This window comes from Vibrio sp. B1FLJ16 (assembly GCF_905175385.1).
Lineage (GTDB): Bacteria > Pseudomonadota > Gammaproteobacteria > Enterobacterales > Vibrionaceae > Vibrio.
This window is the reverse complement of the sequence record NZ_HG992749.1, coordinates 2,883,572-2,941,242: the sequence shown is the minus strand read 5'-3', so window position 1 is coordinate 2,941,242 and position 57,671 is coordinate 2,883,572. Positions and strand designations below refer to the sequence as shown.

Here is a 57,671-nt window from a genome sequence, read left to right as displayed (position 1 = left end):
AGTGATTAACATGCGCCATGATGTATTTCCTTGTTATATTTGCTTAACATTGCTTTAGCGCAATTTTAACTCATTTGCGCTATAGGTACACGTGCTGGCTGCGAGAGAGTGGAAGTGATCACGCAGAAACCTCTAAAAGAACGAATTGAACGGTTAGATGTCTATAAATTACGCTGAGGATATTGCATACAGACACGTGCCAGTAGTAACGTTTTCCCGTTCAGTCATGAGAGAGGCAACATATTTTTCTCCCAGGGAGTGAATTGCGTTATATTGAAGCTCTTGTCCCCCTACAGTAAAAAGAGCAAGTTAAGAATGAAATCGATGGGAATTCGCGCACAGCAAAAAGAAAAAACACGCCGTTCACTGATTGATGCAGCATTTAGTCAGTTAAGTGCTGAGCGCAGTTTTTCCAATCTTAGCTTGAGAGAAGTTGCCAGGGAGGCAGGAATCGCACCGACTTCTTTTTATCGTCACTTCAAGGACATGGATGAGCTAGGCTTAACTATGGTCGATGAGGGCGGTTTATTGCTGCGTCAACTGATGCGTCAGGCGCGTCAGCGTATTGTCAAAGAAGGCAGTGTGATTCGAACTTCGATTGAAACTTTTATGGAATTCATAGAAAGTAGTCCTAACGTATTTCGCTTATTGCTGCGTGAGCGTTCGGGCACGTCATCGGAATTCCGAACGGCCGTCGCTCGAGAAATTCAGCATTTTGCGGCAGAGTTAACTGAGTATTTAATGAGCACCGGCGTGACCAGAGAAGAGGCCTATACTCAAGCAGAGGCGTCGGTTACTTTGGTCTTTAGCTCGGGCGCTGAAGCTTTAGATTTAGATCGACGTGAGCGAGATGAACTCGCAGAGCGGTTGATTATGCAATTGCGAATGATAGCCAAAGGGGCTTATTGGTATCGCAAAGAACGTGAACGAAACCGATTAAAAGGCGGGATAGAATAATGGCGAATGGAAATAAATCTGAAAAGAAAACGCTGATATTGGCACTGATAGCAGGGATGTGTGGTGATGCTTTACTGTCATGGTTGACCATGAGTGAAGTCTCTTTCTCAATCTTCCCTGTGATTGCACTTGTACTGGCTGTGCAGGCCCTCTACCAGGAGTACTTAAACAACCCGGTATCGGAAGATATCCCACTGGTTGGTTTGGCCTGTTTCTTTGTCGGAGCATTTGGTCACTCTGCGTTTATTAAAGCGCAGCACCCGGAAGCCGGTTCAAACTTCTTTGCCATCATGGTGGCGATGATCTTACTGGTCTGGATTGGCAAGAAGCTGGGCTTCATGGAAGGCAAAGCTAAAGCGACAGCAGAGTAGTCGTGCAAAGTTAAATAGAAAAGCGAGCTGTTGAGCTCGCTTTTTTTTATCTCTGCTGTTTACTTGCGTTCCAGTAATACACCCGCTTCCATGTGGTGGGTGTAAGGGAATTGGTCAAACAGAGCGAAACGCGTCACTTTGTGAGTCTCGGTCAGAATGTCTAGGTTCTCTTTCAATGTTTCAGGGTTGCAAGAAATGTACATGATACGCTCGTAACCTTGCACCATTTTACAGGTATCCACATCCATGCCTGAACGAGGCGGATCGACAAAAATCGTATTGCAGTTGTAGCTCTTCAGATCCACACCTGCATCTTGTAAGCGACGGAACTCACGTTTACCTTCGATAGCCTGAGTAAACTCTTCTGCTGAAAGGCGGAGAATTTGCACGTTATCTATGTTGTTTGCGGCGATATTGTATTGCGCAGATACCACAGAAGGCTTCGCCAGTTCTGTTGCCAGAACACGGTCAAAGTTTTGTGCCAGCGCCAGAGAGAAGTTACCGTTACCACAGTAAAGTTCTAACAGGTCACCTGTACTGTCTTGAGTACAATCAACAGCCCACTCCAGCATTTTCTCTGCGACTTTACCGTTTGGTTGGGTAAAGCTGTTCTCAACTTGCTGGTAAATGTAGCTTTGACCATTAACATCCAGCTTCTCAATCACGTAGTCCTGGTCGAGGATGATCTTCATCTTACGTGCACGGCCGATGATGTTGAGGTTGAAACCTTCATCGTTCAGGCGCTGTTTCATTGCTTTTGCATTTTCAATCCACTCATCATCCAGCTGACGGTGGTAAAGCAGAGACACCAGTATTTCACCGCTAAGCGTAGAGAGAAAATCTACCTGGAATAGTTTACGGCGCAGGGAGTCGTTGTCTTTCATCGCTTCAATGAGTAGCGGCATCAGGTCATTGATCAGGCGGCTCGCCGCAGGGAACTGGTCAACGCGGTATTTTTCGCGAGTTTCCTGATTAAACATGATGTAGTAAAGATCTTCACCTTCATGCCAGACGCGGAACTCAGCACGCATACGGTAATGCTGCTCTGGTGATTCAAACACTTCCAGTTCTGGTACGTTGTATGGCGCGAACATATCAGTGAGACGTTCAACTTTTTCAGCCAGTTGTTCCTGGTAGCGTTGTGGGTTTACATCAAGAGTAGCCATGATCTTACCTTTTATGGTGCATTCAATTTAAGAGCGCAGATTTTATTCAATCTCAACGCTATGTCCAGCTTTGAGCCAGAATTGATCTAAAGATAGTGTGTACAGCGTCGAGAGAAAACCCAATCAGGTGAGCATTACAATTCATAGCAACAATATTGGCTGGACAAATAATCCATAGCCCAATAGTATTTTCCTCAAGCTGGTGCTATCTAGCAATCTAGATGGCTGAAATGGGAATCTGGTGTAACTCCAGAACTGACGCGCAGCGGTAAAAGAGAACGAAAGCTTATCAAGACACTGCATTGGTTGATGTGGGAAGTCGAGCTAGTAGGGGGAGTACGTCCAAGCTCTTGAGTCCGAATACCTGCCAGCAACTGAGCCACAGCACTGGACTGCCAACTATGGCAGGGCTCAGATGGAATTACGCGATTTAGGACAATACAATGAAAAAAACTCTTCTGGCGATCACGTGTGCATCGCTGCTTTTCCCTGCCTCTTATCTACAGGCTCAAGAAACTTCTATTTACGAAACGGTTGTCGTGACCGCGAACCGATTTAAACAAATTGACGGCGCAGTTCTTGCGCAGACCGTTACGGTTACGAAGGAAGACATAGAACGCCTTCAGGCAGACAGTCTGTTTGATGTTTTTCGTACGCTACCAAGTATTGAAGTCGCACAATATGGTGGTCGTGGTCAAACAGCTTCAATCTTTGTTCGTGGTGGTAGTTCATCTCAAGTCTTGGTATTGATTGATGGTGTTCGTGTGCCGAGAGCGAGTATGGGAGGCGTCGACTTCAGCCAGTTCCCTGTGAACTCAATAGAACGTGTTGATTATATTCGTGGTGCTCGGGCATCTATTTATGGTTCCGAAGCGATTTCTGGCGTAATCAATATTATTACCCGCGCGAGTATGGACAGTGACTCGGGTAAAGTCTCTGTAGGATATGGTTCTGATAATCACACAAAAGGAACGTTGGTTGTCTCGACCCCTGTTGGTGAGGATAAGCACATTAAAGGAGTATTAGGTTACGAGAAAACCGATGGGTACAACGTTAAACCTCAATCAGGTTTGAATGACGGCGATGAGCATGGGTTTGAGTCTTACAACGCTAAACTAGGTTACCAACAAAGCTTTTCAGATAACATCAGTGGTTACATTGGCCTCACGGCTTACAACAATGAATTTGATTACGATAGTAGTAGCGTTTGGACTGGATATGAGAAAAAAACCGGCCAAGTCGAATACCGTGGTGCGGATTTGTCCCTTGAATATTCTAAGAACGAATATGCTTCTGAGCTGCAGTTAGCTTATGGTCAACAAGATAACTACGACCACAACGCAGAGCAAAGTAAATCGGCTGGCGACCATATTACTATTGAGCAGTTCAATGCGATTTGGCTTAACTCCTACCGCGTAAACGATGGCCTAAGTCTTGGTGGTGGTTTGGATTATCGTACTGAAAAGCTTGCGAAAGGGTATTTGGCTCCAAGCACGTGGTCACCAGCACAGGAGTACAACCCTGAAGAGAACCCAAGAGCAAACTTTGGTATCAGCGCGATCGCGCAATATGCGTTTGATGTGTGGACGGTAGAAGCAAGTGTACGTAATGATGAAAATAACCAGTTTGGTAATAACACCACGTGGCAAACGGCTGCAGGTTGGAAAGTTTACCAAGATTACGAGTTAACGCTAAGTCACGGCACTGCTTTCCGTGCACCGAGTTTCGTTGATTTATACTACCCAGGCTATGAAATGCCAAACTTGAAACCTGAAGAGTCAGAAAACACTGAGGTTTCTTTGTCGGGTGTACTATCGATTGCTGATTGGACGGTAACTGGCTACTACAACCAAATCGAAAACATGCTGATTTGGGAAGGCATGGGCATGAAAAATGTTGGCGAAGCTGAGATTAAAGGTATTGAGCTAGAGGTGAAGCTAGATACTGATATTGTATCTCACGAGCTCTACTTAGATTATAAAGACCCAGTCGACAGGTCAGGTGCGGAAGATACGCAACTGTCTTACCGTTCTAAGCGCGGTGCTAAATGGAATGCGAGTGCAACGTTCGACCAATGGACACTAGGCTCACAATATCTGTATCAGGGAGAGCGTTTTAGTGGTAACACAAGATTGCCGAGCTACAGCCTGTGGAACTTCACGGCATCTTATGCAGCAAGCCAGAATTGGGATATTAACGCTAAGCTAAGTAACGCATTTGATAAAGATTATGAGATGTACACTGGTTATGCGACGCCTGGGCGACAGTATTTTGTATCAGCTGACTACCGTTTCTAATCGAAATTAATTAACAAAGGCCGCCTAATTGGCGGTCTTTCTCTTTGGAGAAAAATAGGCTGTGTAAAAGGAGTATGCTTAAACCTAAGCAAAGTGGGATAACAATCCAATATAGTGAATGCATTGCTAAAACAAATCCAGAGAGTATGATCGCAGCGTTTTTATTGTTTAGGTAAGATTCGTGCGGGTATCAAATAAGAAAAAGGTTTTGGTTTTTGACTCCGGTGTCGGAGGGCTTTCTGTATTTAAAGAAATACATCGTCTTCTGCCGCAGCTCGATTACCTGTACCTATTCGATAATCAGGCTTATCCATATGGAGAGTTAGATCAGAACGTTTTGATCGCACGTGTTAATCATCTTGTATCAGCGTTAGTTGACCAGTATAACGCTGATATTGTGGTTATAGCATGTAACACCGCAAGCACTATTGTTCTTCCTTCATTACGTAAAAACCTGTCTATCCCTGTTGTTGGTGTCGTACCTGCAATTAAGCCAGCGTCAAAAATGGCTTGCAAAGGGATAGGGCTGATCGCGACTCCAGCAACCGTTACCCGGCAATATACGCACGAACTGATTCGTGATTATTCTAAGGGCAAGCCTGTAGAGCTATTGGGATCCACTCGTCTGGTCGATATGGCAGAAGAAAAGCTACGCGGTAAAGACGTTTGTATCGAGGAATTAGCCGCTATCCTTGCGCCGCTGAGAAATAAAGTCGATGTAGCGGTTTTGGGTTGCACTCACTTTCCTCTTATTCATGAAGAAATTCATCAAGCGTTAGACGGAAAAGTTACCTTAGTTGACTCAGGAGAGGCGATAGCTCGTCGAGTTCAGGCTTTGTTAGGTTGTGAGATCAATGAGGAAGCAGAGGAAGGGAATAAGCAAATTTTTGCTAGTGCATCTCCTTGGCAAGAAGATGCACTGAACGTGTGTTTGGCGAAGTTAGGTTTTAGTCCTGTTCAGGTGTATCGCCTTCCGGATGTTTCGGATCGTTAGCAATGCGCACTTTAAGCGTACGCTCCATATAAACTTTTTCATTTAACTTGGCGATGGCAGGCTTTGCATCTGAAGCGGCCATGACAACAAATCCAAACCCCCTTCTTTTACCTGTTCGTTTATCCTTCATTAAACGCACAGCAAATACCTGTCCATATTCCGAAAACAAATCACGTACGTGATTCTCATTTGCTTTATATGGAAGGTTTCCGACATACAGTGTTTTTGTTGACGGATCAGATTCGGTTGATTGTTCAGTGAGTGTCTGGCTAGAAAATGAAAATAGAAAAGCAGTAGCGACAACACCGATAACAAAACTAAGAGCAGGTGAAATAGCGAATTGAGAGAATATAAGTCCCCCAACGAGAGCCAGCCCGGCACATAAAGTCAGATTTTTTTTAGACGTCATTTTGATTACTACATATAGGTGATAAAGAGATTGTTTGCCTATTAATAAAATAGACACATGAATCTTACGTATATGGTTGGTGTTTTTCCAACCAATTGCTGTGATATGTCTCAAATGTGACGAAGAAATATGCGAATTTCACGCTTTTGGCGAATAAATAAGCGCTTGGTGTTTTTTTTTAAGAAAAGGGTTGCGCTAATTTCTCAACTCCCTATACTGCGCATCCACCGACACGGAGTGAGACAACAGTCACACAGCGAGTCGGAAAGAGAGAAAAAGAAATTTGAAAAAATGCTTGACTCTCAAATCGGGAAGCGTAAGATACGCACCCCTGACAGCACGACGCGAAAGCGATGAGTAAGTCAGAAATGCTCTTTAAAAATAAGAACCTATCAATCTGTGTGGGCACTCGTTGATGATAATCCAATTCGAAACTTCGGTTTCAAATTAGGTTTCAATGATACGAAGTGACCATTGAATCTTCGGATTCAGCACAGTCAATTCATTATCGTTCTGTTGGAACGATAATAGCTTTAAAATTACTTTTGTAGTTTTGAAGTCAGTATTCATTGAGCCGAACAAAATCTTAAATTGAAGAGTTTGATCATGGCTCAGATTGAACGCTGGCGGCAGGCCTAACACATGCAAGTCGAGCGGAAACGAGTTATCTGAACCTTCGGGGGACGATAACGGCGTCGAGCGGCGGACGGGTGAGTAATGCCTAGGAAATTGCCCTGATGTGGGGGATAACCATTGGAAACGATGGCTAATACCGCATGATGCCTTCGGGCCAAAGAGGGGGACCTTCGGGCCTCTCGCGTCAGGATATGCCTAGGTGGGATTAGCTAGTTGGTGAGGTAAGGGCTCACCAAGGCGACGATCCCTAGCTGGTCTGAGAGGATGATCAGCCACACTGGAACTGAGACACGGTCCAGACTCCTACGGGAGGCAGCAGTGGGGAATATTGCACAATGGGCGCAAGCCTGATGCAGCCATGCCGCGTGTGTGAAGAAGGCCTTCGGGTTGTAAAGCACTTTCAGTCGTGAGGAAGGTAGTGTAGTTAATAGCTGCATTATTTGACGTTAGCGACAGAAGAAGCACCGGCTAACTCCGTGCCAGCAGCCGCGGTAATACGGAGGGTGCGAGCGTTAATCGGAATTACTGGGCGTAAAGCGCATGCAGGTGGTTTGTTAAGTCAGATGTGAAAGCCCGGGGCTCAACCTCGGAATTGCATTTGAAACTGGCAGACTAGAGTACTGTAGAGGGGGGTAGAATTTCAGGTGTAGCGGTGAAATGCGTAGAGATCTGAAGGAATACCGGTGGCGAAGGCGGCCCCCTGGACAGATACTGACACTCAGATGCGAAAGCGTGGGGAGCAAACAGGATTAGATACCCTGGTAGTCCACGCCGTAAACGATGTCTACTTGGAGGTTGTGGCCTTGAGCCGTGGCTTTCGGAGCTAACGCGTTAAGTAGACCGCCTGGGGAGTACGGTCGCAAGATTAAAACTCAAATGAATTGACGGGGGCCCGCACAAGCGGTGGAGCATGTGGTTTAATTCGATGCAACGCGAAGAACCTTACCTACTCTTGACATCCAGAGAACTTTCCAGAGATGGATTGGTGCCTTCGGGAACTCTGAGACAGGTGCTGCATGGCTGTCGTCAGCTCGTGTTGTGAAATGTTGGGTTAAGTCCCGCAACGAGCGCAACCCTTATCCTTGTTTGCCAGCGAGTAATGTCGGGAACTCCAGGGAGACTGCCGGTGATAAACCGGAGGAAGGTGGGGACGACGTCAAGTCATCATGGCCCTTACGAGTAGGGCTACACACGTGCTACAATGGCGCATACAGAGGGCGGCCAACTTGCGAAAGTGAGCGAATCCCAAAAAGTGCGTCGTAGTCCGGATTGGAGTCTGCAACTCGACTCCATGAAGTCGGAATCGCTAGTAATCGTGGATCAGAATGCCACGGTGAATACGTTCCCGGGCCTTGTACACACCGCCCGTCACACCATGGGAGTGGGCTGCAAAAGAAGTAGGTAGTTTAACCTTCGGGGGGACGCTTACCACTTTGTGGTTCATGACTGGGGTGAAGTCGTAACAAGGTAGCGCTAGGGGAACCTGGCGCTGGATCACCTCCTTATACGATGATTATACACGATGAGTGTCCACACAGATTGATAGTTCACAAGCGCAAGCTTGTAGCTAACATAGCTCTTTAACAATTTGGAAAGCTGACAAAATAATCTTTAAGATTATTTGTAAAGTTCTCAAAGTATTCCTGATGGAATACAACTAACAACACATTCAAGTGTTCTTGGAATTTGAGTCCGGCAAAATCGAAAGCTGTCTCGCTCATTCAAATAATGAGACAGCAACTTTGGTTGTTTAACTTCAATTCGAAACTCCTTCGGGTTGTATGGTTAAGTGACTAAGCGTACACGGTGGATGCCTTGGCAGTCAGAGGCGATGAAGGACGTATTAACTTGCGATAAGCCCAGATTAGGCAGTAAAAGCCACTTGAGTCTGGGATTTCCGAATGGGGAAACCCACTAGCATAAGCTAGTATCGCTGCGTGAATACATAGCGCAGCGAGGCGAACCGGGGGAACTGAAACATCTAAGTACCCCGAGGAAAAGAAATCAACCGAGATTCCGAAAGTAGCGGCGAGCGAAATTGGACTAGCCCTTAAGCTTTATATGCGTTAGACGAACGGTCTGGAAAGTCCGGCGATACAGGGTGATAGCCCCGTAGTTGACAACGCACATTCAGTGAAATCGAGTAGGGCGGGACACGTGATATCCTGTCTGAATATGGGGGGACCATCCTCCAAGGCTAAATACTACTGACTGACCGATAGTGAACCAGTACCGTGAGGGAAAGGCGAAAAGAACCCCTGTGAGGGGAGTGAAATAGAACCTGAAACCGTGTACGTACAAGCAGTAGGAGCAGGCTTTGTCCTGTGACTGCGTACCTTTTGTATAATGGGTCAGCGACTTATATTCAGTGGCAAGGTTAACCATCTAGGGGAGCCGTAGGGAAACCGAGTCTTAACTGGGCGTTTTAGTCTCTGGATATAGACCCGAAACCAGGTGATCTAGCCATGGGCAGGTTGAAGGTTGAGTAACATCAACTGGAGGACCGAACCGACTAATGTTGAAAAATTAGCGGATGACTTGTGGCTAGGGGTGAAAGGCCAATCAAACCTGGAGATAGCTGGTTCTCCCCGAAAGCTATTTAGGTAGCGCCTCGGACGAATACTACTGGGGGTAGAGCACTGTTAAGGCTAGGGGGTCATCCCGACTTACCAACCCTTTGCAAACTCCGAATACCAGTAAGTACTATCCGGGAGACACACGGCGGGTGCTAACGTCCGTCGTGGAGAGGGAAACAACCCAGACCGCCAGCTAAGGTCCCAAATTACTACTAAGTGGGAAACGATGTGGGAAGGCTCAGACAGCCAGGATGTTGGCTTAGAAGCAGCCATCATTTAAAGAAAGCGTAATAGCTCACTGGTCGAGTCGGCCTGCGCGGAAGATGTAACGGGGCTAAGTAGTAAACCGAAGCTGCGGCAATATACTTTTGTATATTGGGTAGGGGAGCGTTCTGTAAGCGGTTGAAGGTGTGTGGTAACGCATGCTGGACGTATCAGAAGTGCGAATGCTGACATGAGTAACGATAAAGGGGGTGAAAAACCTCCTCGCCGGAAGACCAAGGGTTCCTGTCCAACGTTAATCGGGGCAGGGTAAGTCGACCCCTAAGGCGAGGCCGAAAGGCGTAGTCGATGGGAAACGGGTTAATATTCCCGTACTTCTTACAATTGCGATGGGGGGACGGAGAAGGCTAGGTGGGCCTGGCGACGGTTGTCCAGGTTCAAGTGCGTAGGCTTAAGAGTTAGGTAAATCCGGCTCTTTTTAAGGCTGAGACACGACGTCGAGCTACTACGGTAGTGAAGTCATTGATGCCATGCTTCCAGGAAAAGCCTCTAAGCTTCAGATTGTAAGGAATCGTACCCCAAACCGACACAGGTGGTCGGGTAGAGAATACCAAGGCGCTTGAGAGAACTCGGGTGAAGGAACTAGGCAAAATGGTACCGTAACTTCGGGAGAAGGTACGCTCTCGACGGTGAAGTCCCTCGCGGATGGAGCTATTGAGAGTCGCAGATACCAGGTGGCTGCAACTGTTTATTAAAAACACAGCACTGTGCAAAATCGTAAGATGACGTATACGGTGTGACGCCTGCCCGGTGCCGGAAGGTTAATTGATGGGGTTAGACTTCGGTCGAAGCTCTTGATCGAAGCCCCGGTAAACGGCGGCCGTAACTATAACGGTCCTAAGGTAGCGAAATTCCTTGTCGGGTAAGTTCCGACCTGCACGAATGGCGTAATGATGGCCACGCTGTCTCCACCCGAGACTCAGTGAAATTGAAATCGCTGTGAAGATGCAGTGTACCCGCGGCTAGACGGAAAGACCCCGTGAACCTTTACTACAGCTTGGCACTGAACATTGACCCTACATGTGTAGGATAGGTGGGAGGCTTTGAAGACGGTACGCCAGTATCGTTGGAGCCGTCCTTGAAATACCACCCTTGTAGTGTTGATGTTCTAACGTTGACCCCTTATCGGGGTTACGGACAGTGCCTGGTGGGTAGTTTGACTGGGGCGGTCTCCTCCCAAAGAGTAACGGAGGAGCACGAAGGTGGGCTAATCACGGTTGGACATCGTGAGGTTAGTGCAATGGCATAAGCCCGCTTGACTGCGAGAATGACAATTCGAGCAGGTGCGAAAGCAGGTCATAGTGATCCGGTGGTTCTGAATGGAAGGGCCATCGCTCAACGGATAAAAGGTACTCCGGGGATAACAGGCTGATACCGCCCAAGAGTTCATATCGACGGCGGTGTTTGGCACCTCGATGTCGGCTCATCACATCCTGGGGCTGAAGTCGGTCCCAAGGGTATGGCTGTTCGCCATTTAAAGTGGTACGCGAGCTGGGTTTAGAACGTCGTGAGACAGTTCGGTCCCTATCTGCCGTGGGCGTTGGAGAATTGAAAGGGGCTGCTCCTAGTACGAGAGGACCGGAGTGGACGAACCTCTGGTGTTCGGGTTGTGTCGCCAGACGCATTGCCCGGTAGCTAAGTTCGGAATTGATAACCGCTGAAAGCATCTAAGCGGGAAGCAAGCCTTGAGATGAGTTCTCCCTGATACTTTAAGTATCCTAAAGGGTTGTCGTAGACTACGACGTTGATAGGCAGGGTGTGTAAGCGTTGTGAGGCGTTGAGCTAACCTGTACTAATTGCCCGTGAGGCTTAACCATACAACACCCAAGGGGTTTTGATGGACTCAATAAAAGAACATTGAATGTGTAAGAACGAGAATTAAAAAACAGCTTTCCGAATTAAAGAATTTGCTTGGCGGCCATAGCGTTTTGGACCCACCTGATTCCATTCCGAACTCAGAAGTGAAACAAAACAGCGCCGATGGTAGTGTGGGGTTTCCCCATGTGAGAGTAGGACATCGCCAGGCTTTAAATTATGGACATTCGTTGTAATAACGGGTGATACCACTGCGGAGTGGTAGTTCAGTTGGTTAGAATACCGGCCTGTCACGCCGGGGGTCGCGGGTTCGAGTCCCGTCCACTCCGCCACTTATACTAAGCCCGAGTCGAAAGACTCGGGCTTTTTTACGTTTGAAGATTAGGTTTTAAACGGAAAATACTTCTCGTTTCCCTCAGAAAGTCGATGATAAGCTTATGAGCTGTGCTAATTGAGAAGAAGCAAAACTTATCAGAGTTAAACTTACCCATGCTTTCAGTGTGCTACTTTTCGTTATTTCAAATAACCTCACTTTCCTGCCTGACAATGTCCCTAGCTATCATTTGAAACTTAGAAACGTGTACAGGGTTTAGTACTAAATGATGTTGGTTATAGTAAGTGGGCTGTGTCGAGAGCAGTTTGCTCTTAGATGGGTAAACACAAAAAACCCAACCGAAGTTGGGTTTTGAACTAATCAACTGAAAAACTGGACATTTAAAGAATACGTTTTAAAACACCGTCCGCTTTTAAGCGGGTAATTTTTCTTACTAGCTTTTGAACACTTAACGGGTAGTCATCAACTTTTTCTAGCTGCCTATAGGTGCAGATGAGGTGAGTGTGCTCCAGGATACGAGAAACTTCTTCCTCAAACTTACTGGTAAGCTTGGCGTAGTTATCTTGGATTAATAAGCCATTCTCCAGATCAAGAGACCATGCTCGTGGATTCAGGTTATTTCCAGTTAGTAACATGTATCGTTTATCAACCCAAATACCTTTAAGGTGGAAGCTGTTGTTATCGTGCTTCCATAAGTGAACCGATAGTTTTCGTGCCGCTATATTAGCCTCATTCGCCTTGGCGAAGCGACGAAGATTAACCTCATAAAGATAAGGTAAGCCACCGATGGTTTTAAATTCTTCTTCAGGAGAGATATAGAAATCATTGGCAATCTTGTCGCCAACCACAATAGTTACTTTTACTCCGCGCTTCATTGCTCGCTTCACTTCGCGATGAATAGCTTTAGGGAAGTTGAAGTACGGAGTACAAATGAAAACTTCATTTTGAGCGGCTGCGAGTAACTTAACTATCTGTTGATTCAATATATTGCGTCGTTTGCCCAAGCCAACCAGTGGTGTGACTTTTACTGAGTCTTCAGTTTCTTTTTCAGATTCAAACTGATAACTCGCTTGAGATAAAGAAGAGCGTAGTTGACGAATCGCTGATTTGATTTCTTTTGTTTCTGGTTTATCTTGAGCTGCAAGATCGTTGACCGCTGGATGTGCGATCATTTCACTCTGAATAAAGTCCACCATTGAGTCCGCGAGAGACCCATGTCGTATGACGTGATAACGGTCAAAACGATAGCGACCATGATATTGTAGATAAACATTGTTCAGGCTTGCACCACTATAGATAACGGTGTCATCGACAATGAAACCTTTTAAGTGCAATACGCCAAAGACCTCCCGACCACGAACAGGAATGCCATAGACAGGGATAGAGTATTGGTACTGTTGGGCAAATGCTTTATACAGAGCAGAGTTGCCTTCTGAAGTTTCTGCTCCAATTAAGCCACGCTGTGCACGATGCCAGTCTACACAGATATTGATGTCTAAGCCGGGATTACGCTGCTTGGCTTCATACAGGGCTGTGAGTATTTCACGTCCAGCTTCGTCATCTTCCAGATACAGAGCGACTAGGTAAATTCGTGACGTTGCCTTACTGATCGCGTCCAAAAGGCGAGTTCTGAATTCTTGAGCAGAATACAGTACGTCAAAGTCTTTAGGGTTTACTGCGAGACTAGGCAACTGTTCGAATGGATTCCTACTTACTATCATACCGGTGTGAGTACCTTAAATTAGTGCAATATTGCGAACCTGATATTTTATCAAAGATATGATTTCTCTGGCTACAAAAGCACGCGCTTTGGAGCCTATGATGGGATGAATTGCATTGGAATGAGATCTTTACCGCTATCTACATAGCGTTGATAAGCCATTTTTAGTGAACTTGGTAATGCAGAGCTATCGATTGCCTTAAAACCATACTGTGAGTAATAAGACTCTAAATGCATAAATGCAAAACAGTAATCACCAGAGCTGAAAACATTCTGCTCGCAATGAGCCAGCAACGCTTTCCCGACACCAGTCCCCCGGTATTGAGGTACGACTAGCATCCCGGTTAGCAGACGAGAAGTATCTACGGTTTTCATTCGTAATAAAGCAACGATAGAACCTTCACTGGTTGCTGTAATAATTAATTCATCTCTCTTAGCCCGACCTGCCGGATAGTGGGCTTTGTATAACCTTTTAATAAGGGGAAGTTTGATCGGATTTAACACTTCTATGATTAATGAGTCAGGTATTGTCACTGCGGTTAAAAGTTATCTGATGTAGAATGCTGACAGTTTAAGAGAATCTCATCCGGCGTTGCAAACCCACTATGCAAATTAAAACAAACGCGAGCCTTAAGGCTTATCACACTTTTGGTATTGAACAGACGTGTTCCTATTTAGCTGTCGTCGAGTCAGTTGAGGATGTAATTCAGCTCTTTCAGGACCCGACTTTCAAAGAACTACCGAAGCTCTTTCTGGGTAAGGGGAGCAATGTTCTTTTTACGGAACACTATGAAGGCCTGGTGATAATTAACAGGTTGGCGGGAAAAGTTGTTAAAGAGACAGAAGAGCATTATTTACTGCATATCGAAGGTGGTGAAGATTGGCCCGAGTTGGTTTCCTGGTGTGTTGACAAGGGATATGGCGGAATAGAAAACCTTGCTCTTATCCCAGGTTGTGCAGGGTCTGCACCGATCCAGAATATTGGTGCCTATGGCGTCGAGCTCAAAGATATCTGCGATTATGTGGATATCTTGGATTTGAATACATTTGAGACCAGGCGGATGAGTGCTGAGGAGTGTGAGTTTGGTTATCGAGATTCGATCTTCAAGCATGCTTTGTTTGGCCAGTGCTTTATTTGCGCAGTTGGCCTCAAGCTCAGTAAGCAGTGGCTGCCGAAAAACCAATATGGTCCTTTACAGAGTATCCCTGAAGAACAGTTGAGCCCTGCGTCAATATTTGACCGTGTTTGTCAGATCCGCCGTGAGAAATTACCGGATCCTGCGAAAGTGGGTAATGCCGGAAGCTTTTTTAAAAACCCGGTGATCTCGCAAGATCAGTATGATCGACTTCTTGAACTTCATAGTGATTTGGTTGCGTACCCAGCCGAAAACGGAATGAAGGTGGCTGCCGGTTGGTTAATTGATCAATGTGGCCTTAAAGGGGTCGCTGTGAATGGTGCTCAGGTTAACCCGCTACAAGCGCTGGTTCTGACTAATGTAAATAACTGTAGTGCCGATGATGTGCTGTCTTTGGCTTCTCTCGTTAAACGGACCGTCTGGGATAAGTTTGAAATCGAGCTCGAACACGAAGTTCGCTTTATCAATAAATTGGGTGAAACGTGCCTTAGTGACATCGAGGCCGCACAATGAGAAAAGATCACTCCACCAAGCTTCATATTCTGAAAACACTAAGTGATGGCGAATTTCATTCCGGTGAAGCGTTAGGGCATGATCTTGGGATATCAAGAGCGGCAATTGCTAAGCACATTAAAGGCTTATCAGACTGGGGAGTAGATATTTACCGCATTCAGGGGCGTGGTTATCAAATGGCTAAGCCAATGCCGCTGTTGGATGAAGCGAAGCTAACGGCTGGCAGCGTACAAAAGCTGGAGTTAATCCCGGTGATTGATTCTACCAATCAGTATTTGTTAGACAGAGTTAGTGAGTCTGAGAAAGGCCGTATATGTTTAGCTGAGTATCAGGCTAACGGGAGGGGGCGTCGAGGTCGTCAGTGGGTATCACCATTCGGCTCTAACTTGTATCTATCCATGTACTGGCGCCTTGAAGCTGGTATGGCGGCAGCCATGGGGTTAAGCCTCGTTATTGGTATAGCAGCGGTTGAAGCGCTTGAAGCGATGGGTGTTGAAGGCGTTAAGCTTAAGTGGCCAAATGACCTGTACTATCAGGATAAAAAACTGGCCGGCATATTGGTAGAAATGTCCGGGCAGGCAGGCGGAGCCGCTCACTTAGTTATCGGTATGGGGTTAAATATTGGCATGCCGGATGTTCAACCTGACATTGATCAGCCCTGGACGACGCTTAATCAAGCCTGTGGCGATTTGAGTATAGACAGGACACAACTGGCACTGACCCTGATTAAGCACTGGAATATGGCTCTTGTGGATTATGAGTTGATGGGGTTAGCCGGATTTGTAGATCGCTGGAATCGTCTGGATAACTTTCTTGGGCGTCCGGTGAAGCTGGTAATGGGACCAAGAGAAGTTCATGGCGTAGTAAAAGGTATCGATCAGCAAGGTGGTGTGATCCTGGAAACAGAGAATGGCCTGGAGACTTACATTGGTGGCGAGATCTCATTAAGAAAAGGGGACTGATTTCCCTTTACTTTCTGAGGGACACCTTATCTACAAGGTGGTTGACCCCTTTATGTAAAATCAAGTGGGCTCTTTCCCGTGTAGGGAGGATGTTATGTTCCAAGTTGAGCCCGTTAATGCTATTCCAGATCTCTTTCGCTTTGCTTTTGGCTTCATCAGCCGACAGTTGTGTATAGTGACTGAAATAAGAGCCGGGTTTTGCAAAAGCACCCCGTCTGAATTTTAAAAACCTTTCCACATACCACTGCTCAATCGTGTCGGATTCGGCATCGACATAAATAGAAAAATCCAAGAAGTCTGAAACGAACACCCGATGGGGATCGTGCGGGTAGTCCATACCGCTCTGTAATACGTTTAGCCCTTCAATGATCAGTACATCAGGCCTGTCGACCTTTTTCAGTTCGTCAGTAATGTCATAGGTGATATGAGAGTAGACAGGAACCTCAAGGTTTGGTTTACCTGCTTTGACATCAGACATAAATTCGACCAGGCGTTTGATATCATAAGACTCAGGAAAGCCTTTACGATGCATAATACCCTTTTCTTCCAAGACTTTTTTCGGATATAAAAAGCCATCTGTTGTGACTAACGATACCTTCGGGTGATTTTCCCAACGAGAAAGCAGCGCTTTCAGAATACGGGCTGTCGTACTCTTACCTACAGCAACACTACCAGCGATGCCGATGACAAAGGGTGGGGCATGTTCCTCGGTATTGAGGAACTGCTGCAAAACCGAATTACGGCTCTGGCGGGCTTGTACATACAAATTCAGCAGGCGAGACAAAGGCAGGTAGATTTCTACAGCTTCCTCCATGGTAAGGTTTTCATTTATGCCCTGAAGCGCGATCAAATCGTCTTCGGAAAGTGTCATCGGTACAGAGTTGCGCAGTTCTGCCCAGTTGGCACGGTCAAATGACAAAAATGGACTCATGGGTCTCTTTTATCCTTGGTTTCATTGAGAGCATGAACATACATTAAGCGCACTTTAAAGCAAGCGACGGAAGTCGAAGTTTGCTTTAAAAAAGCGGAGATTGTATGTTTTTGCGGCAAATGAATGTAAAAAATCGATTTTTACGATTTTTTTTTAAATTACTATTGCAACCTAGAAAATCATTCAATAGAATGCGCTCCACTTATGCCGACTTAGCTCAGTAGGTAGAGCAACTGACTTGTAATCAGTAGGTCACCAGTTCGATTCCGGTAGTCGGCACCATTCTCTCCTGTTTCTTACGAGAAGCAATTAGTAGTGAGAATGGCTAGAAATTTTGGAGGGGTTCCCGAGTGGCCAAAGGGAGCAGACTGTAAATCTGCCGGCACTGCCTTCGATGGTTCGAATCCGTCCCCCTCCACCATATTCTTTAGGAAATAGCTCTCAGAGTTACGTGTTGCGGGCATCGTATAATGGCTATTACCTCAGCCTTCCAAGCTGATGATGCGGGTTCGATTCCCGCTGCCCGCTCCACTCTAATTTGAGTGCTGATATAGCTCAGGTGGTAGAGCGCATCCTTGGTAAGGATGAGGTCGGCAGTTCGAGTCTGCCTATCAGCACCAGCTCTCAAGTTTATTTCCTTTTGATATTAGATTTACCAATAATCTTTTTTGGTTGCGTGGTCATTTGGGCCACCAAAATCCGTACCTAGAGGGACCACTCATGTCTAAAGAAAAATTTGAACGTGTAAAACCGCACGTAAACGTTGGTACTATCGGCCACGTTGACCACGGTAAAACAACTCTAACTGCTGCTATCTGTACTACTCTTGCAAAAGTATACGGCGGTGCTGCTCGTGACTTCGCATCTATCGATAACGCTCCAGAAGAGCGTGAGCGTGGTATCACAATCGCAACGTCTCACGTAGAGTACGACACTCCAAGCCGTCACTACGCACACGTTGACTGTCCAGGACACGCGGACTACGTTAAAAACATGATCACTGGTGCTGCTCAGATGGACGGTGGTATCCTAGTTGTTGCTGCGACAGATGGCCCAATGCCACAAACTCGTGAGCACATCCTACTAGGCCGTCAGGTTGGTATCCCATACATCATCGTATTCATGAACAAATGTGACATGGTTGACGATGAAGAGCTACTAGAACTAGTAGAAATGGAAGTTCGTGAACTTCTTTCTGAATACGACTTCCCAGGTGATGACCTACCAGTTATCCAAGGTTCTGCACTAGGCGCACTAAACGGCGAAGAGCAGTGGGAAGCAAAAATCGTTGAACTAGCTGAAGCGCTAGATTCATACATCCCAGAGCCAGAGCGTGCAATCGATCTACCGTTCCTAATGCCTATCGAAGACGTATTCTCGATCCAAGGCCGTGGTACAGTAGTAACTGGCCGTATCGAACGTGGTATCCTGAACGTAGGTGACGAAGTTGCTATCGTAGGTATCAAAGACACTACTACTACTACATGTACTGGTGTTGAAATGTTCCGTAAGCTTCTAGACGAAGGTCGTGCGGGTGAGAACGTTGGTGCACTTCTACGTGGTACTAAGCGTGACGAAGTAGAACGTGGTCAAGTACTAGCTAAGCCAGGTTCAATCACTCCACACACTAAGTTTGAATCAGAAGTATACGTACTGTCTAAAGATGAAGGTGGTCGTCACACTCCATTCTTCAAAGGCTACCGTCCACAGTTCTACTTCCGTACAACTGACGTAACTGGTGACATCACTCTACCAGACGGCGTAGAAATGGTAATGCCTGGTGACAACGTACAGATGACTGTTGAGCTAATCGCACCAATCGCAATGGACGAAGGTTTACGTTTCGCGATCCGTGAAGGTGGCCGTACAGTAGGTGCTGGTGTTGTTGCTAAGATCTTCGACTAATTCTTAACGAATTAGGCGATAGTTTCTGAAAATCTTGAATTAGATTTGACGAACCAGTAGCAAAAAGGGCATCATTTGATGCCCTTTTTCTGCACTCAACATAATTTTTGCTGTTTTCTTGTTCAGAAGTTACTGGGTGCGGAGCAAGATTAAGCAAAGCTGCTTAATCTTAAGAAGAGTTCGCTGTTTTTTCAGCGATATGGAGTTTGCCCTGCAACAGCGGGGTCGTTGTCGTCTATATTAAGACTTGTAACAGGTTGGTTTTATGAAAGCAAATAATGCTGAAACTCCTGATAGCTCAAATGCAGCAGATACGTTTAAGTGGATCGTCGCTTTCGTATTGGCCGCTGCCGCTGTTGTGGGTAATTACCTGTATGGTGAAATGTCTGTAGTGGTTCGCGCTGCAGGCGCTGTTGTTCTGATTGCAGCTGCTCTTGGCGTTGCAGCAACAACGACTAAAGGTAAAGCAGCGATCAGTTTTGCAAAAGAATCGCGTATGGAAGTACGTAAAGTTGTTTGGCCTACTCGCCAAGAAACCATGCAAACAACACTGATCGTTTTAGCTGTAAGTATTGTAATGGCTCTAGTGCTATGGGGTATTGACGGAATTATGGTTCGTCTGGTAGCTCTAGCGACTGGGGTATAGAGGGTTTTAATTCATGAGTGAAGCTCCAAAAAAACGCTGGTATGTGGTTCAAGCCTTCTCTGGATTTGAAGGTCGTGTAGCTCAATCACTGCGCGAGCATATCAAAATGCACGGCATGGAAGAGCTATTCGGTGAAGTACTGGTTCCTACTGAAGAAGTAGTAGAAATGCGCGCGGGTCAGCGCCGCAAATCTGAGCGTAAGTTCTTCCCAGGTTACGTCCTTGTTCAGATGATCATGAACGATGAATCATGGCACTTAGTACGTAGTGTGCCGCGTGTCATGGGCTTCATTGGTGGTACCTCAGACCGTCCAGCACCTATCACAGATAAAGAAGCTGATGCGATTCTCAATCGTCTTGAGAAAGCGAGTGAAGCTCCTCGTCCGCGTACTATGTACGAAGCGGGTGAAGTAGTACGTGTTAATGAAGGTCCATTTGCTGACTTCAACGGTACTGTTGAAGAAGTGGATTACGAGAAGAGCCGCCTGAAAGTGTCTGTATCGATCTTTGGTCGTGCGACACCAGTTGAGCTTGAATTTGGTCAGGTTGAAAAACTCGACTAAGACTCTTATTCAAAGAGTATAAAAAACCACCTTTTTAGGGTTGTATAAGGCGCGAATTATTACTATAATTTCGCGCCTTTTTGCTTCTGAAGAAGTAAAAAGTATCTTACATAAACGGGGAGCTGATCCGTGATTAGCGTTTGTACCCAAACTTAGGAATTATCATGGCTAAGAAAGTTGAAGCTTACATCAAGCTACAAGTTGCTGCTGGTATGGCTAACCCTAGTCCACCAGTAGGTCCTGCACTAGGTCAACACGGTGTTAACATCATGGAATTCTGTAAAGCGTTCAACGCGAAAACAGAATCTATCGAGAAAGGTCTACCTACTCCAGTTGTTATCACTGTTTACAACGACCGTTCTTTCACGTTCGTAACTAAGACTCCACCTGCTGCTGTTCTACTTAAGAAAGCTGCTGGCGTTAAGTCTGGTTCAGGTCGTCCAAACACTGAAAAAGTTGGTACGGTAACTGACGCTCAAATCCAAGAAATCGCAGAAACTAAAGCTGCTGATATGACTGGTGCTGATATCGAAGCGATGAAGCGTTCTATTGCGGGTACTGCTCGTTCAATGGGCCTAGTGGTAGAGGGTTAAGATCATGGCAAAACTAACTAAGCGCATGCGCGTAATCCGCGAAAAAGTTGACGTAACTAAAGAATACGACATCAACGAAGCTGTTGCTCTTCTTCAAGAACTAGCTACTGCTAAATTCGTTGAGTCTGTAGATGTTGCAGTTAACCTAGGCATCGATGCTCGTAAATCTGACCAGAACGTACGTGGTGCAACTGTGCTACCTCACGGTACTGGCCGTGAAATCCGCGTTGCAGTGTTCACTCAAGGTGCAAACGCTGAAGCAGCTAAAGAAGCTGGCGCAGACATCGTTGGTATGGAAGATCTTGCTGAGCAAGTGAAGAAAGGCGAAATGAACTTTGACGTAGTTGTTGCTTCTCCAGATGCAATGCGCGTTGTAGGTCAGCTAGGTACTATCCTAGGTCCTCGCGGTCTAATGCCAAACCCTAAAGTTGGTACTGTAACTCCTAACGTTGCTGAAGCTGTTAAGAACGCTAAAGCTGGTCAGGTTCGTTACCGTAACGACAAAAACGGCATCATCCACACTACTATCGGTAAAGCTAACTTCTCTGCAGAGCAGATCAAAGAGAACCTAGAGTCTCTTCTAATCGCTCTTAAGAAAGCTAAGCCATCTTCAGCGAAAGGTACTTTCCTGAAGAAAGTAAGCATCTCTACTACTATGGGTGCTGGTGTTGCTGTTGATCAGGCTAGCCTGAACACTCAAGCATAATTTATTTGCTTAGGCGCAGAATTGATGTATAATTTTGCGCCTAATATTTGTGGTTGGGGCTGAACTTTGGTTCTTTGAACTGTCTCCTAGTTCGAATTGAATTAAGACCCAGTCTCCGTCCAAGACCGTAGGTGTTTGTTTATTATCAAACTTAATTATCCTACGTAGATGGTGCCCGAACTGACAGAAAGCTCTATATTTAATAGTTAACTTTCTTCTGGGAATGCACCTAAATAGCTCTCACTGTTGTGATAATAGTGAGTGGTGTAACGACAACCAGGAGTAAATCCAAGATGGCTTTAAACCTTCAAGACAAAAAAGCAATTGTTGCTGAAGTCAACGAAGCTGCCAGTGGTGCACTTTCTGCAGTTGTAGCTGATTCTCGTGGCGTTGAAGTTGGCGCAATGACTTCTCTACGTAAACAAGCTCGTGAAGCTGGTGTTTACATGAAAGTCGTGCGTAACACACTTGCACGTCGTGCGGTTCAGGGTACAGACTACGAGTGTCTAGTAGACACTTTCACTGGTCCTACTCTAATCGCGTTCTCTAACGAGCACCCAGGTGCTGCAGCACGTCTTTTCAAAGACTTCGCTAAAGAGAACAAAGACTTCGAGATCAAAGCTGCTGCATTTGAAGGCGCGCTAACTGACGCTGAAGTACTAGCGACACTACCAACTTACGACGAAGCAATTGCACGCCTAATGATGTGCATGAAAGAAGCTTCTGCTGGCAAGCTGGTTCGTACTATCGCTGCTATCCGCGATCAAAAAGAAGCTGCTTAATAAGCCTTGCTTTTTACTGGTTGCTTAATAAACTTATTGTTGACTTAAAAGAGAATTGTTATGTCTATTACTAACGAGCAAATCCTAGACGCAGTTGCAGAAATGTCTGTAATGCAAGTTGTTGAACTAATCGAAGCTATGGAAGAGAAATTCGGTGTTACTGCTGCTGCTGCTGTTGTAGCTGGCGGCGCTGCTGGCGGCGAAGCTGCAGCTGAGCAAACTGAATTTGACGTAATCCTAGAATCTGCTGGCGGTAACAAAGTTGCTGTAATCAAAGCAGTACGTGGCGCAACTGGCCTAGGTCTTAAAGAAGCTAAAGCTCTTGTAGACGGCGCTCCAGCACCTCTTAAAGAAGGTGTTGACAAAGCAGAAGCTGACGCACTTAAAGCTCAGCTAGAAGAAGCTGGTGCAACTGTTGCTGTTAAGTAATTATTGCATAGTTTCTTAGCCTAACGGCTAATTGGCTGGTGGTTTTTTAACCACCGGCCTTTTTGCGCTGTAGGGTATAGGTGAATTTTCCCGCTGTTTAAGCGCCTAATACCCATGCAAAAAACATTTCATTCTTTCGAAATGAAATGTCACTACAGTAAACAGCTATTTAGTCACTGTCCCTTACCCCCCTTAAGTAACTAGGAGCGGGCGGACAGTTTGGGTCACTTATCAGCGAGCTGAGGAACCCCATGGTTTACTCTTATACCGAGAAAAAGCGCATCCGTAAGGACTTTGGTACTCGTCCACAAGTTTTGGACATTCCATACCTGCTATCGATCCAGCTCGATTCGTTCGACAAATTTATCGAACAGGATCCTGAAGGTCAATACGGTCTTGAAGCTGCTTTCCGTTCTGTATTTCCAATTCAGAGCTACAACGGCAATTCTGAGCTGCAATACGTTAGCTACCGTCTTGGTGAGCCAGTTTTTGACGTTAAAGAATGTCAAATCCGCGGTGTAACTTACTCAAAGCCACTACGTGTAAAACTACGCCTAGTTATCTTTGATAAAGACGCGCCAGCAGGTACTGTAAAAGACATTAAAGAACAAGAAGTCTACATGGGCGAAATTCCACTCATGACAGACAATGGTACCTTCGTAATCAACGGTACCGAGAGGGTTATCGTATCCCAGCTGCACCGAAGCCCAGGCGTGTTCTTCGACAGCGATAAGGGTAAGACCCACTCTTCAGGTAAAGTTTTATACAACGCACGCGTTATCCCTTACCGTGGTTCATGGCTTGATTTCGAGTTCGATCCTAAGGATAACCTGTACGTTCGTATCGACCGCCGTCGTAAGCTACCAGCATCGATCATCCTTCGTGCACTAGGTAAATCGACTGAAGAAATCTTAGATATCTTCTTCGAGAAAGTGAACTTCGAAGTGAAAGACCAAACTCTTCTTATGGAGTTGGTTCCTGATCGTCTACGTGGTGAAACTGCGTCATTCGACATCGAAGCTGATGGTAAAGTTTACGTTGAGCAAGGTCGTCGCGTAACAGCTCGTCATATCCGTCAACTAGAAAAAGACGGCATTGACCATATCGAAGTACCAGTTGAGTACATCGTTGGTAAAGTTGCATCGAAAGATTACATCAACGAAGCAACAGGCGAGATCATTGTTAATGCAAACCAGGAAATCAGCCTGGAAGCACTAGCGAATCTATCTCAGGCTGGCCACAAAGCGCTAGAAGTTCTGTTTACGAACGATCTAGACCACGGTCCATTCATGTCAGAAACTCTACGTATCGACAGCACGGTTGATCGTATTTCTGCACTGGTAGAAATCTACCGCATGATGCGCCCTGGTGAGCCGCCAACAAAAGAAGCTGCAGAAGCATTATTCGAAAGCCTATTCTTCTCTGAAGAGCGTTACGATCTATCGACTGTTGGTCGTATGAAGTTCAACAGCTCTATCGCGCGTGAAGATGCTCAAGAGCAAGGCACACTTGATGAAACAGATATCATCGAAGTGATGAAGAAGCTTATCGCGATCCGTAACGGTATCGGCGAAGTGGACGATATCGACCACCTAGGTAACCGTCGTATCCGTTCTGTAGGCGAAATGGCTGAGAACCAGTTCCGTGTAGGTCTGGTACGTGTTGAGCGTGCAGTTAAAGAGCGTCTGAGTCTGGGCGACCTTGATGCGATCATGCCTCAAGACCTGATCAACGCTAAGCCAATCTCTGCAGCCGTTAAAGAATTCTTTGGCTCTTCACAGCTGTCACAGTTTATGGACCAAAACAACCCGCTGTCAGAAGTAACGCACAAGCGTCGTATTTCTGCATTGGGTCCTGGCGGTCTGACTCGTGAACGTGCTGGCTTCGAAGTTCGAGACGTACACGTAACTCACTACGGCCGTCTATGTCCTATCGAAACGCCTGAAGGTCCAAACATCGGTCTGATCAACTCTCTATCTGCTTTTGCGCGTTGTAACGAGTACGGTTTCCTAGAGACTCCATACCGTCGCGTTGTAGATGGCGTGGTGACAGACGAAGTAGATTACCTATCTGCAATCGAAGAAGGCCAATTCGTTATCGCACAGGCTAACGCTGCGTTAACTGAAGAAGGTACGTTTGCAGATGAGCTGATCACAGCTCGTCAGAAAGGTGAATCTGGTCTACACCCTCGTGAGCACGCTCAGTACATGGACGTTGCGACAAACCAGGTTGTATCTATCGCTGCATCGCTTATCCCGTTCCTAGAACACGATGATGCGAACCGTGCATTGATGGGTGCGAACATGCAACGTCAGGCAGTTCCAACGCTGAAAGCTGATAAACCGCTTGTTGGTACTGGTATTGAACGTAACGTAGCCGTTGACTCAGGTGTAACTGCGGTTGCTAAGCGTGGTGGTGTAATTCAGTCTGTAGATGCTTCTCGTATCGTTGTTAAAGTAAACGAAGAAGAGCTAGTACCTGGTGAAGCAGGTATCGACATCTACAACCTGACTAAATACACACGTTCTAACCAGAACACATGTATCAACCAGCGCCCATGTGTAATGCCAGGTGAACCTGTAGCACGTGGCGACGTACTTGCTGATGGTCCTTCAACAGACCTTGGTGAGCTAGCGCTTGGTCAAAACATGCGTATCGCGTTCATGCCTTGGAACGGTTACAACTTCGAAGACTCGATCCTAGTATCTGAGCGCGTAGTTCAAGAAGACCGCTTCACGACAATCCACATCCAAGAACTGACTTGTGTGGCACGTGATACTAAGCTGGGCTCTGAAGAGATCACAGCGGATATTCCAAACGTAGGTGAATCTGCTCTGTCTAAACTAGACGAGTCAGGTATCGTTTACATTGGTGCTGAAGTTAAGGGTGGCGACATCCTAGTTGGTAAAGTAACGCCTAAAGGTGAAACTCAGCTAACGCCTGAAGAGAAGCTACTACGCGCAATCTTCGGTGAAAAAGCATCGGATGTTAAAGATACGTCACTACGTGTACCGAACTCTGTATCAGGTACGATCATCGACGTTCAAGTCTTCACTCGCGATGGCGTAGAGAAAGACAAGCGTGCGCTTGAAATCGAACAGATGCAGCTTAAAGAAGCGAAGAAAGACCTAACTGAAGAATTCCAGATTCTTGAGGGTGGCCTTCTAAACCGTGTTAAAGCTGTTCTGATTGAAGGCGGTTACTCTGAAGCGAAACTTGAGTCTACTGAACGTAAGAAGTGGCTAGAGCTAACGCTAGAAGATGACGCACTACAAACTCAGCTAGAGCAACTTGCTGAGCAGTGGGACGAGCTAAAAGCCGACTTCGATAAGAAGTTTGAAACTAAGCGTCGTAAGATCACTCAAGGTGATGATCTAGCACCTGGCGTACTGAAGATCGTTAAGGTTTACCTAGCGGTTAAACGTCGTATCCAGCCTGGTGATAAGATGGCGGGTCGTCACGGTAACAAGGGTGTAATCTCTAAGATCAACCCTGTTGAAGACATGCCATACGATGAGAAAGGTCAGCCTGTAGACATCGTACTTAACCCACTGGGTGTACCTTCGCGTATGAACATCGGTCAGATCCTAGAAGTTCACTTAGGTCTGGCAGCGAAAGGTATCGGTGACAAGATCAACCAGATGGTTAAAGAGCAGCAAGAACTAGCGAAATTCCGCGAGTTCCTGCAGAAAGTTTACGATCTAGGCGAAACTCGCCAGAAAGTAGACGTTGCTTCTCTGTCTGACGACGAAGTTCGTACACTGATCAAAAACCTACGTGGCGGTCTACCAATCGCGACGCCAGTATTTGACGGTGCTTCTGAGCCGCTAATCAAAGAGCTTCTAAAACTAGCAGACCTACCAACGTCTGGTCAGCTAACGCTGTTTGATGGTCGCACAGGTGATGCGTTTGAGCGTCCTGTAACTGTAGGTTACATGTACATGCTGAAACTAAACCACCTTGTTGATGACAAGATGCACGCTCGTTCAACTGGTTCGTACAGCCTAGTAACTCAGCAACCACTTGGTGGTAAAGCTCAGTTCGGTGGTCAGCGTTTCGGTGAGATGGAAGTATGGGCACTAGAAGCATACGGTGCTGCTTACACTCTACAAGAAATGCTAACTGTTAAGTCGGATGACGTTAACGGCCGTACTAAGATGTACAAGAACATCGTAGACGGAAGCCACAGCATGGAACCTGGTATGCCAGAATCGTTCAACGTATTGTTGAAAGAGATTCGCTCGCTAGGTATCAACATCGAGCTAGAAGACGAAGAGTAATCCCTTTCTCATTTGAGAAAAGTGATTATCTGGTAGAAAGCAGCTAGCGCTTGGCTGGCTGCTTTTAACTCCTTACAGGAGCTGATTGTGAAAGACTTATTAAACTTTCTAAAAGCACAGCATAAGACCGAAGAGTTTGATGCAATCAAAATCGGTCTATCTTCACCAGACATGATCCGTTCATGGTCTTTCGGTGAAGTTAAAAAACCTGAAACGATCAACTATCGTACGTTCAAACCTGAACGCGATGGTCTGTTCTGTGCGCGTATCTTTGGTCCAGTTAAAGACTACGAATGTCTTTGTGGTAAGTACAAGCGCCTGAAGCACCGTGGTGTTATCTGTGAGAAGTGTGGTGTAGAAGTTACACAAACTAAAGTTCGTCGTGACCGTATGGGCCACATCGAACTTGCTTCACCAGTAGCTCACATCTGGTTCCTAAAATCGCTACCGTCTCGTATCGGTCTACTAATGGATATCCCACTACGTGATATCGAACGTGTTCTTTACTTCGAAATGTACGTAGTAACTGAACCAGGTATGACTGATCTAGAAAAGAGTCAGATGCTAACTGAAGAAGAGTATCTGGATCGTCTAGAAGAGTGGGGCGACGAGTTCACGGCTAAAATGGGTGCAGAAGCTATCAAGGACCTACTAGGTTCTATGGATATGCACGCTGAAGCAGAACAAATGCGCGAAGAGTTAGAGACAACAAACTCTGAAACTAAGCGTAAGAAAGTAACTAAGCGTCTTAAACTGGTAGAAGCGTTCATCGCATCGGGTAACAACCCAGAGTGGATGATCCTGACTGTCCTTCCAGTACTTCCGCCAGATCTACGTCCTCTAGTACCACTAGATGGCGGTCGCTTTGCGACTTCTGATCTAAACGATCTATACCGTCGTGTGATCAACCGTAACAACCGTTTGAAGCGTCTTCTAGAGCTTGCAGCTCCGGACATCATCGTACGTAACGAAAAACGTATGCTGCAAGAGTCTGTTGATGCGCTACTAGATAACGGTCGTCGTGGTCGTGCGATCACAGGTTCTAACAAGCGTCCTCTGAAATCTCTTGCTGATATGATCAAGGGTAAACAAGGTCGTTTCCGTCAGAACCTACTAGGTAAACGTGTAGACTACTCTGGCCGTTCTGTAATCACAGTAGGTCCATACCTTCGTCTGCACCAGTGTGGTCTTCCTAAGAAGATGGCACTTGAGCTATTCAAACCATTCATCTATAGCAAGCTAGAGACTCGTGGTCTTGCGACTACAATCAAAGCTGCTAAGAAGATGGTAGAGCGTGAAGAAGCGGTTGTTTGGGATATCCTAGACGAAGTAATCCGTGAACACCCAGTACTATTGAACCGTGCACCTACACTTCACCGTCTAGGTATCCAGGCGTTCGAACCAGTACTAATCGAAGGTAAAGCGATTCAGCTACACCCACTTGTGTGTGCGGCGTACAACGCGGACTTCGATGGTGACCAAATGGCGGTTCACGTACCTCTAACTCTAGAGGCACAGCTTGAAGCTCGTACTCTGATGATGTCGACAAACAACATTCTGTCGCCAGCGTCAGGTGATCCTATCATCGTACCTTCTCAGGACGTTGTATTGGGTCTGTACTACATGACTCGTGAAAAGATCAACGTGAAAGGTGAAGGCATGTACCTTTCTGGCCCAGCAGAGGCTGAGAAAGCATACCGCACTAAACAAGCTGAACTTCACGCACGCGTTAAAGTACGTATTACTGAAACAGTCGTAGACGAAGACGGTAACAGCACAACATCTACTGGTATGGTTGATACCACTATCGGTCGTGCAATGCTGTGGCAAATCGTGCCAGCTGGTCTACCGTACAGCATCGTTAACCAAAAGCTAGGTAAGAAGCAAATCTCTAACCTACTTAACGAGGCGTACCGTAAGCTAGGTCTTAAAGACACAGTTATCTTCGCTGACCAAATCATGTACGCAGGTTTTGCTTACGCGGCACTATCTGGTGTATCTGTTGGTATCGACGATATGGTTGTACCGCCAGCTAAGTACACTGAAATCGCAGAAGCGGAAGAAGAAGTGCGTGAAATCCAGGAACAGTACCAATCTGGTCTTGTTACTGCGGGCGAACGCTACAACAAAGTTATCGATATCTGGGCATCGACCAACGACCGCGTTGCGAAAGCAATGATGGAGAACCTATCATCTGAAACGGTAGTTAACCGTGATGGTGAAGAGGAACAACAAGAGTCGTTCAACAGCATCTACATGATGGCGGACTCAGGTGCTCGTGGTTCTGCAGCACAGATTCGTCAGCTTGCTGGTATGCGTGGTCTGATGGCGCGTCCGGATGGTTCAATCATCGAAACGCCGATCACAGCGAACTTTAAAGAAGGTCTAAACGTCCTTCAGTACTTTATCTCAACGCACGGTGCTCGTAAGGGTCTTGCGGATACGGCACTGAAAACAGCGAACTCGGGTTACCTAACTCGTCGTCTAGTAGACGTTGCTCAAGACGTTGTTGTAACTGAACATGACTGTGGCACTCATGAGGGTGTTGACATGATGCCTCATATCGAGGGTGGTGATGTTAAAGTTGCACTGTCTGAGCTAGCTCTTGGCCGTGTAGTTGCTGAAGACGTTATCAAGCCTGGTACTGAAGATGTTCTTATTCCACGTAACACCCTGATCGATGAGAAGTGGTGTCAAATCATGGAAGAGAACTCAGTTGACAGCATGCGTGTACGTTCTGTTGTTACTTGTGATTCTGACTTCGGTTGTTGTGCACAGTGTTACGGTCGTGACCTAGCACGTGGTCACCTAGTGAACCAAGGTGAAGCAGTTGGTGTTATCGCTGCTCAGTCTATCGGTGAGCCGGGTACACAGCTTACGATGCGTACGTTCCACATCGGTGGTGCGGCATCGACAGCAGCAGCAGAAAACAGCATCCAAGTTAAGAACAACGGTTCTGTTAAACTGCACAACGCTAAGTTCGTAACGAACAAAGATAGCAAACTGGTTATCACTTCGCGTGCTGCTGAGTTGACTATCATCGACGAATTCGGTCGTACCAAAGAGAAACACAAACTGCCTTACGGCTCTCTATTGAGCAAAGCAGACAGCGATGCAGTTCAAGCTGGTGAAACAGTAGCGAACTGGGAAGCGCACACACTTCCAATCATCACTGAAGTAGCTGGTCGTATCCAGTTCGTAGATATGATTGATGGTGTGACAGTTTCTCGTCAAACAGATGACCTAACTGGTCTATCTTCAAGTGAAGTGACGGACGCAGCCGCTCGTCCAGCAGCAGGTAAAGATATGCGTCCAGCTATCAAACTTGTTGACGAGCAAGGTAACGATGTAATGATCCCTGGTACAGAAATGCCAGCTCACTACTTCCTACCTGGTAAAGCGATCGTGAACATTGAAGATGGCGCAGAAGTAGGTGTGGGTGATACGCTAGCACGTATTCCTCAGAAATCTGGCGGTAACAAAGATATCACCGGTGGTCTTCCACGCGTTGCTGACCTGTTCGAAGCTCGTAAGCCTAAAGAGCCTGCGATCCTTGCTGAACACACAGGTACGGTAAGCTTTGGTAAAGAGACTAAAGGTAAGCGCCGCCTAGTGATCACTCGTGATAGCGGTGACGCTTACGAAGAGATGATTCCTAAGCATCGTCAGCTTAACGTGTTCGAAGGTGAGCGCGTTGAACGTGGTGATGTAATCGCTGATGGTCCAGAGTCTCCACATGACATCCTACGTCTACGTGGCGTACACGCGGTAACTCAGTACATCGCTAATGAAGTACAAGAAGTTTACCGTCTACAAGGCGTTAAGATTAACGATAAGCACATTGAAACTATCGTTCGTCAAATGCTACGTAAGTGTACTATCACATTTGCTGGTGACTCTGAGTTCCTACCTGGTGAGCAAGTTGAATACTCACAAGTTAAGATCGCTAACCGCGACCTAGAAGCAGAAGGCAAAGAGCCTGCACGTTTCGAACGTGAACTACTAGGTATTACTAAGGCGTCTCTAGCGACTGAGTCGTTCATCTCTGCGGCATCGTTCCAGGAGACAACTCGCGTACTAACAGAAGCTGCGGTTTCTGGTAAGCGTGATGACCTACGTGGTCTGAAAGAGAACGTAATTGTTGGTCGTCTGATCCCAGCTGGTACTGGTTTCGCATACCACCAAGAGCGTCAAGCGAAACGTTCTGAAGCGCAAGAAGGTCCATCAGCTGAACAAGCTACGGATAACCTGGCAGCACTTCTAAACGCTGGCTTCTCTTCTGAAGAATAAGCTATCTGACGAGTAATCGTTAAGAACAAAAAGGCACCTTAGGGTGCCTTTTTTAATACCTCTTGCGAATCTTTATCAAGTGCTTTGGATTGGAATTAAAAAAAGGGCTGATACTTTTGCATCAACCCTATATTTCAATCTCAAGTTTCTGTGAGTGTTGCCTGAACTAGTGGCATTTAAGCCCCTGGTGGCATCGACAGGCTATCTGAAATTTGCTGAATCAGTTGATCTTCAACTTCAAAACGAGTCTCAAGAATTTCTCCGATTAAAGACATATCGGAATTGAAATCCGGTAATTCATCATCTTCTGTGATTTCAGAGTACTTGTCATTAAAGTTGAGCAGTGGCTCCGTGGTAATGACGATTTTTCCGTAAGTCTGGTTGATGTCGTCTGTTACAACAAATCCTGTCGATTTCCAGCGATCCATGACCATGTCGTAAATTTTGAAGTGGCCTTCAGAGATATAATCGACCAAGTGCTGGCAGAAGTCTTGCATTTCAGAAGGGGTAGGAAGTTCAATCACATTACTTTTTGAGCAAGGCTGCAGTGCTGCAAGCTTACAGTATTCTACAATCAGCGATTGTCTGGTTTCTAACCAGTGATCAATGACGTCACTTGAGCCACCCCATTGATCTTGTGTTTGTTTGAATTTTTTTAGCATGACCATGCCCTCATGATCGGAACGCCACCTGGCGAACTTATCCTTTGCATAGCAAAGTTGGTAAAGTTATTACAAACTCTTGTCCTTACTAAAATTTATGTTTCGACTTTCCCTAACGATAAACTCTAGTATGAAATTAGATTGCCAGTAAAATGGATGAACTTCAAGCAGAGGGAGGAGGTTATGTTAAGAAAAGGTGATGTTAAGCGCGTAGAAAATGCGCACTGGTGTGTTGTTTCAGGAAGTGATGTCTGGCTGGTGGATAGTGCTGTTCCTTTCGGTTCTGCAGAACAGTTAGCGCTGCCGGAAGCGGGTGCAAGGCAAATCGGTGAATATCAAAATCACCCTGTTATGTGGCTGAATCTGGCGGATCTTGAGCATGATTTACCGATGACTTCATTACGTGAATGTCTGGAATTTCCTAACTCACTGTTTCTCTTGCTTAGTAAGGCTATCCAATATGGACACATGACTCAAAGTTTGCGTTTTTGTCCACAATGTGGCGGAAGGAACTTTATTAACAATAACCAGCTCGCGATGCAGTGCGGCGAGTGTCGGACGCTGCATTACCCTCGTATCTTCCCATGTATTATTGTCGCTGTACGCAAGGACAAGCAGATTCTATTAGCACAACACCCGCGACATCGAAATGGCATGTATACAGTGATAGCGGGGTTTCTGGAGGTCGGGGAAACACTAGAAGAGTGCGTTGCTCGCGAAATACACGAAGAAACGGGAATCAACGTAAAGAATATTCGCTATTTTGGTAGCCAGCCATGGGCATTTCCGTCCAGCATGATGATGGCATTTTTAGCCGATTATGAATCGGGAGAGTTAAATCCGGACTATACCGAGTTGTCTGATGCGCAGTGGTTCAGCGCTGAAGAAATGCCGCCAGTCGCACCAAAAGGCACCATCGCGCGAGCTCTGATAGAGCAAACTCTGCAAGATATTGACTCTAATTTCTTGGAAAAAAAGGTAAAAAAAACCCTCCGAGAGGGAGGGGGTAAGTAAGATGTCGTTATGAGATGCTGAGTACTGGGTACTCAGTTTATAATTGTAGTTTTCGCTAGCGAACAAATTTTTAACACTGATGAGGGTTGGGTGCAAATTAAGCATTGATTTAAAAGTTAATAACTTGATCCAGGTTGCAAAGCACACAGCTATTAGCCTTAAATCAGTGATAGAATACCTCCTTTCAAAGAAAGCCTAACAATTGGAATTTCGGAATGACTGAATTAAAAAATGATCGTTATCTGCGTGCACTTCTTAAAGAGTCGGTAGATTACACGCCAGTATGGATGATGCGTCAGGCAGGTCGTTACCTACCAGAATACAAAGCAACACGTGCAGAGGCGGGTGATTTCATGTCTTTGTGTAGAAACGCGGAGCTGGCGTCTGAAGTAACTCTTCAACCTCTACGCCGTTTTCCTCTTGATGCAGCAATCTTATTCTCCGACATCCTGACTATCCCTGATGCAATGGGTCTGGGACTGCGCTTTGCAGCTGGTGAAGGCCCCGTATTCGATAACCCGATCACTTGCAAAGCTGACGTGGAAAAAATTGGCCTCCCGGATCCGGAAGGTGAGCTGCAATACGTGATGAATGCTGTGCGTCAGATCCGTAAAGACCTGCAGGGGGAAGTACCTCTAATCGGTTTCTCTGGCAGCCCGTGGACACTCGCAACTTATATGGTTGAAGGTGGTAGCTCGAAAGCATTCACTAAGATCAAGAAGATGATGTACGCTGAGCCGCAAACATTGCACTTGTTACTAGATAAGCTTGCTGACAGTGTCATTGAGTACCTAAACGCACAGATTAAAGCTGGTGCCCAGTCAGTCATGGTATTTGATACGTGGGGTGGTGTACTGACTCCTCGTGACTACAACCTGTTCTCGCTGCAATACATGCACAAAATCGTCGACGGCCTGATCCGTGAAAACGATGGTCGTCGTGTACCTGTTACTCTGTTTACTAAAAATGGTGGTATGTGGTTAGAACAGATCGCAGCGACAGGCTGTGATGCAGTTGGTCTGGACTGGACGATTAACATTGCAGACGCGAAATCTCGTATCGGCGACAAAGTGGCATTGCAGGGCAATATGGACCCATCAATGCTTTATGCTTCACCAGAGCGTATCCGTGAAGAAGTTGCCACTATCCTGGAAGGATTTGGTGATGCAGGTACGGGGCATGTATTTAACCTTGGCCATGGTATCCACTTAGATGTTCCGCCAGAAAATGCCGGTGTATTTGTAGAAGCTGTACACGAGTTGTCTAAGCCATACCATAAATAATCTCGACTTTTTAAGTTCCGATACCGGCATTGATTGCCGGTATTTTTTTGTCTTGAATTTGTCGGTGTATAGCTCATACAGTATTTGGCCTGCTATGATCCAATTACTGTTAAAGCTGTACGAATATAATAATAGTCTTTTAAAAACAGTTTATTATGCGTGTTAGATTTGTGTGGCTTTTTATGATGTACAGATAAAACAGTAAATAGATCATGGGTGACCTAAAGCATCGAGTGGACTCGTTGCCGAAGGTAGGGGATAACATCGGTTTCAAACCACGGATTCTTTTTCAGCCATAACGTATTGCGTGGAGAAGGGTGTGGAAGAGGGATAAAGTCCGGTTCCCAGTCTTGCCATTGCATTACGGTTTGGGTGAGCGTTTTGGGTCTGTTCGTCAGGTAATACTGTTGTGAATACTGGCCAATCAATAACGTCAGCTCAATATTCGGCAGTTGTTCAAGTAACTTCTGATGCCAGGCCGACGCACATTCTTTGCGCGGTGGTAAATCTCCGGACTGCCCTTTACCGGGGTAGCAAAAACCCATTGGAATAATCGCTACTTTATTCTCGTCGTAAAAGGTGTCTTTATCGATATCCAGCCATTGCCGTAATCTGTCACCACTCGGATCATTCCAGGGTATGGATGTTTTATGCACCCGAGTACCTGGAGCCTGCCCGATAATAAGTAAGCGCGCCTCTTTCCCAGCCTGTACCACAGGATTGGCACCTAATGGCAGATTGTTCGCGCAAAGCTGACAGGCCCGGACTTGTTTCAGTAACGTATCTAGAGACATGAGTGTTTCAGTACCCTTTGTCGAAATCAACTTGATGGGAGAATGAGAAGCCATCTCGCCAACGCAGGTAGTTCTCGGTAAATATCTCTGCGACTTGTTCCGGGAAGCTGGTGGCTGCAATGTGTGGTGTGATTGTTATCTGTGGCAATTTCCAGAAAGGGTGATTCTCAGGAAGTGGTTCTTGTTCAAATACATCAAGAATGGCGTGTTCTACCCAGCGGTTCTTCAGTGCGAGTAGCAGCCCTTTATCTTCCAGTATGTCTCCCCGGCCGACATTAATCAGTATCGCCTGATCAAGGTGACTGAGTGTTTCGCTGTTAAGCAGGTAATGCGTATCTGGAGTACTTGGCAGGGTGTTAACCACGATATCTGCCTGTTTCAGGGCACTTGCCAGTTCACTAATGTGAAAAGTCTGCCCAAACTCTCCTCCTGCAGTAGGGATACCGGTGCGATTGACACCGATGGTTTTTAGCCCCATTGCTTGAACGGCTTTGCCTACGTAAGCACCGATACTGCCGGTGCCTAGAATAACCATGGTTTTACCCTGCAGAGAGCTGTATAGATGTGGCTGCCAGTGTTTATCCTGTTGTTGCTGGTGGTAGCGGTTAAAGTGACGGTAGTGCGCAATGCTGTAACCAATGACATATTCGGCAATGAGCGGACCAAAAATTCCACGCACATTGGTGAGCGTATAGTCCCTGCGTAGATCCGGTGACATCAGGGTATTCACCCCTGCAAACGTGGACTGCACCCATTCAAGTTGTGAAAACTCGTCTAACCTTTGTGATAGCAGTGGCGGATCAGCCAATACAATTTGAGCTTCATTTGGCTTATCCGTAATGCTCAGATCCGGCAGGTTTTTCCCTGTCAGTAATGTTTGGTAGGTGTCACGATGCTCCGAGAGCAGGAAAATCTTATTTGGCTGCGGCATTAACTTTTTTCCCTGTGATGAATCAAGTACACTTTCGCTGTATTTTTCTTCAATGATTGAGTGACTATGCTTAAGAATCCTCTTCAGGTTCGGTTAGAAAAACTGGAACCTTGGCAACAAATTACCTTTATGGCGTGTCTGTGTGAGCGCATGTATCCAAACTATGCGATGTTTTGTGACAATACAGAATTTGCTGAACCACGCGCTTACCGAGCGATTCTTGATAGTGTATGGGAAATTCTGACAGTAAAAACGGCGAAAGTGAACTTTGAACGTCAGTTAGAAAAACTAGAAGAGTTATTCCCTAGTGCAGAAGAGTTTGATTTTTACGCTGTCTACCCCGCAATGGATGCGTGTCAGGCGTTGTCTACCTTACTGCATGGTCTGTTAGATCGTGATTACCTTTTCGATTCTATGATTAAGGTGAGTCAGCAATCGGTGCAAACCGTAGCGGATCTGGAACAAGCGCAAGGCAGCGAACCTGTCACTAACGACAATCAAAAAGAAAACCAGGCGGTATGTGAAGAGTGGGACGTTCAGTGGGCTATTTTCCGTCCGTTGCGTGAAGCAACAGAGCGTGATATCAGCCTGATTAAAGATTTACGTGAAGAGTTGCGTGAAGAGGGCGTAAGTAACATCGGTATAGCGCTTTAATCATTTACAAAATAAAAGGCATCCGGTTGGATGCCTTTTATTGTATGACGTCTTCTGACGGTTAAGGCTGCTTACTATCAGGTTTCACCGTTGATTGAGCATCAGAACCGGTGTCCTGTTTTTCTGACTCAGTTTCTTCCTCGTCATCGCGACTTTCAATTACACCGTGTTTCTCTTTCCAGCTTTCCCAGCGTTGATACGCCAGCTCCTGCATGTCTGTGCTTTTATCCGCTTCGTCAATGATCTCTTCACCGACTAAATGCTCAAAGATGTCTTCCAGTGTAACTAAGCCCTGTACCGTACCGTATTCATCAACCACAAGTGCAAGTTGCAGACGGTGGGTCATCATCTGATCAAACACCTTAGGTAATGCGGTATTATTTAGTACCACCTGAATCGGGCGCATCACCGTACCAAGCAGTTTCTGGCCACTGCCGGATTGTTGCAGTTTAAACAGTTCCAGACGGTGAACAAAACCGATGATGTTGTCTTTCTGCTCGCTATAAATTAAAGGACGGGAGAAAGGCGTATCCTTGTGTAGATCCAGAAATTGATCAATGGTCTTGGTCGCATTAACACGAAATACCACCGGACGAGGCGTCATCACCTGGGTAACAGGAACATCTTGAATACCAAGCAGGTTACTCAGGATTTTTGACTCACCTTCGGCAAACTCACCGCTTTCACGGGCGAGAATGGCCATCGCAGATAACTCGTCACGCATCTTAGGTGCTTCGTGGTTACGGGCAAGACGTTTGGTGATTTGCTCAGAGAACCAGACGAAAGGCGTTAAAGCCCATACCATCCAGCGCAGAGTGACCGCCGTCGTCGGAGCAAGCTGACGCCAGTAGGTTGCACCTATGGTCTTAGGTACGATTTCCGATAAAACCAAAATCGCTAGTGTCAGAACTGCGGAGAAAATACCCAGCGCTTCACTACCGAAAACCGCCGCGGCTTGCGCACCTGCGGTTGCTGCACCAATCGTATGGGCGATGGTGTTGAGAGTCAGTATCGATGCCAACGGACGGTCGATGTCAGATTTGAGTTTAGATAGCTGCTCTGCAGCCGGGTGCCCCTGTTGATTGAGTTGCGCTATGTAAGTCGGACTGATACTCAGTAATACCGCCTCCAGTACCGAACAGATAAACGAAATGCCGATAGCAATAGATACATAAATGGATAACAGCAGCATAGTTGCCCTTGAAATAGTTGGATTGTGGTTAATTGCGGCAATTATAGCCGCTAAATCGCGATATAAATTGCGCCAATTGCACCGGAAAGCAAGGGGTTTCGAATGATATGTGGTAACAAACTGTGAGTTGTTACTCATATTATGGCTAAAAGTACGTCATAAAACCGAAAGATCACCCACAAACCTTTGCCAGATGGGGCATTAATGTTTTAGAGTGAGACGAATTCGATAACCTATAAGAAGGGAAACCTAATGAACAAGACCCAATTAATCGACTTTATCGCAGAGAAAGCAGATCTATCTAAAGCACAAGCAAAAGCTGCTCTTGAAGCGACTCTTGAAGGTGTAACTGGTGCACTTAAAGAGGGTGACCAAGTTCAACTAATTGGTTTTGGTACGTTCAAAGTAAACCACCGCGCTGCACGTACTGGTCGCAATCCTAAGACTGGTGACGAGATTCAAATTGCAGCTGCTAACGTTCCTGCATTCGTAGCGGGTAAAGCGCTGAAAGAATCAGTAAACTAAGCTAGAATGCACCGAGGTATCCTGCCTCGGTGCAATTTTATGAAAAAACATCTTTTCACTTCACTTTTCCTCTCTGGCCTTTCTCTTGTTGGCTGTTCATCAGTAGACACTACCAATCTTGAACAATTTACCTATTTCACCGGTGGTAAAATCGAAGGTGATGCGAGCAGTTTGTACTGGATAACAGAGCGGCTTACCCGTATCAGCACTGCAGCGGATTACGTCACAGCCGGGGATTATGGTTGGTATCAAAGTGAGTATCGCTGGGATGAAGGGGAACTACGTGAGTTGATTCGAAAGGGTGACCAGCTAGATGCCAAGCAGGGCATGGTGCCTTTTCAAATCCATATCCGATTTAATAAAGATGGTGAGGCGGTTTATCAACAATACCGAGTTAATAGTAAGGTACTCCCCTTACAGCATGATCAACTAGAGCGTTTTAAGGCAGAAGCTAAGGATATCGTTGTTTCTGTTAAAGAGCGTTCTGGTAACGGGCAGAAACTGATTCAAGGCTACTGGGATGGTGAGTCGTTAGAAACTTGCAACGGGAAAGAGTTTGCAACATTAGAATTTAACCAAACCCTGCCGAAATTTGTTATTGACCGGTTAGCATCAGTGGATAATTACATCGCCTTTGTTGGTCGAGAGTCACGTAATAAGGTGATGGTTGATGAGCTGTTGTTACTTAAAGATGATGACTCAGATTGTATTCAGCGGCCTAAGCTTATTGCTGAATAGTCTCCCGTATTGAACAGTAAAAAGGCGCTTAACGCGCCTTTTTTATTTTAGCCAACGGGTGGTGTTGTTATTTTGATTGCTCACGAGCGATAGCGCGGTAGCCGATATCATTGCGATGGAACATACCATTCCAGCTGATCTGTTTTGTCAGCTCGTACGCTCGCTGCTGAGCTTCTGAAACGCTGTGACCCAGCGCTGTCGCACACAGAACGCGGCCACCGTTTGTTACGATCTCACCGTTTTTATTGTCTGTACCAGCATGGAATACTTTCTCGCCTTCAACTTCGATTTGCGGCAAGCCTGAAATCACATCGCCTTTGTTGTATGCCGCCGGGTAACCGCCTGCAGCAAGTACAATACCGATAGACGCGCGTGGATCCCATTTAGATTCCACTTGATCCAGTTTCTTGTCGACAGCAGCCAGACAAAGATCTACCAAATCTGATTGCATGCGCATCATGATTGGTTGAGTCTCAGGATCACCGAAGCGACAGTTATATTCGATCACTTTTGGTGTGCCGTCTTTATCGATCATCAGACCTGCGTACAGGAAGCCTGTGTACGGGTGACCTTCAGCCGCCATTCCGCGAACTGTCGGGTAAATCACTTCATCCATGATGCGGTTGTGGATTTCTGTAGTTACCACTGGTGCCGGAGAGTAAGCACCCATACCACCTGTGTTAGGACCAGTATCTTTGTCACCGACACGTTTGTGGTCTTGGCTGGTGGCCATTGGTAGTACGTTTTCACCATCTACCATCACGATGAAGCTTGCTTCTTCACCTTCCAGGAACTCTTCAATCACTACGCGGCTGCCTGCGTCACCAAAAGCGTTACCAGCCAGCATGTCTTTAATTGCGTCTTCTGCTTCTTCCAGAGTCATCGCAACGATAACGCCTTTACCAGCCGCCAGACCGTCTGCTTTAACAACGATAGGTGCACCTTGCTCACGTACATAAGATAATGCAGGTTCAATTTCAGTAAAGTTAGCGTAAGCACCCGTTGGGATCTTGTGGCGAGCAAGGAAGTCTTTTGTGAACGCTTTTGAGCCTTCAAGTTGAGCTGCTGCCTGAGTAGGGCCGAAAATAGGCAAACCCGCTTCGTTAAACGCATCGACAACACCGATAACCAGTGGCGCTTCAGGGCCAACGATAGTCAGTTCAATCGCGTTTTCTTTTGCAAATTCAACAAGGCCAGCGATGTCTTCTACATCGATGTTTACGTTCTCTAGTTTTGGTTCTAGCGCTGTACCTGCATTACCAGGTGCAATGAAGATAGTCTCAACATCTGGATTTTGCGCGGCTTTCCAGCCTAGAGCATGTTCGCGACCGCCTGAACCAATGATTAAAACTCGCATATTAAAATTCCTTAATTAAAAGTTTTTCTCAAAGTAGTGAGTGTTTTATGTTACTCAGCTATTCGAGTCCTCTTTAAATCAGTGGGAGCGATAACAAGGCGACAACCGAGCTTATCCCTATAAGCATAGCTAGCTATGTGATTAGGGTAAGTGAGAGCAGTCAACGACGTTTTCGCCCCAATGATGACAAGAGGATTAGTGGCGGAAGTGACGCATCCCCGTAAAGATCATCGCCATACCGTGCTCATCTGCGGCTGCGATAACTTCGTCGTCACGCATAGAACCACCTGGCTGAATCACACACTTGATACCTGCTTCTGCAGCCGCATCAATGCCGTCACGGAACGGGAAGAATGCGTCCGATGCCATTACGCTGCCAGCGACCTCCAGACCTTCGTCTGCCGCTTTGATGCCTGCAATTTTTGCAGAGTAAACTCGGCTCATTTGGCCTGCGCCCACACCGATAGTCATGTCACCTTTTGCGTAAACGATGGCATTTGATTTTACGTATTTCGCTACTTTCCAGCAGAACAGGGCATCTTTTAGCTCTTCTTCTGTTGGCTGACGTTTAGATACCACTTTAAGATCATCCAGGCTTACCATGCCTTGGTCGCGGTCTTGAACTAGCAGACCGCCGTTCACGCGTTTAATATCAAAGCCAGTGGTCTTAGTTGTCCACTCACCACACTCAAGCAGACGAACGTTTTTCTTCGCTGCAACCACTTCGATTGCTTCTTCAGATACTGAAGGTGCGATAATAACTTCAACGAACTGACGTTCAACGATAGCTGTAGCTGTTTCCGCGTCTAGCTCTTGGTTGAATGCAATAATACCGCCGAAAGCAGACGTTGGGTCTGTCTGGTATGCGCGGTTGTAGGCTTCCAGAATATCTTTACCCAGTGCAACACCACATGGGTTCGCGTGTTTTACGATCACACATGCTGGTTCACTGAACTCTTTCACACACTCAAGTGCTGCATCAGTGTCAGCGATGTTGTTGTAAGAAAGTGCTTTACCCTGAATTTGGCGTGCAGTAGAAACTGACGCTTCTTCTGGGTTCGCTTCAACGTAGAATGCTGCTGCCTGGTGGCTGTTCTCACCGTAGCGCATATCTTGTTTCTTCTCGAACTGCTGGTTGAAAGTACGAGGGAACTTTGACTCGTCGTCGCCTTCTTTGTTCTCACCGTAAGATGGAACCATAGTGCCGAAGTAGTTTGCGATCATACCGTCGTAAGATGCAGTATGCTCAAATGCAGTGATTGCAAGGTCGAAGCGGGTTTCCAGAGTCAGAGACTTGTCGTTGGCATCCATTTCAGCAATTACGCGGTCGTAGTCTGAAGCGTTTACAACGATGGTCACGTCTTTGTGGTTCTTCGCTGCTGAGCGAACCATTGTCGGACCACCGATATCGATGTTCTCAACAGCGTCTTCTAGAGTACAACCGTCTTTAGCAACAGTTTCTGCAAATGGGTATAGGTTAACGACAACCATGTCGATTGGATTGATGCCGTGCTTTTCCATCACTTCATCATCTTGACCACGACGGCCTAAAACGCCGCCATGAACTTTCGGGTGAAGCGTCTTAACGCGACCGTCCATCATTTCTGGGAAACCAGTGTAGTCAGAGACTTCAGTTACTGCGATGCCTTGCTCAGCAAGTAGGCGAGCTGTACCACCAGTAGATAGGATATCGACACCGCGCTCAGCAAGAGCTTGTGCAAACTCAACAATACCTGTTTTGTCTGATACGCTGATTAGCGCACGGCGAATAGGACGAGCGTTGTTCATGCTTCCATTTTCCTCAAATTCACGGAGTTAAAGATGTTTGCCAAAAATGAACTTGTTTTTACCTCTTGGGGTAAAATATTGGCCAGTTTTGGTAAAGACCTTTTCAGGGTGTTTTCGGTCAGAAAACCATCTCCACTATTTGATGGCGCGTATTCTAACTAATTTATTACAAAAAAGCTCGCGCAATCGTTTGGCATCGCAAAAATTTTTATAAAAAGGTCGATCTTTAGCTTTAAAAGTAACGAGATAGTTAATAAGGACAGTTATGTTTCAGATAGGCGAACTAGCGAAACGCTGCGGCGTGACCACCGATACATTACGTTTCTACGAGAAGAATGAGCTGATTAAGCCTGCGGGGCGAAGCGAGTCGGGCTATCGGCTCTACAAAGATGAGAATCAGAAACAGGTACGATTTATCCTTAAGGCCAAAGAGTTAGGGCTCAGTTTGGATGAAATTAAAGACCTGCTTGAAATTCAGCTAGAAGCCACCGAACACAGTTGTGCAGAGGTAAAAGCCATCACTTCTGCTAAGTTAGAGCTGATTGATGAGAAAATTAATGAACTCACCAAAATTCGCCGCGCGCTAAAGAAAATCAATGACGCCTGCTGCGGTCATGCTAATGACGATGCCAGTCACTGCTCTATCCTGGCAGCTATAGAGTAGTCTCATTTTTGTGCCGTTTGCTTTTAGCTCGCTTTGAACCGGCGGCATAGCTAGAAACACGTTATGTTCCTACTTATAATCCCCCCTCTTTTTGTCGTTAAGTAAAAGCGTTTCAACACTACCAATGTAAGTTGGTATGGTAGTTAAGAGAGAACTAATATGGCTGGAGTTTATTTTCGGATCAATGATTGGGTATTGGACGTTGATGAAAATAAGTTATACCGAAAAGATAGAGAAGTTACTGCCGAGCCACGTTTGATAAATCTTCTTAGTTTTCTCGCTGACAATGCTAATCAGATATTTACTCGTGAAGCGCTTATCCTATCGGTCTGGGAGAGGGATACTGTCGCAGACCAGGTGGTGACTCAGTCTATTTTTGAGCTACGCAAGCTGTTAGCTGACGGACGAGACGATTACCCCAGCTACGTGATCACAGTACCTAAGCGTGGATATAAGCTGGTGGCTGATGTCTCATTAATGACGGCTGCGGAGTTCAGAGCATTCCGTCTTTCTGAGTGTGATTACGGTAAGGAGGCAGAATCTGACTCTGAATCAAATGATACCAGGGTAAGACCGAAGTATGACTCAGCGGTCCAAGTGACTGGGAAAGAGATACATCAACTAATACAAAAGAAACGCTCAGAACGCTTATGGCGTCTTGGGTTTCTCGGTATCACACTAATAAGTCTGATGGTGAGCATAATTACGGTTCTGACTTACAAAAAGCCTGAAGTGAAAAAGAGCCATCCGATCGACACACACCTGATTGAGTTCAAAATGCAGAACAATTCAGGCTTGAATGATGACTTTGTTGATGGCCTGACTAAAAAAATAATGTCTGATGTGGCTCAGGTCAGCGACTACAGAGTGATGCAGACTGGTACCTCTGTTATTATAGTTACTAAGCCCGGAAAGTCTGTGGTGGTGAGAGTCAGGGAGAATGATGGCGTCAGATTTTTAGAAGTAGAGTATCGGACTCACGTTTCGAAAAATGCACTCTACCGACGTTTATATGTATTGACTGATAGTGATCTAAGAACTGTACTTCAGCAGGCCTCCTTAAGTCTGATGACAATACTGAACGTGCCAGAAGCTAAGCTCAAATCCTCAACGCTGGGTGGCGGCCTCCCGATGACGCCAAGAGGGTTGAAGCTGTTTATTCAGGCCAACCATTACTTAAAAGTTTCAGATATCAATCTATATCAATATGGTATTGAACTTATGGAACATGCTCTGGAAATAGAGCCTGACAATGTATATGTACAAGCAGAGTTGCTGATTGCTTACCACGTGCAGAAAGCATTTTCTCCAGACCTCGGGGTTATTGAGCCACATTTAGAGAAGATACGTGATGCCCTGGAAGTAAATGCAAAAATGGTTACCGGGCAGATTCAACCGCGCATATACGAAGCATTGGCACTTCATGAAACTGTATCTGGTGAGTTGGGGATAGCAAAGCAATACCTAACTCAGGCTTTAAATCTACGTGAGTCTGCTCTTTCTTATGTGATTCGCGGAAAACAGGCAGAATTGGCAGGAAACAGACAGTTAGCGGATAAGTCGTATTCAGAGGCTCTTTATATAGATAGCTCTTTTGAAACTTATTTGTTGTGTCAGAAGCTAATCTTTACCAGCGAGATAGAAGTGGGTGACGCCACTGATCAAGCGGTTATAGCTGTAACCGATTAAATCCGTTATATACAGAGATACCATTACTTTCTGCCCCTCACTAAATTGGAGGGGCTTCTTGTTTTCCAATACATGACAGAAGACAAATACGTCTTGGTGTAATGAGTAGTAATAAAGGATTAGTTTGATCTGTGCATCTATCTATATAAGAAAGATCTTATCTATAAACTCAATATCAAGTGCCAAGGGGTAAGAGATTGATGGTTTGCCTCGCTGTTTATGTCGATTAAACACAAAAATAAACACAAAAAGCATTGAAGCTGAGAAAAGTTCAGGAATCAAATTGACGATCCTTACATGAAATACAGAACAAATATCTTCCGCTAAGCATGAAAGAGGTGACCTTTAAGCACGGAAAAGATCCGTTTAAATAGGAAAAAACCGGAAGAATTGCTTCCTATTTGTACAGGTTGTTCAATACTTGTTCGGTTGAAAGTTTTTTTATAAAAAAACGCTTGTGCTAATTTCTCAACTCCCTATACTGCGCATCCACCGACACGGAGTGAGACAACAGTCACACAGCGAGTCGGAAAGAGAGAAAAAGAAATTTGAAAAAATGCTTGACTCTCAAATCGGGAAGCGTAAGATACGCACCCCTGACAGCACGACGCGAAAGCGATGAGTAAGTCAGAAATGCTCTTTAAAAATAAGAACCTATCAATCTGTGTGGGCACTCGTTGATGATAATCCAATTCGAAACTTCGGTTTCAAATTAGGTTTCAATGATACGAAGTGACCATTGAATCTTCGGATTCAGCACAGTCAATTCATTATCGTTCTGTTGGAACGATAATAGCTTTAAAATTACTTTTGTAGTTTTGAAGTCAGTATTCATTGAGCCGAACAAAATCTTAAATTGAAGAGTTTGATCATGGCTCAGATTGAACGCTGGCGGCAGGCCTAACACATGCAAGTCGAGCGGAAACGAGTTATCTGAACCTTCGGGGGACGATAACGGCGTCGAGCGGCGGACGGGTGAGTAATGCCTAGGAAATTGCCCTGATGTGGGGGATAACCATTGGAAACGATGGCTAATACCGCATGATGCCTTCGGGCCAAAGAGGGGGACCTTCGGGCCTCTCGCGTCAGGATATGCCTAGGTGGGATTAGCTAGTTGGTGAGGTAAGGGCTCACCAAGGCGACGATCCCTAGCTGGTCTGAGAGGATGATCAGCCACACTGGAACTGAGACACGGTCCAGACTCCTACGGGAGGCAGCAGTGGGGAATATTGCACAATGGGCGCAAGCCTGATGCAGCCATGCCGCGTGTGTGAAGAAGGCCTTCGGGTTGTAAAGCACTTTCAGTCGTGAGGAAGGTAGTGTAGTTAATAGCTGCATTATTTGACGTTAGCGACAGAAGAAGCACCGGCTAACTCCGTGCCAGCAGCCGCGGTAATACGGAGGGTGCGAGCGTTAATCGGAATTACTGGGCGTAAAGCGCATGCAGGTGGTTTGTTAAGTCAGATGTGAAAGCCCGGGGCTCAACCTCGGAATTGCATTTGAAACTGGCAGACTAGAGTACTGTAGAGGGGGGTAGAATTTCAGGTGTAGCGGTGAAATGCGTAGAGATCTGAAGGAATACCGGTGGCGAAGGCGGCCCCCTGGACAGATACTGACACTCAGATGCGAAAGCGTGGGGAGCAAACAGGATTAGATACCCTGGTAGTCCACGCCGTAAACGATGTCTACTTGGAGGTTGTGGCCTTGAGCCGTGGCTTTCGGAGCTAACGCGTTAAGTAGACCGCCTGGGGAGTACGGTCGCAAGATTAAAACTCAAATGAATTGACGGGGGCCCGCACAAGCGGTGGAGCATGTGGTTTAATTCGATGCAACGCGAAGAACCTTACCTACTCTTGACATCCAGAGAACTTTCCAGAGATGGATTGGTGCCTTCGGGAACTCTGAGACAGGTGCTGCATGGCTGTCGTCAGCTCGTGTTGTGAAATGTTGGGTTAAGTCCCGCAACGAGCGCAACCCTTATCCTTGTTTGCCAGCGAGTAATGTCGGGAACTCCAGGGAGACTGCCGGTGATAAACCGGAGGAAGGTGGGGACGACGTCAAGTCATCATGGCCCTTACGAGTAGGGCTACACACGTGCTACAATGGCGCATACAGAGGGCGGCCAACTTGCGAAAGTGAGCGAATCCCAAAAAGTGCGTCGTAGTCCGGATTGGAGTCTGCAACTCGACTCCATGAAGTCGGAATCGCTAGTAATCGTGGATCAGAATGCCACGGTGAATACGTTCCCGGGCCTTGTACACACCGCCCGTCACACCATGGGAGTGGGCTGCAAAAGAAGTAGGTAGTTTAACCTTCGGGGGGACGCTTACCACTTTGTGGTTCATGACTGGGGTGAAGTCGTAACAAGGTAGCGCTAGGGGAACCTGGCGCTGGATCACCTCCTTATACGATGATTATACACGATGAGTGTCCACACAGATTGATAGTTCACAAGCGCAAGCTTGTAGCTAACATAGCTCTTTAACAATTTGGAAAGCTGACAAAATAATCTTTAAGATTATTTGTAAAGTTCTCAAAGTATTCCTGATGGAATACAACTAACAACACATTCAAGTGTTCTTGGAATTTGAGTCCGGCAAAATCGAAAGCTGTCTCGCTCATTCAAATAATGAGACAGCAACTTTGGTTGTTTAACTTCAATTCGAAACTCCTTCGGGTTGTATGGTTAAGTGACTAAGCGTACACGGTGGATGCCTTGGCAGTCAGAGGCGATGAAGGACGTATTAACTTGCGATAAGCCCAGATTAGGCAGTAAAAGCCACTTGAGTCTGGGATTTCCGAATGGGGAAACCCACTAGCATAAGCTAGTATCGCTGCGTGAATACATAGCGCAGCGAGGCGAACCGGGGGAACTGAAACATCTAAGTACCCCGAGGAAAAGAAATCAACCGAGATTCCGAAAGTAGCGGCGAGCGAAATTGGACTAGCCCTTAAGCTTTATATGCGTTAGACGAACGGTCTGGAAAGTCCGGCGATACAGGGTGATAGCCCCGTAGTTGACAACGCACATTCAGTGAAATCGAGTAGGGCGGGACACGTGATATCCTGTCTGAATATGGGGGGACCATCCTCCAAGGCTAAATACTACTGACTGACCGATAGTGAACCAGTACCGTGAGGGAAAGGCGAAAAGAACCCCTGTGAGGGGAGTGAAATAGAACCTGAAACCGTGTACGTACAAGCAGTAGGAGCAGGCTTTGTCCTGTGACTGCGTACCTTTTGTATAATGGGTCAGCGACTTATATTCAGTGGCAAGGTTAACCATCTAGGGGAGCCGTAGGGAAACCGAGTCTTAACTGGGCGTTTTAGTCTCTGGATATAGACCCGAAACCAGGTGATCTAGCCATGGGCAGGTTGAAGGTTGAGTAACATCAACTGGAGGACCGAACCGACTAATGTTGAAAAATTAGCGGATGACTTGTGGCTAGGGGTGAAAGGCCAATCAAACCTGGAGATAGCTGGTTCTCCCCGAAAGCTATTTAGGTAGCGCCTCGGACGAATACTACTGGGGGTAGAGCACTGTTAAGGCTAGGGGGTCATCCCGACTTACCAACCCTTTGCAAACTCCGAATACCAGTAAGTACTATCCGGGAGACACACGGCGGGTGCTAACGTCCGTCGTGGAGAGGGAAACAACCCAGACCGCCAGCTAAGGTCCCAAATTACTACTAAGTGGGAAACGATGTGGGAAGGCTCAGACAGCCAGGATGTTGGCTTAGAAGCAGCCATCATTTAAAGAAAGCGTAATAGCTCACTGGTCGAGTCGGCCTGCGCGGAAGATGTAACGGGGCTAAGTAGTAAACCGAAGCTGCGGCAATATACTTTTGTATATTGGGTAGGGGAGCGTTCTGTAAGCGGTTGAAGGTGTGTGGTAACGCATGCTGGACGTATCAGAAGTGCGAATGCTGACATGAGTAACGATAAAGGGGGTGAAAAACCTCCTCGCCGGAAGACCAAGGGTTCCTGTCCAACGTTAATCGGGGCAGGGTAAGTCGACCCCTAAGGCGAGGCCGAAAGGCGTAGTCGATGGGAAACGGGTTAATATTCCCGTACTTCTTACAATTGCGATGGGGGGACGGAGAAGGCTAGGTGGGCCTGGCGACGGTTGTCCAGGTTCAAGTGCGTAGGCTTAAGAGTTAGGTAAATCCGGCTCTTTTTAAGGCTGAGACACGACGTCGAGCTACTACGGTAGTGAAGTCATTGATGCCATGCTTCCAGGAAAAGCCTCTAAGCTTCAGATTGTAAGGAATCGTACCCCAAACCGACACAGGTGGTCGGGTAGAGAATACCAAGGCGCTTGAGAGAACTCGGGTGAAGGAACTAGGCAAAATGGTACCGTAACTTCGGGAGAAGGTACGCTCTCGACGGTGAAGTCCCTCGCGGATGGAGCTATTGAGAGTCGCAGATACCAGGTGGCTGCAACTGTTTATTAAAAACACAGCACTGTGCAAAATCGTAAGATGACGTATACGGTGTGACGCCTGCCCGGTGCCGGAAGGTTAATTGATGGGGTTAGACTTCGGTCGAAGCTCTTGATCGAAGCCCCGGTAAACGGCGGCCGTAACTATAACGGTCCTAAGGTAGCGAAATTCCTTGTCGGGTAAGTTCCGACCTGCACGAATGGCGTAATGATGGCCACGCTGTCTCCACCCGAGACTCAGTGAAATTGAAATCGCTGTGAAGATGCAGTGTACCCGCGGCTAGACGGAAAGACCCCGTGAACCTTTACTACAGCTTGGCACTGAACATTGACCCTACATGTGTAGGATAGGTGGGAGGCTTTGAAGACGGTACGCCAGTATCGTTGGAGCCGTCCTTGAAATACCACCCTTGTAGTGTTGATGTTCTAACGTTGACCCCTTATCGGGGTTACGGACAGTGCCTGGTGGGTAGTTTGACTGGGGCGGTCTCCTCCCAAAGAGTAACGGAGGAGCACGAAGGTGGGCTAATCACGGTTGGACATCGTGAGGTTAGTGCAATGGCATAAGCCCGCTTGACTGCGAGAATGACAATTCGAGCAGGTGCGAAAGCAGGTCATAGTGATCCGGTGGTTCTGAATGGAAGGGCCATCGCTCAACGGATAAAAGGTACTCCGGGGATAACAGGCTGATACCGCCCAAGAGTTCATATCGACGGCGGTGTTTGGCACCTCGATGTCGGCTCATCACATCCTGGGGCTGAAGTCGGTCCCAAGGGTATGGCTGTTCGCCATTTAAAGTGGTACGCGAGCTGGGTTTAGAACGTCGTGAGACAGTTCGGTCCCTATCTGCCGTGGGCGTTGGAGAATTGAAAGGGGCTGCTCCTAGTACGAGAGGACCGGAGTGGACGAACCTCTGGTGTTCGGGTTGTGTCGCCAGACGCATTGCCCGGTAGCTAAGTTCGGAATTGATAACCGCTGAAAGCATCTAAGCGGGAAGCAAGCCTTGAGATGAGTTCTCCCTGATACTTTAAGTATCCTAAAGGGTTGTCGTAGACTACGACGTTGATAGGCAGGGTGTGTAAGCGTTGTGAGGCGTTGAGCTAACCTGTACTAATTGCCCGTGAGGCTTAACCATACAACACCCAAGGGGTTTTGATGGACTCAATAAAAGAACATTGAATGTGTAAGAACGAGAATTAAAAAAACAGCTTTCCAGATTAAAGAATTTGCTTGGCGGCCATAGCGTTTTGGACCCACCTGATTCCATTCCGAACTCAGAAGTGAAACAAAACAGCGCCGATGGTAGTGTGGGGTTTCCCCATGTGAGAGTAGGACATCGCCAGGCTTTAATTTCGACTTTGCTTATGATTTAAGCAAGTCACCATAGGGTTCTGAAGTTTTTCAGAATTTTATGTTGACTTTCAAAGTGGAAAGCGTATTATACGCACCTCGCTTACGTGCTAAGGCACTGAAAGCCAAGCTCTTTAACAATATAGACCTATCAATCTGTGTGGGCACTCGTTGATGATAATCCAATTCGATACTTCGGTATCAAATTAGGTTTCAATGATACGAAGTGACCATTGAATCTTCGGATTCAGCACAGTCAATTCAAACATTACTTTATGTAATGTTCAGTATTCATTGAGCCGAACAAAATCTTAAATTGAAGAGTTTGATCATGGCTCAGATTGAACGCTGGCGGCAGGCCTAACACATGCAAGTCGAGCGGAAACGAGTTATCTGAACCTTCGGGGAACGATAACGGCGTCGAGCGGCGGACGGGTGAGTAATGCCTAGGAAATTGCCCTGATGTGGGGGATAACCATTGGAAACGATGGCTAATACCGCATGATGCCTTCGGGCCAAAGAGGGGGACCTTCGGGCCTCTCGCGTCAGGATATGCCTAGGTGGGATTAGCTAGTTGGTGAGGTAAGGGCTCACCAAGGCGACGATCCCTAGCTGGTCTGAGAGGATGATCAGCCACACTGGAACTGAGACACGGTCCAGACTCCTACGGGAGGCAGCAGTGGGGAATATTGCACAATGGGCGCAAGCCTGATGCAGCCATGCCGCGTGTGTGAAGAAGGCCTTCGGGTTGTAAAGCACTTTCAGTCGTGAGGAAGGTAGTGTAGTTAATAGCTGCATTATTTGACGTTAGCGACAGAAGAAGCACCGGCTAACTCCGTGCCAGCAGCCGCGGTAATACGGAGGGTGCGAGCGTTAATCGGAATTACTGGGCGTAAAGCGCATGCAGGTGGTTTGTTAAGTCAGATGTGAAAGCCCGGGGCTCAACCTCGGAATTGCATTTGAAACTGGCAGACTAGAGTACTGTAGAGGGGGGTAGAATTTCAGGTGTAGCGGTGAAATGCGTAGAGATCTGAAGGAATACCGGTGGCGAAGGCGGCCCCCTGGACAGATACTGACACTCAGATGCGAAAGCGTGGGGAGCAAACAGGATTAGATACCCTGGTAGTCCACGCCGTAAACGATGTCTACTTGGAGGTTGTGGCCTTGAGCCGTGGCTTTCGGAGCTAACGCGTTAAGTAGACCGCCTGGGGAGTACGGTCGCAAGATTAAAACTCAAATGAATTGACGGGGGCCCGCACAAGCGGTGGAGCATGTGGTTTAATTCGATGCAACGCGAAGAACCTTACCTACTCTTGACATCCAGAGAACTTTCCAGAGATGGATTGGTGCCTTCGGGAACTCTGAGACAGGTGCTGCATGGCTGTCGTCAGCTCGTGTTGTGAAATGTTGGGTTAAGTCCCGCAACGAGCGCAACCCTTATCCTTGTTTGCCAGCGAGTAATGTCGGGAACTCCAGGGAGACTGCCGGTGATAAACCGGAGGAAGGTGGGGACGACGTCAAGTCATCATGGCCCTTACGAGTAGGGCTACACACGTGCTACAATGGCGCATACAGAGGGCGGCCAACTTGCGAAAGTGAGCGAATCCCAAAAAGTGCGTCGTAGTCCGGATTGGAGTCTGCAACTCGACTCCATGAAGTCGGAATCGCTAGTAATCGTGGATCAGAATGCCACGGTGAATACGTTCCCGGGCCTTGTACACACCGCCCGTCACACCATGGGAGTGGGCTGCAAAAGAAGTAGGTAGTTTAACCTTCGGGGGGACGCTTACCACTTTGTGGTTCATGACTGGGGTGAAGTCGTAACAAGGTAGCGCTAGGGGAACCTGGCGCTGGATCACCTCCTTATACGATGATTACTCACGATGAGTGTCCACACAGATTGATACGGTTTATGTAAAAGAGACGATACTGGGTCTGTAGCTCAGGTGGTTAGAGCGTTCGCCTGATAAGCGAGAGGTCGGTGGTTCGAGTCCACTCAGACCCACCAATTCCTTTTAGGGAGTTGGCATACAGTATCGACACCTTGATGGGGCTATAGCTCAGCTGGGAGAGCGCCTGCCTTGCACGCAGGAGGTCTGCGGTTCGATCCCGCATAGCTCCACCATCTTTAAGCGCATTAGCGATAGTGCTTTTAAAAATGGTTACTTCATTGAAGTGATTAGCTCTTTAACAATTTGGAAAGCTGACAAAATAATCTTTAAGATTATTTGTAAAGTTCTCAAAGTATTCCTAAGGGAATACAACTAACAACACATTCAAGTGTTCTTGGAATTTGAGTCCGGCAAAATCGAAAGCTGTCTCGCTCATTCAAATAATGAGACAGCAACTTTGGTTGTTTAACTTCAATTCGAAACTCCTTCGGGTTGTATGGTTAAGTGACTAAGCGTACACGGTGGATGCCTTGGCAGTCAGAGGCGATGAAGGACGTATTAACTTGCGATAAGCCCAGATTAGGCAGTAAAAGCCACTTGAGTCTGGGATTTCCGAATGGGGAAACCCACTAGCATAAGCTAGTATCGCTGCGTGAATACATAGCGCAGCGAGGCGAACCGGGGGAACTGAAACATCTAAGTACCCCGAGGAAAAGAAATCAACCGAGATTCCGAAAGTAGCGGCGAGCGAAATTGGACTAGCCCTTAAGCTTTATATGCGTTAGACGAACGGTCTGGAAAGTCCGGCGATACAGGGTGATAGCCCCGTAGTTGACAACGCACATTCAGTGAAATCGAGTAGGGCGGGACACGTGATATCCTGTCTGAATATGGGGGGACCATCCTCCAAGGCTAAATACTACTGACTGACCGATAGTGAACCAGTACCGTGAGGGAAAGGCGAAAAGAACCCCTGTGAGGGGAGTGAAATAGAACCTGAAACCGTGTACGTACAAGCAGTAGGAGCAGGCTTTGTCCTGTGACTGCGTACCTTTTGTATAATGGGTCAGCGACTTATATTCAGTGGCAAGGTTAACCATCTAGGGGAGCCGTAGGGAAACCGAGTCTTAACTGGGCGTTTTAGTCTCTGGATATAGACCCGAAACCAGGTGATCTAGCCATGGGCAGGTTGAAGGTTGAGTAACATCAACTGGAGGACCGAACCGACTAATGTTGAAAAATTAGCGGATGACTTGTGGCTAGGGGTGAAAGGCCAATCAAACCTGGAGATAGCTGGTTCTCCCCGAAAGCTATTTAGGTAGCGCCTCGGACGAATACTACTGGGGGTAGAGCACTGTTAAGGCTAGGGGGTCATCCCGACTTACCAACCCTTTGCAAACTCCGAATACCAGTAAGTACTATCCGGGAGACACACGGCGGGTGCTAACGTCCGTCGTGGAGAGGGAAACAACCCAGACCGCCAGCTAAGGTCCCAAATTACTACTAAGTGGGAAACGATGTGGGAAGGCTCAGACAGCCAGGATGTTGGCTTAGAAGCAGCCATCATTTAAAGAAAGCGTAATAGCTCACTGGTCGAGTCGGCCTGCGCGGAAGATGTAACGGGGCTAAGTAGTAAACCGAAGCTGCGGCAATATACTTTTGTATATTGGGTAGGGGAGCGTTCTGTAAGCGGTTGAAGGTGTGTGGTAACGCATGCTGGACGTATCAGAAGTGCGAATGCTGACATGAGTAACGATAAAGGGGGTGAAAAACCTCCTCGCCGGAAGACCAAGGGTTCCTGTCCAACGTTAATCGGGGCAGGGTAAGTCGACCCCTAAGGCGAGGCCGAAAGGCGTAGTCGATGGGAAACGGGTTAATATTCCCGTACTTCTTACAATTGCGATGGGGGGACGGAGAAGGCTAGGTGGGCCTGGCGACGGTTGTCCAGGTTCAAGTGCGTAGGCTTAAGAGTTAGGTAAATCCGGCTCTTTTTAAGGCTGAGACACGACGTCGAGCTACTACGGTAGTGAAGTCATTGATGCCATGCTTCCAGGAAAAGCCTCTAAGCTTCAGATTGTAAGGAATCGTACCCCAAACCGACACAGGTGGTCGGGTAGAGAATACCAAGGCGCTTGAGAGAACTCGGGTGAAGGAACTAGGCAAAATGGTACCGTAACTTCGGGAGAAGGTACGCTCTCGACGGTGAAGTCCCTCGCGGATGGAGCTATTGAGAGTCGCAGATACCAGGTGGCTGCAACTGTTTATTAAAAACACAGCACTGTGCAAAATCGTAAGATGACGTATACGGTGTGACGCCTGCCCGGTGCCGGAAGGTTAATTGATGGGGTTAGACTTCGGTCGAAGCTCTTGATCGAAGCCCCGGTAAACGGCGGCCGTAACTATAACGGTCCTAAGGTAGCGAAATTCCTTGTCGGGTAAGTTCCGACCTGCACGAATGGCGTAATGATGGCCACGCTGTCTCCACCCGAGACTCAGTGAAATTGAAATCGCTGTGAAGATGCAGTGTACCCGCGGCTAGACGGAAAGACCCCGTGAACCTTTACTACAGCTTGGCACTGAACATTGACCCTACATGTGTAGGATAGGTGGGAGGCTTTGAAGACGGTACGCCAGTATCGTTGGAGCCGTCCTTGAAATACCACCCTTGTAGTGTTGATGTTCTAACGTTGACCCCTTATCGGGGTTACGGACAGTGCCTGGTGGGTAGTTTGACTGGGGCGGTCTCCTCCCAAAGAGTAACGGAGGAGCACGAAGGTGGGCTAATCACGGTTGGACATCGTGAGGTTAGTGCAATGGCATAAGCCCGCTTGACTGCGAGAATGACAATTCGAGCAGGTGCGAAAGCAGGTCATAGTGATCCGGTGGTTCTGAATGGAAGGGCCATCGCTCAACGGATAAAAGGTACTCCGGGGATAACAGGCTGATACCGCCCAAGAGTTCATATCGACGGCGGTGTTTGGCACCTCGATGTCGGCTCATCACATCCTGGGGCTGAAGTCGGTCCCAAGGGTATGGCTGTTCGCCATTTAAAGTGGTACGCGAGCTGGGTTTAGAACGTCGTGAGACAGTTCGGTCCCTATCTGCCGTGGGCGTTGGAGAATTGAAAGGGGCTGCTCCTAGTACGAGAGGACCGGAGTGGACGAACCTCTGGTGTTCGGGTTGTGTCGCCAGACGCATTGCCCGGTAGCTAAGTTCGGAATTGATAACCGCTGAAAGCATCTAAGCGGGAAGCAAGCCTTGAGATGAGTTCTCCCTGATACTTTAAGTATCCTAAAGGGTTGTCGTAGACTACGACGTTGATAGGCAGGGTGTGTAAGCGTTGTGAGGCGTTGAGCTAACCTGTACTAATTGCCCGTGAGGCTTAACCATACAACACCCAAGGGGTTTTGATGGACTCAATAAAAGAACATTGAATGTGTAAGAACGAGAATTAAAAACAGCTTTCCGAATTAAAGAATTTGCTTGGCGGCCATAGCGTTTTGGACCCACCTGATTCCATTCCGAACTCAGAAGTGAAACAAAACAGCGCCGATGGTAGTGTGGGGCTTCCCCATGTGAGAGTAGGACATCGCCAGGCTTTAATTTCGACTTTGCTTATGATTTAAGCAAGTCACCATAGGGTTCTGAAGTTTTTCAGAATTTTATGTTGACTTTCAAAGTGGAAAGCGTATTATACGCACCTCGCTTACGTGCTAAGGCACTGAAAGCCAAGCTCTTTAACAATATAGACCTATCAATCTGTGTGGGCACTCGTTGATGATAATCCAATTCGATACTTCGGTATCAAATTAGGTTTCAATGATACGAAGTGACCATTGAATCTTCGGATTCAGCACAGTCAATTCAAACATTACTTTATGTAATGTTCAGTATTCATTGAGCCGAACAAAATCTTAAATTGAAGAGTTTGATCATGGCTCAGATTGAACGCTGGCGGCAGGCCTAACACATGCAAGTCGAGCGGAAACGAGTTATCTGAACCTTCGGGGAACGATAACGGCGTCGAGCGGCGGACGGGTGAGTAATGCCTAGGAAATTGCCCTGATGTGGGGGATAACCATTGGAAACGATGGCTAATACCGCATGATGCCTTCGGGCCAAAGAGGGGGACCTTCGGGCCTCTCGCGTCAGGATATGCCTAGGTGGGATTAGCTAGTTGGTGAGGTAAGGGCTCACCAAGGCGACGATCCCTAGCTGGTCTGAGAGGATGATCAGCCACACTGGAACTGAGACACGGTCCAGACTCCTACGGGAGGCAGCAGTGGGGAATATTGCACAATGGGCGCAAGCCTGATGCAGCCATGCCGCGTGTGTGAAGAAGGCCTTCGGGTTGTAAAGCACTTTCAGTCGTGAGGAAGGTAGTGTAGTTAATAGCTGCATTATTTGACGTTAGCGACAGAAGAAGCACCGGCTAACTCCGTGCCAGCAGCCGCGGTAATACGGAGGGTGCGAGCGTTAATCGGAATTACTGGGCGTAAAGCGCATGCAGGTGGTTTGTTAAGTCAGATGTGAAAGCCCGGGGCTCAACCTCGGAATTGCATTTGAAACTGGCAGACTAGAGTACTGTAGAGGGGGGTAGAATTTCAGGTGTAGCGGTGAAATGCGTAGAGATCTGAAGGAATACCGGTGGCGAAGGCGGCCCCCTGGACAGATACTGACACTCAGATGCGAAAGCGTGGGGAGCAAACAGGATTAGATACCCTGGTAGTCCACGCCGTAAACGATGTCTACTTGGAGGTTGTGGCCTTGAGCCGTGGCTTTCGGAGCTAACGCGTTAAGTAGACCGCCTGGGGAGTACGGTCGCAAGATTAAAACTCAAATGAATTGACGGGGGCCCGCACAAGCGGTGGAGCATGTGGTTTAATTCGATGCAACGCGAAGAACCTTACCTACTCTTGACATCCAGAGAACTTTCCAGAGATGGATTGGTGCCTTCGGGAACTCTGAGACAGGTGCTGCATGGCTGTCGTCAGCTCGTGTTGTGAAATGTTGGGTTAAGTCCCGCAACGAGCGCAACCCTTATCCTTGTTTGCCAGCGAGTAATGTCGGGAACTCCAGGGAGACTGCCGGTGATAAACCGGAGGAAGGTGGGGACGACGTCAAGTCATCATGGCCCTTACGAGTAGGGCTACACACGTGCTACAATGGCGCATACAGAGGGCGGCCAACTTGCGAAAGTGAGCGAATCCCAAAAAGTGCGTCGTAGTCCGGATTGGAGTCTGCAACTCGACTCCATGAAGTCGGAATCGCTAGTAATCGTGGATCAGAATGCCACGGTGAATACGTTCCCGGGCCTTGTACACACCGCCCGTCACACCATGGGAGTGGGCTGCAAAAGAAGTAGGTAGTTTAACCTTCGGGGGGACGCTTACCACTTTGTGGTT

The 57,671-nt window shown here is 46.9% G+C and carries 34 protein-coding genes, 7 tRNA genes, 10 rRNA genes and 1 riboswitch (2 of these 52 running past the window's edge); of the genes, 39 read left to right on the top strand and 12 right to left on the bottom strand.

Annotated elements, in window-relative coordinates:
* On the bottom strand, positions 1-19 hold the 5' portion of the coding sequence (gene sthA / locus KHN79_RS13445) for a Si-specific NAD(P)(+) transhydrogenase (RefSeq protein ID WP_182011606.1). 1,382 nt of this gene lie to the left of the window's left edge; 19 of the gene's 1,401 nt are visible here — the first part of the coding sequence; it begins with the start codon at positions 17-19; its stop codon lies off the left edge, out of view.
* Positions 20-315: 296 nt separating this feature from the next.
* Here sthA and fabR point away from each other — a divergent pair, with 296 nt between their 5' ends.
* Positions 316-957 carry an HTH-type transcriptional repressor FabR gene (fabR, locus tag KHN79_RS13440; protein WP_182011607.1) on the top strand — a complete coding sequence of 214 codons (642 nt, stop codon included), beginning with the start codon at positions 316-318 and terminating at the stop codon, positions 955-957.
* Positions 957-1,328 carry a YijD family membrane protein gene (locus tag KHN79_RS13435; protein ID WP_182011608.1) on the top strand — a complete coding sequence of 124 codons (372 nt, stop codon included), beginning with the start codon at positions 957-959 and terminating at the stop codon, positions 1,326-1,328. The genes fabR and KHN79_RS13435 overlap by 1 nt, the downstream gene beginning before the upstream one ends.
* A 59-nt stretch (positions 1,329-1,387) precedes the next feature.
* Here the strand turns inward: KHN79_RS13435 and trmA are convergent, their stop codons facing one another.
* A complete protein-coding gene (trmA, locus tag KHN79_RS13430; protein WP_182011609.1) occupies positions 1,388-2,494 on the bottom strand; it encodes a tRNA (uridine(54)-C5)-methyltransferase TrmA in 1,107 nt (368 codons plus the stop codon).
* A gap of 183 nt (positions 2,495-2,677) precedes the next feature.
* A riboswitch (cobalamin riboswitch) is annotated at positions 2,678-2,881 on the top strand.
* A gap of 56 nt (positions 2,882-2,937) precedes the next feature.
* Here trmA and KHN79_RS13425 point away from each other — a divergent pair.
* On the top strand, positions 2,938-4,791 hold the full coding sequence (locus KHN79_RS13425; protein ID WP_182011610.1) for a TonB-dependent receptor: 1,854 nt from the start codon (positions 2,938-2,940) through the stop codon (positions 4,789-4,791).
* A 181-nt stretch (positions 4,792-4,972) separates the two neighbouring features.
* The gene (gene murI, locus KHN79_RS13420; protein ID WP_182011611.1) at positions 4,973-5,785 is read left to right on the top strand and encodes a glutamate racemase; all 813 of its coding nucleotides are present in this window, start codon (positions 4,973-4,975) and stop codon (positions 5,783-5,785) included.
* Here murI and KHN79_RS13415 read toward each other — a convergent pair.
* On the bottom strand, positions 5,739-6,194 hold the full coding sequence (locus KHN79_RS13415; protein ID WP_182011614.1) for an RNA-binding protein: 456 nt from the start codon (positions 6,192-6,194) through the stop codon (positions 5,739-5,741). The two genes, murI and KHN79_RS13415, sit on opposite strands and share 47 nt — an antisense overlap.
* A gap of 588 nt (positions 6,195-6,782) precedes the next feature.
* Between KHN79_RS13415 and KHN79_RS13410 the strand changes: the two genes are divergently transcribed.
* From KHN79_RS13410 to KHN79_RS13395, 4 genes are all read left to right on the top strand, one after another.
* Positions 6,783-8,335, top strand: a 16S ribosomal RNA gene (locus KHN79_RS13410).
* 278 nt (positions 8,336-8,613) lie between these two features.
* Positions 8,614-11,505, top strand: a 23S ribosomal RNA gene (locus KHN79_RS13405).
* Between the two features lie 93 nt (positions 11,506-11,598).
* Positions 11,599-11,714, top strand: a 5S ribosomal RNA gene (gene rrf, locus KHN79_RS13400).
* Together the 16S, 23S and 5S rRNA genes with 1 tRNA gene alongside form the textbook arrangement of a ribosomal RNA operon.
* A gap of 44 nt (positions 11,715-11,758) precedes the next feature.
* Positions 11,759-11,835: transfer RNA gene (locus KHN79_RS13395), tRNA-Asp, on the top strand.
* A 382-nt stretch (positions 11,836-12,217) separates the two neighbouring features.
* Here KHN79_RS13395 and pssA read toward each other — a convergent pair.
* Together pssA and KHN79_RS13385 are read right to left on the bottom strand one after the other, a co-directional pair.
* The gene (pssA, locus tag KHN79_RS13390; protein WP_182011771.1) at positions 12,218-13,558 is read right to left on the bottom strand and encodes a CDP-diacylglycerol--serine O-phosphatidyltransferase; all 1,341 of its coding nucleotides are present in this window, start codon (positions 13,556-13,558) and stop codon (positions 12,218-12,220) included.
* 95 nt (positions 13,559-13,653) lie between these two features.
* Positions 13,654-14,061 carry a GNAT family N-acetyltransferase gene (locus KHN79_RS13385; protein WP_182011772.1) on the bottom strand — a complete coding sequence of 136 codons (408 nt, stop codon included), beginning with the start codon at positions 14,059-14,061 and terminating at the stop codon, positions 13,654-13,656.
* Positions 14,062-14,162: 101 nt separating this feature from the next.
* Between KHN79_RS13385 and murB the strand changes: the two genes are divergently transcribed.
* Entirely contained in the window at positions 14,163-15,206 is a 1,044-nt protein-coding gene (gene murB / locus KHN79_RS13380) for a UDP-N-acetylmuramate dehydrogenase (protein WP_182011770.1), read from the top strand.
* Positions 15,203-16,168, top strand: a complete 966-nt coding sequence (gene birA / locus KHN79_RS13375; protein ID WP_182011769.1) for a bifunctional biotin--[acetyl-CoA-carboxylase] ligase/biotin operon repressor BirA — start codon at positions 15,203-15,205, stop codon at positions 16,166-16,168. Before murB ends, birA begins: the two co-directional genes overlap by 4 nt.
* 7 nt (positions 16,169-16,175) lie before the next feature.
* Here the strand turns inward: birA and coaA are convergent, their stop codons facing one another.
* The gene (coaA, locus tag KHN79_RS13370; protein ID WP_182011768.1) at positions 16,176-17,099 is read right to left on the bottom strand and encodes a type I pantothenate kinase; all 924 of its coding nucleotides are present in this window, start codon (positions 17,097-17,099) and stop codon (positions 16,176-16,178) included.
* A 206-nt stretch (positions 17,100-17,305) separates the two neighbouring features.
* Here coaA and KHN79_RS13365 point away from each other — a divergent pair.
* The 13 genes from KHN79_RS13365 (at position 17,306) to rpoC (ending at position 31,292) form a co-directional block, all read left to right on the top strand.
* Positions 17,306-17,381, top strand: a tRNA-Thr gene (locus KHN79_RS13365).
* 54 nt (positions 17,382-17,435) lie between these two features.
* Positions 17,436-17,520 (top strand) — tRNA-Tyr (locus KHN79_RS13360).
* Positions 17,521-17,555: 35 nt separating this feature from the next.
* Positions 17,556-17,630: transfer RNA gene (locus KHN79_RS13355), tRNA-Gly, on the top strand.
* Between the two features lie 13 nt (positions 17,631-17,643).
* Positions 17,644-17,719 (top strand) — tRNA-Thr (locus KHN79_RS13350).
* A 100-nt stretch (positions 17,720-17,819) separates the two neighbouring features.
* On the top strand, positions 17,820-19,004 hold the full coding sequence (gene tuf / locus KHN79_RS13345) for an elongation factor Tu (protein ID WP_211907249.1): 1,185 nt from the start codon (positions 17,820-17,822) through the stop codon (positions 19,002-19,004).
* A gap of 265 nt (positions 19,005-19,269) precedes the next feature.
* Positions 19,270-19,650 (top strand): preprotein translocase subunit SecE, encoded by a 381-nt coding sequence (gene secE / locus KHN79_RS13340; protein ID WP_182011721.1) that lies wholly within the window; start codon positions 19,270-19,272, stop codon positions 19,648-19,650.
* A gap of 13 nt (positions 19,651-19,663) precedes the next feature.
* Positions 19,664-20,212, top strand: coding sequence for a transcription termination/antitermination protein NusG (gene nusG, locus KHN79_RS13335; RefSeq protein ID WP_005384681.1), 549 nt, complete (start codon positions 19,664-19,666; stop codon positions 20,210-20,212).
* Positions 20,213-20,376: 164 nt separating this feature from the next.
* On the top strand, positions 20,377-20,805 hold the full coding sequence (gene rplK / locus KHN79_RS13330) for a 50S ribosomal protein L11 (protein WP_008078231.1): 429 nt from the start codon (positions 20,377-20,379) through the stop codon (positions 20,803-20,805).
* A 4-nt stretch (positions 20,806-20,809) separates the two neighbouring features.
* Positions 20,810-21,511, top strand: a complete 702-nt coding sequence (gene rplA / locus KHN79_RS13325) for a 50S ribosomal protein L1 (RefSeq protein ID WP_182011720.1) — start codon at positions 20,810-20,812, stop codon at positions 21,509-21,511.
* Between the two features lie 293 nt (positions 21,512-21,804).
* Positions 21,805-22,293, top strand: a complete 489-nt coding sequence (gene rplJ, locus KHN79_RS13320; RefSeq protein WP_182011719.1) for a 50S ribosomal protein L10 — start codon at positions 21,805-21,807, stop codon at positions 22,291-22,293.
* Positions 22,294-22,353: 60 nt separating this feature from the next.
* The gene (gene rplL / locus KHN79_RS13315) at positions 22,354-22,722 is read left to right on the top strand and encodes a 50S ribosomal protein L7/L12 (RefSeq protein WP_005451128.1); all 369 of its coding nucleotides are present in this window, start codon (positions 22,354-22,356) and stop codon (positions 22,720-22,722) included.
* Between the two features lie 251 nt (positions 22,723-22,973).
* Entirely contained in the window at positions 22,974-27,002 is a 4,029-nt protein-coding gene (gene rpoB, locus KHN79_RS13310; RefSeq protein WP_182011718.1) for a DNA-directed RNA polymerase subunit beta, read from the top strand.
* Positions 27,003-27,089: 87 nt separating this feature from the next.
* On the top strand, positions 27,090-31,292 hold the full coding sequence (gene rpoC, locus KHN79_RS13305) for a DNA-directed RNA polymerase subunit beta' (RefSeq protein ID WP_182011717.1): 4,203 nt from the start codon (positions 27,090-27,092) through the stop codon (positions 31,290-31,292).
* Positions 31,293-31,468: 176 nt separating this feature from the next.
* Here rpoC and rsd read toward each other — a convergent pair whose 3' ends face one another.
* Complete coding sequence (rsd, locus tag KHN79_RS13300; protein ID WP_182011716.1) at positions 31,469-31,960, bottom strand: sigma D regulator; 492 nt, start codon at positions 31,958-31,960, stop codon at positions 31,469-31,471.
* A 177-nt stretch (positions 31,961-32,137) separates the two neighbouring features.
* On the opposite strand from rsd, the gene nudC reads away from it, so the two are divergent.
* Complete coding sequence (nudC, locus tag KHN79_RS13295; protein ID WP_182011715.1) at positions 32,138-32,968, top strand: NAD(+) diphosphatase; 831 nt, start codon at positions 32,138-32,140, stop codon at positions 32,966-32,968.
* Between the two features lie 215 nt (positions 32,969-33,183).
* Entirely contained in the window at positions 33,184-34,251 is a 1,068-nt protein-coding gene (hemE, locus tag KHN79_RS13290; protein ID WP_182011714.1) for a uroporphyrinogen decarboxylase, read from the top strand.
* A 221-nt stretch (positions 34,252-34,472) separates the two neighbouring features.
* Here the strand turns inward: hemE and KHN79_RS13285 are convergent, their stop codons facing one another.
* Together KHN79_RS13285 and KHN79_RS13280 are read right to left on the bottom strand one after the other, a co-directional pair.
* Positions 34,473-35,045 carry a uracil-DNA glycosylase family protein gene (locus KHN79_RS13285; RefSeq protein ID WP_182011713.1) on the bottom strand — a complete coding sequence of 191 codons (573 nt, stop codon included), beginning with the start codon at positions 35,043-35,045 and terminating at the stop codon, positions 34,473-34,475.
* A gap of 7 nt (positions 35,046-35,052) precedes the next feature.
* Positions 35,053-35,976, bottom strand: coding sequence for a D-2-hydroxyacid dehydrogenase (locus KHN79_RS13280; protein ID WP_182011712.1), 924 nt, complete (start codon positions 35,974-35,976; stop codon positions 35,053-35,055).
* A 66-nt stretch (positions 35,977-36,042) separates the two neighbouring features.
* On the opposite strand from KHN79_RS13280, the gene KHN79_RS13275 reads away from it, so the two are divergent.
* Positions 36,043-36,630: a DUF416 family protein gene (locus KHN79_RS13275; RefSeq protein WP_182011711.1), complete on the top strand. Its 588-nt coding sequence runs from the start codon at positions 36,043-36,045 to the stop codon at positions 36,628-36,630.
* Between the two features lie 61 nt (positions 36,631-36,691).
* On the opposite strand, the gene KHN79_RS13270 is transcribed toward KHN79_RS13275, so the two are convergent.
* On the bottom strand, positions 36,692-37,822 hold the full coding sequence (locus tag KHN79_RS13270) for a hemolysin family protein (RefSeq protein ID WP_182011710.1): 1,131 nt from the start codon (positions 37,820-37,822) through the stop codon (positions 36,692-36,694).
* Between the two features lie 252 nt (positions 37,823-38,074).
* Here KHN79_RS13270 and hupA point away from each other — a divergent pair, with 252 nt between their 5' ends.
* Both hupA and KHN79_RS13260 read left to right on the top strand, forming a co-directional pair.
* A complete protein-coding gene (hupA, locus tag KHN79_RS13265; RefSeq protein ID WP_005433627.1) occupies positions 38,075-38,347 on the top strand; it encodes a nucleoid-associated protein HU-alpha in 273 nt (90 codons plus the stop codon).
* Between the two features lie 39 nt (positions 38,348-38,386).
* Positions 38,387-39,085, top strand: coding sequence for a DUF1481 domain-containing protein (locus KHN79_RS13260; protein ID WP_182011709.1), 699 nt, complete (start codon positions 38,387-38,389; stop codon positions 39,083-39,085).
* A gap of 67 nt (positions 39,086-39,152) precedes the next feature.
* Here KHN79_RS13260 and purD read toward each other — a convergent pair whose 3' ends face one another.
* Together purD and purH are read right to left on the bottom strand one after the other, a co-directional pair.
* Entirely contained in the window at positions 39,153-40,442 is a 1,290-nt protein-coding gene (gene purD / locus KHN79_RS13255) for a phosphoribosylamine--glycine ligase (protein ID WP_182011708.1), read from the bottom strand.
* Positions 40,443-40,637: 195 nt separating this feature from the next.
* Entirely contained in the window at positions 40,638-42,230 is a 1,593-nt protein-coding gene (gene purH, locus KHN79_RS13250) for a bifunctional phosphoribosylaminoimidazolecarboxamide formyltransferase/IMP cyclohydrolase (protein WP_182011707.1), read from the bottom strand.
* 265 nt (positions 42,231-42,495) lie between these two features.
* Between purH and zntR the strand changes: the two genes are divergently transcribed.
* The 11 genes from zntR to KHN79_RS13195 form a co-directional block, all read left to right on the top strand.
* Positions 42,496-42,894, top strand: a complete 399-nt coding sequence (zntR, locus tag KHN79_RS13245; RefSeq protein WP_182011706.1) for a Zn(2+)-responsive transcriptional regulator — start codon at positions 42,496-42,498, stop codon at positions 42,892-42,894.
* A gap of 159 nt (positions 42,895-43,053) precedes the next feature.
* A complete protein-coding gene (cadC, locus tag KHN79_RS13240; RefSeq protein ID WP_182011705.1) occupies positions 43,054-44,583 on the top strand; it encodes a lysine decarboxylation/transport transcriptional activator CadC in 1,530 nt (509 codons plus the stop codon).
* Positions 44,584-45,436: 853 nt separating this feature from the next.
* Positions 45,437-46,989 (top strand): 16S ribosomal RNA (locus KHN79_RS13235).
* Between the two features lie 278 nt (positions 46,990-47,267).
* Positions 47,268-50,159 (top strand): 23S ribosomal RNA (locus tag KHN79_RS13230).
* Positions 50,160-50,253: 94 nt separating this feature from the next.
* Positions 50,254-50,369: ribosomal RNA gene (gene rrf, locus KHN79_RS13225) — 5S ribosomal RNA — on the top strand.
* A gap of 318 nt (positions 50,370-50,687) precedes the next feature.
* Positions 50,688-52,240: ribosomal RNA gene (locus KHN79_RS13220) — 16S ribosomal RNA — on the top strand.
* A gap of 65 nt (positions 52,241-52,305) precedes the next feature.
* Positions 52,306-52,382 (top strand) — tRNA-Ile (locus KHN79_RS13215).
* A 41-nt stretch (positions 52,383-52,423) separates the two neighbouring features.
* Positions 52,424-52,499 (top strand) — tRNA-Ala (locus KHN79_RS13210).
* 265 nt (positions 52,500-52,764) lie between these two features.
* Positions 52,765-55,656, top strand: a 23S ribosomal RNA gene (locus KHN79_RS13205).
* Positions 55,657-55,748: 92 nt separating this feature from the next.
* Positions 55,749-55,864 (top strand): 5S ribosomal RNA (gene rrf / locus KHN79_RS13200).
* A gap of 318 nt (positions 55,865-56,182) precedes the next feature.
* Positions 56,183-57,671 (top strand): 16S ribosomal RNA (locus tag KHN79_RS13195); it runs 64 nt beyond the window's last position.

Bases quoted from the DNA above. Each gene is read 5' to 3' on its own strand.
- fabR (WP_182011607.1), top strand. From the start codon at position 316: ATGAAATCGATGGGAATTCGCGCACAGCAAAAAGAAAAAACACGCCGT.
- KHN79_RS13435 (WP_182011608.1), top strand. From the start codon at position 957: ATGGCGAATGGAAATAAATCTGAAAAGAAAACGCTGATATTGGCACTG.
- trmA (WP_182011609.1), bottom strand. From the start codon at position 2,494: ATGGCTACTCTTGATGTAAACCCACAACGCTACCAGGAACAACTGGCT.
- KHN79_RS13425 (WP_182011610.1), top strand. From the start codon at position 2,938: ATGAAAAAAACTCTTCTGGCGATCACGTGTGCATCGCTGCTTTTCCCT.
- KHN79_RS13415 (WP_182011614.1), bottom strand. From the start codon at position 6,194: ATGACGTCTAAAAAAAATCTGACTTTATGTGCCGGGCTGGCTCTCGTT.
- pssA (WP_182011771.1), bottom strand. From the start codon at position 13,558: ATGATAGTAAGTAGGAATCCATTCGAACAGTTGCCTAGTCTCGCAGTA.
- murB (WP_182011770.1), top strand. From the start codon at position 14,163: ATGCAAATTAAAACAAACGCGAGCCTTAAGGCTTATCACACTTTTGGT.
- birA (WP_182011769.1), top strand. From the start codon at position 15,203: ATGAGAAAAGATCACTCCACCAAGCTTCATATTCTGAAAACACTAAGT.
- coaA (WP_182011768.1), bottom strand. From the start codon at position 17,099: ATGAGTCCATTTTTGTCATTTGACCGTGCCAACTGGGCAGAACTGCGC.
- tuf (WP_211907249.1), top strand. From the start codon at position 17,820: ATGTCTAAAGAAAAATTTGAACGTGTAAAACCGCACGTAAACGTTGGT.
- secE (WP_182011721.1), top strand. From the start codon at position 19,270: ATGAAAGCAAATAATGCTGAAACTCCTGATAGCTCAAATGCAGCAGAT.
- nusG (WP_005384681.1), top strand. From the start codon at position 19,664: ATGAGTGAAGCTCCAAAAAAACGCTGGTATGTGGTTCAAGCCTTCTCT.
- rplK (WP_008078231.1), top strand. From the start codon at position 20,377: ATGGCTAAGAAAGTTGAAGCTTACATCAAGCTACAAGTTGCTGCTGGT.
- rplA (WP_182011720.1), top strand. From the start codon at position 20,810: ATGGCAAAACTAACTAAGCGCATGCGCGTAATCCGCGAAAAAGTTGAC.
- rplJ (WP_182011719.1), top strand. From the start codon at position 21,805: ATGGCTTTAAACCTTCAAGACAAAAAAGCAATTGTTGCTGAAGTCAAC.
- rplL (WP_005451128.1), top strand. From the start codon at position 22,354: ATGTCTATTACTAACGAGCAAATCCTAGACGCAGTTGCAGAAATGTCT.
- rpoB (WP_182011718.1), top strand. From the start codon at position 22,974: ATGGTTTACTCTTATACCGAGAAAAAGCGCATCCGTAAGGACTTTGGT.
- rsd (WP_182011716.1), bottom strand. From the start codon at position 31,960: ATGGTCATGCTAAAAAAATTCAAACAAACACAAGATCAATGGGGTGGC.
- nudC (WP_182011715.1), top strand. From the start codon at position 32,138: ATGTTAAGAAAAGGTGATGTTAAGCGCGTAGAAAATGCGCACTGGTGT.
- hemE (WP_182011714.1), top strand. From the start codon at position 33,184: ATGACTGAATTAAAAAATGATCGTTATCTGCGTGCACTTCTTAAAGAG.
- KHN79_RS13285 (WP_182011713.1), bottom strand. From the start codon at position 35,045: ATGTCTCTAGATACGTTACTGAAACAAGTCCGGGCCTGTCAGCTTTGC.
- KHN79_RS13280 (WP_182011712.1), bottom strand. From the start codon at position 35,976: ATGCCGCAGCCAAATAAGATTTTCCTGCTCTCGGAGCATCGTGACACC.
- KHN79_RS13275 (WP_182011711.1), top strand. From the start codon at position 36,043: ATGCTTAAGAATCCTCTTCAGGTTCGGTTAGAAAAACTGGAACCTTGG.
- KHN79_RS13270 (WP_182011710.1), bottom strand. From the start codon at position 37,822: ATGCTGCTGTTATCCATTTATGTATCTATTGCTATCGGCATTTCGTTT.
- hupA (WP_005433627.1), top strand. From the start codon at position 38,075: ATGAACAAGACCCAATTAATCGACTTTATCGCAGAGAAAGCAGATCTA.
- KHN79_RS13260 (WP_182011709.1), top strand. From the start codon at position 38,387: ATGAAAAAACATCTTTTCACTTCACTTTTCCTCTCTGGCCTTTCTCTT.
- purD (WP_182011708.1), bottom strand. From the start codon at position 40,442: ATGCGAGTTTTAATCATTGGTTCAGGCGGTCGCGAACATGCTCTAGGC.
- purH (WP_182011707.1), bottom strand. From the start codon at position 42,230: ATGAACAACGCTCGTCCTATTCGCCGTGCGCTAATCAGCGTATCAGAC.
- zntR (WP_182011706.1), top strand. From the start codon at position 42,496: ATGTTTCAGATAGGCGAACTAGCGAAACGCTGCGGCGTGACCACCGAT.
- cadC (WP_182011705.1), top strand. From the start codon at position 43,054: ATGGCTGGAGTTTATTTTCGGATCAATGATTGGGTATTGGACGTTGAT.